This window comes from Campylobacter sp. CCUG 57310 (genome assembly GCF_013201975.1).
Taxonomy (GTDB): Bacteria; Campylobacterota; Campylobacteria; order Campylobacterales; family Campylobacteraceae; genus Campylobacter_A; species Campylobacter_A canis.
The window spans coordinates 1,611,305-1,668,975 of the sequence record NZ_CP053845.1; the positions used below are offsets into that span (position 1 = coordinate 1,611,305).

Annotated in this window: 62 protein-coding genes (2 of these 62 running past the window's edge); 20 read left to right on the top strand and 42 right to left on the bottom strand. The window is 38.1% G+C overall.

Annotation, left to right across the window (positions count from 1 at the left end; genetic code table 11):
* A protein-coding gene (gene aroQ / locus CORI_RS08120) for a type II 3-dehydroquinate dehydratase (RefSeq protein ID WP_172200824.1) crosses the window boundary here: on the bottom strand, window positions 1–131 show its beginning. The gene continues 349 nt to the left of window position 1, outside the view; the window shows 131 of its 480 coding nt (coding positions 1–131); its start codon is at window positions 129–131; the stop codon falls past the left edge of the window.
* A gap of 116 nt (window positions 132–247) precedes the next feature.
* Between aroQ and CORI_RS08125 the strand changes: the two genes are divergently transcribed.
* Entirely contained in the window at window positions 248–1,468 is a 1,221-nt protein-coding gene (locus CORI_RS08125; protein WP_173031560.1) for a metal-dependent hydrolase, read from the top strand.
* A 105-nt stretch (window positions 1,469–1,573) separates the two neighbouring features.
* Window positions 1,574–2,443, top strand: a complete 870-nt coding sequence (gene sppA / locus CORI_RS08130) for a signal peptide peptidase SppA (protein ID WP_173031561.1) — start codon at window positions 1,574–1,576, stop codon at window positions 2,441–2,443.
* Window positions 2,444–3,274: 831 nt separating this feature from the next.
* Here the strand turns inward: sppA and ribD are convergent.
* A complete protein-coding gene (ribD, locus tag CORI_RS08135) occupies window positions 3,275–4,342 on the bottom strand; it encodes a bifunctional diaminohydroxyphosphoribosylaminopyrimidine deaminase/5-amino-6-(5-phosphoribosylamino)uracil reductase RibD (RefSeq protein WP_173031562.1) in 1,068 nt (355 codons plus the stop codon).
* Between the two features lie 129 nt (window positions 4,343–4,471).
* Window positions 4,472–6,694 carry an outer membrane protein assembly factor BamA gene (gene bamA / locus CORI_RS08140; RefSeq protein ID WP_173031563.1) on the bottom strand — a complete coding sequence of 741 codons (2,223 nt, stop codon included), beginning with the start codon at window positions 6,692–6,694 and terminating at the stop codon, window positions 4,472–4,474.
* A 92-nt stretch (window positions 6,695–6,786) separates the two neighbouring features.
* Between bamA and CORI_RS08145 the strand changes: the two genes are divergently transcribed.
* The 16 genes from CORI_RS08145 (at window position 6,787) to CORI_RS08220 (ending at window position 20,804) form a co-directional block, all read left to right on the top strand.
* Window positions 6,787–7,617, top strand: a complete 831-nt coding sequence (locus CORI_RS08145; protein ID WP_173031564.1) for a prephenate dehydrogenase — start codon at window positions 6,787–6,789, stop codon at window positions 7,615–7,617.
* A gap of 61 nt (window positions 7,618–7,678) precedes the next feature.
* Complete coding sequence (locus CORI_RS08150) at window positions 7,679–9,055, top strand: M23 family metallopeptidase (RefSeq protein WP_173031565.1); 1,377 nt, start codon at window positions 7,679–7,681, stop codon at window positions 9,053–9,055.
* A 62-nt stretch (window positions 9,056–9,117) separates the two neighbouring features.
* Window positions 9,118–10,002, top strand: coding sequence for a UDP-3-O-acyl-N-acetylglucosamine deacetylase (gene lpxC / locus CORI_RS08155; protein ID WP_173031566.1), 885 nt, complete (start codon window positions 9,118–9,120; stop codon window positions 10,000–10,002).
* An 83-nt stretch (window positions 10,003–10,085) separates the two neighbouring features.
* On the top strand, window positions 10,086–10,454 hold the full coding sequence (locus CORI_RS08160; RefSeq protein WP_172200841.1) for a glycoprotease: 369 nt from the start codon (window positions 10,086–10,088) through the stop codon (window positions 10,452–10,454).
* A gap of 8 nt (window positions 10,455–10,462) precedes the next feature.
* Window positions 10,463–11,344 (top strand): homoserine kinase, encoded by an 882-nt coding sequence (gene thrB, locus CORI_RS08165; RefSeq protein ID WP_173031567.1) that lies wholly within the window; start codon window positions 10,463–10,465, stop codon window positions 11,342–11,344.
* Between the two features lie 25 nt (window positions 11,345–11,369).
* Complete coding sequence (locus CORI_RS08170) at window positions 11,370–11,654, top strand: DUF448 domain-containing protein (RefSeq protein WP_173031568.1); 285 nt, start codon at window positions 11,370–11,372, stop codon at window positions 11,652–11,654.
* Window positions 11,620–14,292 carry a translation initiation factor IF-2 gene (infB, locus tag CORI_RS08175; RefSeq protein ID WP_173031569.1) on the top strand — a complete coding sequence of 891 codons (2,673 nt, stop codon included), beginning with the start codon at window positions 11,620–11,622 and terminating at the stop codon, window positions 14,290–14,292. Before CORI_RS08170 ends, infB begins: the two co-directional genes overlap by 35 nt.
* On the top strand, window positions 14,289–14,660 hold the full coding sequence (gene rbfA, locus CORI_RS08180) for a 30S ribosome-binding factor RbfA (RefSeq protein WP_173031570.1): 372 nt from the start codon (window positions 14,289–14,291) through the stop codon (window positions 14,658–14,660). Before infB ends, rbfA begins: the two co-directional genes overlap by 4 nt.
* Window positions 14,647–15,075, top strand: a complete 429-nt coding sequence (rimP, locus tag CORI_RS08185) for a ribosome maturation factor RimP (RefSeq protein ID WP_173031571.1) — start codon at window positions 14,647–14,649, stop codon at window positions 15,073–15,075. The genes rbfA and rimP overlap by 14 nt, the downstream gene beginning before the upstream one ends.
* Before the next feature lie 153 nt (window positions 15,076–15,228).
* On the top strand, window positions 15,229–16,131 hold the full coding sequence (accD, locus tag CORI_RS08190) for an acetyl-CoA carboxylase, carboxyltransferase subunit beta (RefSeq protein ID WP_173031572.1): 903 nt from the start codon (window positions 15,229–15,231) through the stop codon (window positions 16,129–16,131).
* Between the two features lie 3 nt (window positions 16,132–16,134).
* Window positions 16,135–16,590 carry a 23S rRNA (pseudouridine(1915)-N(3))-methyltransferase RlmH gene (locus CORI_RS08195; RefSeq protein ID WP_172200861.1) on the top strand — a complete coding sequence of 152 codons (456 nt, stop codon included), beginning with the start codon at window positions 16,135–16,137 and terminating at the stop codon, window positions 16,588–16,590.
* Window positions 16,591–16,599: 9 nt separating this feature from the next.
* The gene (dksA, locus tag CORI_RS08200; RefSeq protein WP_172200864.1) at window positions 16,600–16,956 is read left to right on the top strand and encodes an RNA polymerase-binding protein DksA; all 357 of its coding nucleotides are present in this window, start codon (window positions 16,600–16,602) and stop codon (window positions 16,954–16,956) included.
* Between the two features lie 9 nt (window positions 16,957–16,965).
* Window positions 16,966–17,967, top strand: a complete 1,002-nt coding sequence (locus CORI_RS08205; RefSeq protein ID WP_173031573.1) for a LapA family protein — start codon at window positions 16,966–16,968, stop codon at window positions 17,965–17,967.
* Entirely contained in the window at window positions 17,964–18,890 is a 927-nt protein-coding gene (locus CORI_RS08210) for a tRNA-dihydrouridine synthase (protein WP_173031574.1), read from the top strand. Before CORI_RS08205 ends, CORI_RS08210 begins: the two co-directional genes overlap by 4 nt.
* A gap of 3 nt (window positions 18,891–18,893) precedes the next feature.
* Window positions 18,894–19,508 carry a recombination protein RecO gene (gene recO / locus CORI_RS08215; protein WP_173031575.1) on the top strand — a complete coding sequence of 205 codons (615 nt, stop codon included), beginning with the start codon at window positions 18,894–18,896 and terminating at the stop codon, window positions 19,506–19,508.
* A gap of 81 nt (window positions 19,509–19,589) precedes the next feature.
* Entirely contained in the window at window positions 19,590–20,804 is a 1,215-nt protein-coding gene (locus tag CORI_RS08220) for an ankyrin repeat domain-containing protein (RefSeq protein ID WP_173031576.1), read from the top strand.
* Between the two features lie 133 nt (window positions 20,805–20,937).
* On the opposite strand, the gene CORI_RS08225 is transcribed toward CORI_RS08220, so the two are convergent.
* The 23 genes from CORI_RS08225 to obgE all read right to left on the bottom strand — a co-directional run bounded on the left by CORI_RS08225 (window position 20,938) and on the right by obgE (window position 39,484).
* Entirely contained in the window at window positions 20,938–21,687 is a 750-nt protein-coding gene (locus tag CORI_RS08225) for a tRNA 2-thiocytidine biosynthesis TtcA family protein (protein ID WP_173031577.1), read from the bottom strand.
* The gene (locus tag CORI_RS08230) at window positions 21,684–22,367 is read right to left on the bottom strand and encodes a 5'-methylthioadenosine/adenosylhomocysteine nucleosidase (protein WP_173031578.1); all 684 of its coding nucleotides are present in this window, start codon (window positions 22,365–22,367) and stop codon (window positions 21,684–21,686) included. The genes CORI_RS08225 and CORI_RS08230 overlap by 4 nt, the downstream gene beginning before the upstream one ends.
* Window positions 22,364–23,290 carry an ACP S-malonyltransferase gene (gene fabD / locus CORI_RS08235; RefSeq protein WP_173031579.1) on the bottom strand — a complete coding sequence of 309 codons (927 nt, stop codon included), beginning with the start codon at window positions 23,288–23,290 and terminating at the stop codon, window positions 22,364–22,366. The genes CORI_RS08230 and fabD overlap by 4 nt, the downstream gene beginning before the upstream one ends.
* 9 nt (window positions 23,291–23,299) lie before the next feature.
* Complete coding sequence (locus CORI_RS08240; RefSeq protein ID WP_173031580.1) at window positions 23,300–23,947, bottom strand: peptidylprolyl isomerase; 648 nt, start codon at window positions 23,945–23,947, stop codon at window positions 23,300–23,302.
* A gap of 60 nt (window positions 23,948–24,007) precedes the next feature.
* Window positions 24,008–24,919, bottom strand: coding sequence for a tol-pal system YbgF family protein (locus tag CORI_RS08245; protein WP_173031581.1), 912 nt, complete (start codon window positions 24,917–24,919; stop codon window positions 24,008–24,010).
* Window positions 24,920–24,925: 6 nt separating this feature from the next.
* Window positions 24,926–25,447, bottom strand: a complete 522-nt coding sequence (locus CORI_RS08250) for an OmpA family protein (protein ID WP_169942757.1) — start codon at window positions 25,445–25,447, stop codon at window positions 24,926–24,928.
* 63 nt (window positions 25,448–25,510) lie between these two features.
* Window positions 25,511–26,785, bottom strand: a complete 1,275-nt coding sequence (tolB, locus tag CORI_RS08255; protein WP_173031582.1) for a Tol-Pal system protein TolB — start codon at window positions 26,783–26,785, stop codon at window positions 25,511–25,513.
* Window positions 26,786–26,799: 14 nt separating this feature from the next.
* Window positions 26,800–27,633 (bottom strand): TonB C-terminal domain-containing protein, encoded by an 834-nt coding sequence (locus tag CORI_RS08260; protein WP_173031583.1) that lies wholly within the window; start codon window positions 27,631–27,633, stop codon window positions 26,800–26,802.
* On the bottom strand, window positions 27,626–28,018 hold the full coding sequence (locus CORI_RS08265; protein ID WP_169942763.1) for a biopolymer transporter ExbD: 393 nt from the start codon (window positions 28,016–28,018) through the stop codon (window positions 27,626–27,628). Before CORI_RS08265 ends, CORI_RS08260 begins: the two co-directional genes overlap by 8 nt.
* Window positions 28,018–28,503, bottom strand: coding sequence for a MotA/TolQ/ExbB proton channel family protein (locus tag CORI_RS08270; protein ID WP_173031978.1), 486 nt, complete (start codon window positions 28,501–28,503; stop codon window positions 28,018–28,020). The genes CORI_RS08265 and CORI_RS08270 overlap by 1 nt, the downstream gene beginning before the upstream one ends.
* An 89-nt stretch (window positions 28,504–28,592) precedes the next feature.
* A complete protein-coding gene (atpC, locus tag CORI_RS08275; RefSeq protein ID WP_169942766.1) occupies window positions 28,593–28,988 on the bottom strand; it encodes an ATP synthase F1 subunit epsilon in 396 nt (131 codons plus the stop codon).
* A 17-nt stretch (window positions 28,989–29,005) separates the two neighbouring features.
* Window positions 29,006–30,403, bottom strand: coding sequence for a F0F1 ATP synthase subunit beta (gene atpD / locus CORI_RS08280; protein WP_169942768.1), 1,398 nt, complete (start codon window positions 30,401–30,403; stop codon window positions 29,006–29,008).
* A 15-nt stretch (window positions 30,404–30,418) separates the two neighbouring features.
* The gene (gene atpG / locus CORI_RS08285) at window positions 30,419–31,303 is read right to left on the bottom strand and encodes an ATP synthase F1 subunit gamma (RefSeq protein WP_173031584.1); all 885 of its coding nucleotides are present in this window, start codon (window positions 31,301–31,303) and stop codon (window positions 30,419–30,421) included.
* A 9-nt stretch (window positions 31,304–31,312) separates the two neighbouring features.
* Window positions 31,313–32,830, bottom strand: a complete 1,518-nt coding sequence (gene atpA / locus CORI_RS08290) for a F0F1 ATP synthase subunit alpha (RefSeq protein WP_173031585.1) — start codon at window positions 32,828–32,830, stop codon at window positions 31,313–31,315.
* Between the two features lie 13 nt (window positions 32,831–32,843).
* Window positions 32,844–33,374, bottom strand: coding sequence for a F0F1 ATP synthase subunit delta (locus tag CORI_RS08295; RefSeq protein WP_173031586.1), 531 nt, complete (start codon window positions 33,372–33,374; stop codon window positions 32,844–32,846).
* The gene (locus CORI_RS08300) at window positions 33,374–33,883 is read right to left on the bottom strand and encodes a F0F1 ATP synthase subunit B (RefSeq protein WP_169942776.1); all 510 of its coding nucleotides are present in this window, start codon (window positions 33,881–33,883) and stop codon (window positions 33,374–33,376) included. The genes CORI_RS08295 and CORI_RS08300 overlap by 1 nt, the downstream gene beginning before the upstream one ends.
* A 9-nt stretch (window positions 33,884–33,892) precedes the next feature.
* On the bottom strand, window positions 33,893–34,315 hold the full coding sequence (locus tag CORI_RS08305; RefSeq protein WP_169942778.1) for a FoF1 ATP synthase subunit B': 423 nt from the start codon (window positions 34,313–34,315) through the stop codon (window positions 33,893–33,895).
* A gap of 102 nt (window positions 34,316–34,417) precedes the next feature.
* On the bottom strand, window positions 34,418–35,278 hold the full coding sequence (locus CORI_RS08310) for a ParB/RepB/Spo0J family partition protein (RefSeq protein ID WP_173031587.1): 861 nt from the start codon (window positions 35,276–35,278) through the stop codon (window positions 34,418–34,420).
* Between the two features lie 3 nt (window positions 35,279–35,281).
* Window positions 35,282–36,064: a ParA family protein gene (locus CORI_RS08315; protein WP_169973401.1), complete on the bottom strand. Its 783-nt coding sequence runs from the start codon at window positions 36,062–36,064 to the stop codon at window positions 35,282–35,284.
* A complete protein-coding gene (locus CORI_RS08320; protein WP_173031588.1) occupies window positions 36,061–36,696 on the bottom strand; it encodes a biotin--[acetyl-CoA-carboxylase] ligase in 636 nt (211 codons plus the stop codon). The genes CORI_RS08315 and CORI_RS08320 overlap by 4 nt, the downstream gene beginning before the upstream one ends.
* Window positions 36,697–36,708: 12 nt before the next feature.
* Window positions 36,709–37,659 carry a methionyl-tRNA formyltransferase gene (fmt, locus tag CORI_RS08325; RefSeq protein WP_173031589.1) on the bottom strand — a complete coding sequence of 317 codons (951 nt, stop codon included), beginning with the start codon at window positions 37,657–37,659 and terminating at the stop codon, window positions 36,709–36,711.
* A 4-nt stretch (window positions 37,660–37,663) separates the two neighbouring features.
* Window positions 37,664–38,362: an NAD(P)H-binding protein gene (locus CORI_RS08330; RefSeq protein ID WP_254064913.1), complete on the bottom strand. Its 699-nt coding sequence runs from the start codon at window positions 38,360–38,362 to the stop codon at window positions 37,664–37,666.
* Between the two features lie 69 nt (window positions 38,363–38,431).
* Window positions 38,432–39,484 (bottom strand): GTPase ObgE, encoded by a 1,053-nt coding sequence (gene obgE / locus CORI_RS08335; protein WP_173031590.1) that lies wholly within the window; start codon window positions 39,482–39,484, stop codon window positions 38,432–38,434.
* Between the two features lie 109 nt (window positions 39,485–39,593).
* On the opposite strand from obgE, the gene CORI_RS08340 reads away from it, so the two are divergent.
* Window positions 39,594–41,231 (top strand): DMT family transporter, encoded by a 1,638-nt coding sequence (locus CORI_RS08340; RefSeq protein WP_173031591.1) that lies wholly within the window; start codon window positions 39,594–39,596, stop codon window positions 41,229–41,231.
* Between the two features lie 91 nt (window positions 41,232–41,322).
* Here the strand turns inward: CORI_RS08340 and rpmA are convergent, their stop codons facing one another.
* From rpmA to CORI_RS08355, 3 genes are all read right to left on the bottom strand, one after another.
* Window positions 41,323–41,580 carry a 50S ribosomal protein L27 gene (gene rpmA, locus CORI_RS08345; RefSeq protein ID WP_169942270.1) on the bottom strand — a complete coding sequence of 86 codons (258 nt, stop codon included), beginning with the start codon at window positions 41,578–41,580 and terminating at the stop codon, window positions 41,323–41,325.
* 11 nt (window positions 41,581–41,591) lie between these two features.
* A complete protein-coding gene (rplU, locus tag CORI_RS08350; RefSeq protein WP_169942268.1) occupies window positions 41,592–41,906 on the bottom strand; it encodes a 50S ribosomal protein L21 in 315 nt (104 codons plus the stop codon).
* A gap of 145 nt (window positions 41,907–42,051) precedes the next feature.
* Window positions 42,052–43,083 (bottom strand): cytochrome-c peroxidase, encoded by a 1,032-nt coding sequence (locus CORI_RS08355; RefSeq protein ID WP_173031592.1) that lies wholly within the window; start codon window positions 43,081–43,083, stop codon window positions 42,052–42,054.
* Window positions 43,084–43,400: 317 nt separating this feature from the next.
* On the opposite strand from CORI_RS08355, the gene flhB reads away from it, so the two are divergent.
* Entirely contained in the window at window positions 43,401–44,477 is a 1,077-nt protein-coding gene (gene flhB, locus CORI_RS08360; protein WP_172200926.1) for a flagellar biosynthesis protein FlhB, read from the top strand.
* A 143-nt stretch (window positions 44,478–44,620) separates the two neighbouring features.
* On the opposite strand, the gene CORI_RS08365 is transcribed toward flhB, so the two are convergent.
* The 13 genes from CORI_RS08365 to uvrA all read right to left on the bottom strand — a co-directional run.
* Window positions 44,621–46,288, bottom strand: coding sequence for an anaerobic C4-dicarboxylate transporter (locus CORI_RS08365; RefSeq protein ID WP_173031593.1), 1,668 nt, complete (start codon window positions 46,286–46,288; stop codon window positions 44,621–44,623).
* A 442-nt stretch (window positions 46,289–46,730) separates the two neighbouring features.
* Window positions 46,731–49,379, bottom strand: a complete 2,649-nt coding sequence (gene polA / locus CORI_RS08370) for a DNA polymerase I (RefSeq protein WP_173031594.1) — start codon at window positions 49,377–49,379, stop codon at window positions 46,731–46,733.
* 90 nt (window positions 49,380–49,469) lie between these two features.
* Window positions 49,470–50,279: an HDOD domain-containing protein gene (locus tag CORI_RS08375; RefSeq protein ID WP_173031595.1), complete on the bottom strand. Its 810-nt coding sequence runs from the start codon at window positions 50,277–50,279 to the stop codon at window positions 49,470–49,472.
* 74 nt (window positions 50,280–50,353) lie between these two features.
* Window positions 50,354–50,941 (bottom strand): DJ-1/PfpI family protein, encoded by a 588-nt coding sequence (locus tag CORI_RS08380; protein WP_173031596.1) that lies wholly within the window; start codon window positions 50,939–50,941, stop codon window positions 50,354–50,356.
* 128 nt (window positions 50,942–51,069) lie between these two features.
* Window positions 51,070–52,668, bottom strand: a complete 1,599-nt coding sequence (locus tag CORI_RS08385) for a hypothetical protein (RefSeq protein WP_173031597.1) — start codon at window positions 52,666–52,668, stop codon at window positions 51,070–51,072.
* Between the two features lie 82 nt (window positions 52,669–52,750).
* On the bottom strand, window positions 52,751–53,584 hold the full coding sequence (locus CORI_RS08390; protein WP_173031598.1) for a DNA alkylation repair protein: 834 nt from the start codon (window positions 53,582–53,584) through the stop codon (window positions 52,751–52,753).
* Entirely contained in the window at window positions 53,563–54,003 is a 441-nt protein-coding gene (locus CORI_RS08395) for a pyrimidine dimer DNA glycosylase/endonuclease V (protein WP_173031599.1), read from the bottom strand. The genes CORI_RS08390 and CORI_RS08395 overlap by 22 nt, the downstream gene beginning before the upstream one ends.
* A 248-nt stretch (window positions 54,004–54,251) precedes the next feature.
* Window positions 54,252–54,581 (bottom strand): tetratricopeptide repeat protein, encoded by a 330-nt coding sequence (locus tag CORI_RS08400; protein ID WP_173031600.1) that lies wholly within the window; start codon window positions 54,579–54,581, stop codon window positions 54,252–54,254.
* Between the two features lie 45 nt (window positions 54,582–54,626).
* Window positions 54,627–54,860 (bottom strand): hypothetical protein, encoded by a 234-nt coding sequence (locus tag CORI_RS08405; protein WP_173031601.1) that lies wholly within the window; start codon window positions 54,858–54,860, stop codon window positions 54,627–54,629.
* 1 nt (window position 54,861) lies between these two features.
* The gene (locus tag CORI_RS08410) at window positions 54,862–55,296 is read right to left on the bottom strand and encodes a hypothetical protein (protein WP_173031602.1); all 435 of its coding nucleotides are present in this window, start codon (window positions 55,294–55,296) and stop codon (window positions 54,862–54,864) included.
* Window positions 55,297–55,702: 406 nt separating this feature from the next.
* Window positions 55,703–56,308, bottom strand: a complete 606-nt coding sequence (locus CORI_RS08415; protein WP_173031603.1) for a tetratricopeptide repeat protein — start codon at window positions 56,306–56,308, stop codon at window positions 55,703–55,705.
* A 1-nt stretch (window position 56,309) separates the two neighbouring features.
* Complete coding sequence (locus CORI_RS08420; RefSeq protein WP_173031604.1) at window positions 56,310–56,723, bottom strand: hypothetical protein; 414 nt, start codon at window positions 56,721–56,723, stop codon at window positions 56,310–56,312.
* A gap of 243 nt (window positions 56,724–56,966) precedes the next feature.
* A protein-coding gene (uvrA, locus tag CORI_RS08425) for an excinuclease ABC subunit UvrA (RefSeq protein ID WP_173031605.1) crosses the window boundary here: on the bottom strand, window positions 56,967–57,671 show its end. It continues 2,136 nt past the right edge of the window; only the last 705 of its 2,841 coding nucleotides appear in the window; its start codon lies beyond the right edge, outside the window; its stop codon occupies window positions 56,967–56,969.

The following is a 57,671-nucleotide window of genomic DNA, read 5'->3' on the forward strand; positions in this document are numbered from 1 at the left end:
TGCTCTGCAAAAAGCTTCATCTGAGAGTGTATGTCCTCCATCTTCATAATGCCGTAGATATTAGGCTCTCTTGTGCCAAGAAGGTTGATATTTGGACCTTGGATCACCATAATTTTGAAATTTCTTTCCACGTTTTATCCTTTTCGTAAATTTTAAATTTAGCTTTAATTATACATTTTTATTTCTTATATCATACTTCTATGATTTGAGTTTTTTTGCTACAATCACACAAATTCGGAGTTAAAAAATGACAATTATAAAAGCCAAATTTATCATGCTCTGCGATGAGAATTTCACTATCTTAAAGGATAAAGCGGTAGCATTTGAGGATATAATTTTAAAAACGGGCGAAGCAAGCGAGCTAATTAAACAATTTCCGCAGGCTGATTTCATAGACGCAAAAGACGCTATCATCGCTCCTGCATTTATAAATCCGCATGTTCATCTTGAATTTAGCGCAAATAAAACAAGCCTGATTTATGGGGATTTTTTAGAGTGGTTAAGTAGCGTAATAGCCTCTCGCAGCGAGCTTTCAAAAGAAGCGAACCAAACGCTTATAGCAAAAACCATAAAAGAAATTCAAAGAAGCGGAGTGGGCACGATAGGCGCTGTTTCAAGCTTCGGAAGCGACTTTGAGCCTTGCGTAAAAAGCTGCGCACGCATAATTTATTTTAATGAAATTTTAGGCACAAACGAGCAAATTTTAGAAGCTAACAAACAAAATTTCATCTCGCGATTTAAAAAGAGCAAAGAGGCGCAAAACGAGCTTTTTATCCCCGCGATTTCGGTTCATTCGCCCTATTCCACTCATCCTGAACTGGCAAATTTCGCACTTCAAATCGCCCGCGATGAAAATTTAATCGTATCGACTCATCTTATGGAATCAAACCACGAAAAAGATTGGCTTACGAATGGGTCCGGCGGGTTTAAAGAGTGGCTTGGCAAATTTAACAAATCAGCCACGCCTTTTTATGACGTAAATAGCTTTATATCGCTATTTTCCGGCATCAAAACGCTCTTTACGCACTGCGTTTATCTTAACGACTTTAGCAAATTTGAGCGCGAATTTCATAGCGTTACGCATTGTGCATTTTCAAACCGCCTGCTTAGTAAAAAGACACTAAATTTACAAAATTTAATTGACGAAAAAATTCCTTTTAACATCGGCACGGACGGACTTAGCTCAAATATAAGCCTGAATTTTTTTGATGAGTTAAGAGCTAATTTATTAATCCATAGCGAATTTAATCCTCAAAATTTAGCCCAAATTTTAATGCTAGCTTCAACTTCAAACGCAGCAAAAGCTTTAGGGCTAAATTTAGGAGAGATCGCTACGGGAAAAATCGCTGACATAGCTGTTTATGAAGGGTTTGGCGAGATCAAAGAAAGCGAACTTGCACTTATGCTTTTACTTCACACTAAAAATTGCCAAAGTCTTTACATAAACGGCAAAATTTGCGAGCTTTAAGATTAAATACATGGCAGGATTTTGATTAAATTTATGAGCGAATTTTCATAAATTTGCTACAATCTTTGTCAAATTTATGAAATTTAAAAAACAAAAAGGAAATTTATGGGATTTTTAAAATTGATATTTTCGCCTATCATCGCGATTTTAAAATTTATAAACACTTATTTTAAGGCGATGATATTTCTGCTGATCTTGTTTTTGATATTTTCAAGCGGCGATAACAATGGCGTAAATGCGCCAAATTTAGCCCAAATAAACATCTCAGGCGCGATCAGAGACAGCTCAAAAACGCTTGAAGAGATACACGCCGCAAGCAAAAACGATCAGATAAAAGGCGTCTTGCTATTCATAGATAGTCCGGGCGGCGCACTTGCTCCAAGCACAGAGCTTGCAATAGCGGTTAAAAATTTAAGAGCTAAAAAACCGGTCATTGCCTACGCAAGCGGATCAATGACAAGCGGAAGCTACTATGCAGGAGTAAACGCAAATAAAATTCTAGCCAATCCGGGCTCGTTTATCGGCTCCATCGGCGTCATCTTGCAAGCGCCCGACATAAGCGAACTGGCAAGCAAGATCGGAGTGGCACAGCAAGTGGTAAAAGCGGGTGAATTTAAAGAGGCGGGAACGTTTGCCAGAAAGTGGAACGAAGCTGAGCGTACCGAGCTTGAGCGCCTAGTCAAGCAATCTTATAATATGTTTGTAAGTGATGTTGCGGCGGCTAGAAATCTTGATATAAACACTAGCGATCAATGGGCAAATGCACGGGTATTTTTAGCGAGCGAAGCGAAAAATATGGGCTTAATCGATGAGCTAAGTGACTATTATTCGGCACGAAAAGAGATAGAAGAGCTAAGCGGTGTGAGCGAGCCTGCTTGGAAACAAAAGCCTAAAATCGAGAAATTTTTAGACGAGTTTTTGCAAAAAAATGTAAATAGCTTTTTGGATATGTTTTTAAACACGAGTGTAAGATAAAATAGGCTTTGTTAAAATGAAACATTGATATTTGGCAAAATAAATATTGCTCCTTCTATCCGTAAAGTGCTAGGCTAGATATACACTGCAAAATTAAAGAAAGTGGCTGATGTAGAGCTACTTTCGAACTACGTGTGATATTTCTACACAAGTATTGGTTGTGCTTTTGAAGTCGCAAATCTCACAATCAAAACTTTATCTTAGCAGAACCATAAAATATTTTTGGTTTTATTTTTTATATTTAGTGTCCAAAAGTACTAGGATTTTATCCAAATTTTATCCTAAAGAACCATATCTGTATCATAATGCAAAAATACTTGATGTAATTTAAATGGCTTTGTAACTGTATAAAACTATAATTAGATTTATGATTTTTGATACCAATCGCGTAAGATATATTTAATTAATATTTTTTCATAATTATAAAAATAAAATAAAAAATTATAATAAATAAACTAATTTTAAATTTTAAATTTATATAATTACACCGTGGGTCTGAGACAAAAACATCCCTTCCCTTTCTTTCCCTTCCCGTGTAGTCTCAGGCCTTGCAAATTCGTTATTTTAAACCACTTAATAACTTTTATTTAATTAATTCTTTATTATTAAATTTAATTTATAAATATAAATAGTTGTTCGTTATACAATCTAAATAAATTCTTACCGCCAAAAGCATTATAAGCTCGTATAGTATAAAAAATAAATTAGAAATAAAATCGTTTAATTTAAAGAATTAGAAGACATTTTGCGTATTATTACCAAATCTTAAAAACGTAAATTTGCATAAAGAAAAATTACCAAATTTATCTTTGGAGGCTAAAAATATAAAAGTCAAATTCTTTTAAGCCAAGCATAGCTGTCGCTTGCGAAATTGGAGCTAAAAAGCCTTTTTAATTTTAAATTTAGCCTTGCATTAGGCGCGTTTTTAAACTCACTTGATTGATATATCAAAATCCATTTAACACGCTCGTCAAGATTTTTTAAGAAATTTTCTCCACCCTCAAACATTACCAAAGGCTTTTCAAAAGCATTTTCCAAGCTATCTGAAATCTCAACATTGCGGTTTTTAACATTAAAAAGAGGGATACTTTTATCGAAATTTTTATCTCTTGAATATATCAAAATATCAGGATTTTTGCCGTTTGAGATAAGTCTAGTATCAAGTGTAGGGCGATCGATCCTAACCGTATTTCCGCCGATTACCAACATACCGCACACGCTTCTAAGCTTATGGGAATGAGTTCTGCTAAGTTCGTTTGATATTATTCCTCCACTTGTTACTCCGTTTGCGCTAAGGGCGAGTTTAAAAAAGCTAAAATTTCCGCTTTGCCAAGCTAAAAAAGGCTCTATAAGTTCATCTGCAGCCTCTTTTAAAACGCCAAATTTTACTTTTATTCCGCTAGCTTTTAAAATTTCAGCACCGCCGGAAGCGATTTTGTTTTCATCTATTCTTGCGATGATAACTTCGCTAAACCTAAGCTCTTTTAGCAAATTTGCGCAAGATGGGGTTTTGCCCTCGTGAGAGCATGGCTCAAGAGTAACGTAAGCCTTAGCATGCTCTAATAAATTATCGTGGTTTTTAAGTATAAATTCGTAAGTAAATTTGGGCTCTAAATCGGCATTTTCAAGATCTAAAATATCGCTAAAATTTAAGTTAAACTCGCGGTTATACTCTCTTAAAAATTTAGCTAAAAAATCTTTATTGATGGTGCAAAGTGCAAAAAACACGGCTAACGGTTCGGCATGCAAAAAGCCTGCTTTTTTATGAGCCTTTATAGCTAAAATTCGTCCGTTTTTATCTAGTATAACACACCCTACAGCCGGGTTTGGATAGGTTAAAAGCTGAAATTTCCAAGCCTTTTTTATAGCAAGAGACATATAAAATTCATCGTTTATCATTGATAGTCCAAGAATTTGAGATAATCAAAATTTAAGCGAAAATATCGTGAGAAAATTTAAATCAAAATAAAGCAAATAACCTATCCTCGATTTAAATTTTCAAACTCATTAAAAAAGCTCACAAAAATTTTAAAATCTCTGACCGATGGTAAATTCAAACGTACTTGTCTTATCCCCCGGCTTTTTGCCTATCGGTTTAGCAAATATCAGCTGCAAAGGACCTATAGGCGTAATCCACTCTATGCCACCGCCGGCACTATATCTTGTTATCTCGTTTAAGCTGCTTTCGCCTATCTTGCCGTAGTCAAAGAAGCCAAATCCACGCATTTTAACGCGGTCTATCAAAGGAAAGCTAAGTTCTGCGGAGTTGTTAAATGAAATTCCGCCACCGATCTCGTCACCGTAGATATTTTTCGGAGTAACCGTTCTTGAATCATATCCGCGCAGGTTTCTAATGCCGCCTAGATAAAGCTTTTCGTTGATAGGCACATAGCCTCTATCCCAAATTTTGCCAAAGCTTGCCTTGTATCTTAGGATAAGATCGTAATCAATCCACTCTCTTAAGCCCAAATACCAGTTAAAATTCGTTCTGCTCTTTAAAAATTTCTCATCTCCGCCAACGCCAGCGAATTCAAGACTGGTGCTTGCCATGATGCCCTTTCTAGGTAGGTAATAATCATCAGTGCTGTTGTAAGTAATAGCAGGTATTAAAGCGCTCTTTATGCTTTTACCCTCTCTGTAGCCGGTTCTAAGAAGAGTTTGGCTAAGCCCTTTGATGTCGCTTTGTTCTATAACATAAGAGAGTGAAGCACTTAAATTTCTAGTGATCTTTCTACCAAGCGTAGTAGTAAAACCGTATGATTTCTCTTTATAATTATTCCAATCGTAGTCATTGGCATAAAGCGTGCCGCCAAGGCTGTATTCCGAATCAAAAATTCTAGGATTTGTAAGTCCTATCTGACCTGATAGCTCATTATCGCTTCTATCTACGCTTATAACGCCCTTTAGTCCTGAACCAAAGACGTTGGTATCAGAAACACTCGCATTTAATAGCAATCCGTCCGAGCTTCCATATCCTATACCGCCACTTATAGAGCCTGTTGAAGCCTCTTTAACATCGACTAAAAGATCAACTTCATTTACGCCGACTCTTTCTTCTTTTATCTCGACATCTTCAAAATAACTCGTTCTTTTAAGTGCCGCCTTGCTATCTTCAAGATCGGTTCTATTATACAAATTTCCTTCGGTAAGATACATCTCTCTTCTTACTACTCTATCGATAGTTCTATCATTTCCTGAAATTTGCACGTTTCTTATATATGCTTTATCTCCGGGAACTACTTCGTAAGTAATATCAACCGTATGCTCGTCTGAATTTTTAAACGTCTGAGGTATAACTCTTACAAACGCATATCCCTGATCGGCTATCATATTTTCAAGCTTTTGGATATCTGATCTTAAGCGAGCCGAATTCATTCTATCTCCGGCTTCAAGCTTAAATTTCTTAACCATCTCCCTTTCGTCAAGTTCAAGGAAATCAGGTGCCTCTATGCTCACGTTTGATACGGTATATGGCTCTCCTTCGGTTACGTAGTAAGTAAGATCCGCCATATAGTTATCCATATAGGCGTTAAGATAAGGAGTTGAAACCGTAGCGTCCAAATAGCCTTTTTGGAAGTATTTATCTTGAATTCTCGCAGAGTCGTTAGGCAGTTCAAAGAGCTTAACCTTACCGTCGTTTCTGCCCCACATCCAGCCCATAAATTCACGCTGCTTATTGGCTACGACAGGCTCTATATCGCCGTAATCAAAAACTTTAGCGCCTATTAAATTTACTTTTTGGATTATCATATTTTCGCCACGGTTGATATTAAGAGTTACAAAGAGGCTACTCTCACTTCCGGCAACCGGCTCTTTTTTCACGTCTATAACGGTATCAAAATACCCCTTTGACTCGTAATACTGCCTGATACGCTCTTTGGCTCTATTTATGGCAAGCTCGTCATACATATGACCTTGTTTTATGCCGATAAGTCCATCTATCGCCGTTTTATCGTTTGTAACGACGCCTTTTATATCAAGTCTTGCTATACTTGGTTTTTCTTTCACCACTACAAGAATATCGCCGTTGCTCTCCTCGATATAAATATCATCAAAATAATTTTGCCTAAATAAATTTGATATGGCTCTATCGGTGCTATCGCCGGTCAGCACATCGCCCACTCTAAGCCCCATGATCTCCTTGGCAACTTCAGGAGAAAGATGCAAAAGACCCTTAAAATTTATAGACTTTATCTCAGTAGCGCCGCTAAAACATACCGCAGCAAGTAGTAAAAAAACGCTTTTTTTCATTGAATTTAACCTAAAAATGAGTATTAGGCGGTATAATAACACATTTTAATTTTAAACAATATAAATTTAATAATTTCATAAAGGCAATCACTATGAAAATCGGAATTATAGGGCTTGGGCTTATCGGAGGCTCGCTTGGACTCTGTCTTAAAAACGAAAAGCTAATCTCTTGCGTTAGCGGTCTTGATATAAGCAAAGAGCACGAAAGAAAGGCTCTGGAACTAGGCCTTGTGCATGAAATTTTATCTCTTGAAGAGATGAAAAAGAAGTGCGATATCATATTTCTTGCAATCCCTGTCGAAGCGATAATCAATATAGTAAAAGAATTTGAAGACATAGACGAAAATACAACCATAATCGATCTTGGAAGTACAAAACAAAAGATCATCGAAGCAGTTCCTGAAAAGATAAGAGCAAATTTCGTCCCGGCTCACCCTATGGCGGGCACTGAATATTCAGGTCCTACGGCTGCATTTTCAGGGCTTTTTAACGGAGCGGTTGTTGCCATTTGTGATTTTAAAGAGAGTAGCGAAAAACATGTAAAAAGATCAGTCGAGCTATTTTCTCACCTTGGAATGAAGATTATATTCATGGGCGCAAAGGAGCACGATCACCACGTAGGGCTTATCTCTCACCTTCCTCACGCCATAAGCTTCTCGCTTGCGGCAGGAGTTTTAAAAAAAGAGAACAAAAAAAACATCATCGCTCTTAGCGGCACGGGTTTTAACGGAATGATAAGAATCGCCAAAAGCTCGCCCGTAATGTGGAGTGATATATTTAAGCAAAACAAAGACAATCTAATAAGCTCTATTAAAATGTTTAAAGACGAACTTGCCGTGTGCGAAAATTTGGTGCGCGAAGAGAGGTGGGACGAGCTTAGAGATTGGATGAGCGAAGCTAGAAAGATACGCGAAATTTTATAAATTTACTTGAAATTTATAGCTTTTTAGTAAAATTCAGCAAAAATTAAAATTAGGAAAATTTATGAGAAGACGCGGAAGAAATTCAAATTTTATAGCTTACGGCATTATTGTCGTTTTGCTTGCGGTAAGCGGATTTTTGCTTTTTACATCAAATACGTTTGAGAGAGAAGCTCCGCAAATCGGTATTGAAGATGAAATTTATTGGAATTTAAAATCCCCTTTGCAGGTTAAGATAACCGACAATGTTGCCGTAAAATCAGTAAAAATAGTTATGAACGACGGAGCAAACGATATAGTCTTGTCAAATCAAAAATTTGACGCTCCAATCGGTTCGCTTGATCTGAATATAACTTTTCCAAAGACGGGATTTGCCGCGCAAAAAGATCTTTATACTCTCAAATTTGAAGCCGTAGATACGAGCAGATGGGGCTTTTTCTTTGGTAACAAGGAGAGCAAAGAGGTAAAAGTAACGGTAGATAGCAAAAAACCCGATCTTCACATCCTAAATCACTCCTACGCGATAAACAAAGGGGGCACCGCTACAGTCGTATTTAAGGCAAATGACGAGAGGTTAAAAGATGTCTATATCGAGTCAAATTTCGGCAAAAAATTCATCCCTACCAAATTTTATCAAGACGATCACTACGCGTCTTTAGTGGCTTGGCCGGTGGATGAAAGTTCATTTAGCGCCGATGTGGTAGCGGTTGATCTTGCAGGAAACGAAAGCAGAAGCAAGATAAGGTTTTTTTACCAAAACCGAAGCTACCGCGTTTCTAAAATAAAACTGGATAATCAAAATAGATTTTTAAATGAAAAAATCCCAGATCTTGCGCAACAATACGCAAAAGATTATGAAAGCATGTCAAACGTAGAAAAGATGAAATTCGTAAACGAAACCCTAAGAGCGGCGAACGAAAAACTCATAGCCGACGCTACGTCTAAAATTTCAACCGAAACGATCAGCGAATTTGGTCTTAAGAAATTCTACCCGCTTAAAAACGGCAAGGCGGTAGCGAGCTTTGGCGATCATAGATACTATACCTTAGGCGATCAAGAGATAAGCGAATCTTGGCACATGGGAATAGATCTTGCTTCTACCCAACGAGCGAACATCGTTTCAAGCAATGACGGCATAGTAGAATTTGCAGGAGAAAACGGAATCTACGGACAAAATGTGATAATAAATCACGGATTTGGCGTATTTTCGCTTTATGGACACTGCACGTCTTTGACGGTAAAAACAGGCGATGAAGTAAAAGCGGGCGATATAATAGGCACAACGGGAGTTAGCGGACTTGCGATGGGAGATCATTTGCATTTTGGAATGATAGTGCAAGGCATAGAGGTAAGACCCGAGGAGTGGATGGATACGGGCTGGATGAAAGATAACGTTTCAGGCGTGCTAAATTCGGCAAAAAAAATGATAAGTGGCAAATAACTAGAATTTGTTACCAAAAATATGTATAATTAGAAAAAATTTATGAATTTTAAGGGAAAATTTTGCAACAAACAACGATAAAAAAAGCTGTTGAAAGCGTTGGTATCGGGCTTCATAAAGGTGAGCCGATAAAAATAACACTGGAACCGACAAGCGCAAATACGGGTATAGTTTTTTACAGAAAAGATCTTGGCGTTAGCTACAAAGCAGAACCGAAAAACGTGATCAATACTCAAATGGCAACGGTCATAGGAGGAAAAGAGGGCTACATATCAACGATCGAGCACTTATTAAGCGCTATTAGCGGGTATGGCATAGATAATATTCGCATAGTTCTTGACGCCAACGAAGTGCCAGTAATGGACGGAAGCGCGATAAGCTACTGCATGATGCTTGATGAAGCTGGGATTCAAAAGCTTGAAGATCACAAGCGCGCCATAATCATCAAAAAAGAAGTTCAAGTAACAAAAGGCGAAAAATTTGCCAAAGTAACTCCGTCAAAAAACCCTAAATTTGACTTTACTATCAAATTTGATCACCCGATTATAGGCGAACAAAGATATGTTTTTGAATTTAGCAAAAGTTCTTTTATAGAAGAGATTGCAAGAGCGAGGACTTTTGGATTTTTAAAAGATGTCCAGATGCTTCGCGCAAACAACCTTGCCCTAGGCGGAAGCTTAGATAATGCCGTAGTAATCGATGATACTCGCATACTAAATCCTGAAGGGCTGAGATTTAAAAACGAATTCGTGCGCCACAAAATTCTTGATGCGATCGGCGATTTAAGCCTTATAGGGGCACCTTTGATGGCTGATTATACTTCATTTGCCGGAAGTCATGAGCTAAATCACGAATTAACCGTAGCTATTTTAAGCGATGTTAAAAACTATGAAATTGTTACTCTTAAAGGCGATTTGGCACTTGAGTATCAAAAGGTATTTGCATAAAACATATCCAAATTCTCGTAGTTGCGCTGTCCTCTCCGATTATTGTCGGAATTTACGATAATGACGGCAAATTCATACAAAAAATGATAAGCGATAAAAAATCCGACGAATCGCTTATCGAAATTCTTAATGAACTTACCAACGAGCAAAAATTACAAATTTCAAAGATTATTTACGCAAACGGACCCGGAAGTTTCATGGGGACAAAAGTCTCTTATATAGTCTTAAAAACTTTTAGCATGGTTAAAGAGTGCGAATTTTACGCTATAAGCGGATTTGAATTAAATGGAAACGGAGCAATAAAAGCAAACAAAGCCTTAAGCTTCGTAAAAACAGGAGATGAAATTTTGCTTCAAAAGGCAGAGCCTAAAGAATTTGAATTGCCGTTAAATTTAGATGTTTTAAATCTAAATTTAGATACTCTACCAAACTACGTAATTCAAGCGGTTTAGGAGATAATTTGGTCATAAAAGTTCCTGCAACAAGTGCAAATTTAGGGCCCGGTTTTGACGCATTAGGGCTTGCTCTAAGCCTATATAACGAAGTTGAAGTAACGAGAGCCAAATTCTCTTCTATAGCGATTTTTGGAGAGGGTGAGGATAATATAAAATTAAAAAAAAATAACTTATTCTTATCCGTTTTTAATGAAATTTACTCAGAACTTACAGGCAAAAAGGACACTTTTCGCATAATCTTTAAAAACCAAATTCCTTTTTCAAGAGGTCTTGGCAGCTCTTCTGCGGTTATAACCTCAGCAATTGCGGCAGCTTATGCGACAGCTGAATTTAAAGTCGATAAAAACATAATTTTAAATAAAGCTCTGATCTATGAAAATCATCCCGACAATATCGCTCCTGCAACGCTTGGAGGATTTGTAAGCTCGGTGGTTAGTAAAAATCAAGTAATGCACATCAAGAAATTCATCAAAGACGATATAAAAGCCGTAGTAGTGATCCCTGATAAACCGATGAGCACTAAAGAATCGCGCACAAAGCTACCCAAGAGTTATCTTATGAGCGAATGCGTAAACAATCTCGCTCACGCTTCGTTTTTGACGGCTTGCTTTTTTGAAGAGAGATATGAGCTATTAAAAGTTGCGGCAAAAGATATGATGCATGAAGATATCAGGATGAAGTCGCTTCCCGAGCTATTTGACGTAAGAAAAACAGCCTACGAAAACGGAGCTTTGATGAGCACTCTTTCAGGAAGCGGCTCAACTATGCTAAACATATCTTATAAAAATGACGCATCAAATTTGAAAGAGAAGTTAAAAGATAAATTCAAAAGCTTCAGAGTTGAAATTTTATCCTTTGATAATGATGGATTTATAATAAAAAGCTAAAAAAAAGCAAACAAAAGATATAATAATGACTCAAAATTATATTCCTATCAGGATGTGTGCGGTATGCAAAACTCGCTTTAGTCAAGCAAATTTACGCAGATACCGCATAATCGACTCTTCACTTTTTCATGGCAAAGGAAACGGTAGAAGCTTTTATATATGTGAAGATTGTTTGATAAAAGATGAGAAAAATTTAAAAAAATCGCTCGGTAGAGTAGCGGGGAATTTTATCGCTACTCTGCAAAATGGGCAAAATTTAAAGGAGATACTCTTAAATGGCGAATATTCGGATTTCAGAGATAGCAAATGAACTTGGCTACAGCAGCAAAGAGGTACTGGAAAAAGCTATCGAACTAGGACTAAAAGTCAAAACTCACTCAAGCGGAGTTACGCCTGAAGAGGCTGAAGCGCTATATACTTTTGTTCAAACGGGAGAAATTCCTGAAAGCTTTCAGCAAAAGCCCGAAAAGAAAAAAGTAGAGCCTAAAAAATCAGCATCAAAAACGCCAAAAGAGAGTAAAGAGACAAGCAAAACAGAAAAAAAAGATACCAAAAAAGAAGAAAAGCCAAAAGAAAACAAGAGTGAAGATAAAAAAACAGAAGCCCCAAAGAGCCAAAAACCTAAAAAACCGGAGCCTGTAGTAGCAAAAGAAGAGATTGAAGAGCCGGCAAAAGAGAAGGAGGCTGCAAAACAAGATCCTATAACAGCTCCTCAACCCAAAGAGAGCTTAGCTGACGTAAGCCTACAAAAAAGACGCGGGCTTATGATAGTTAAGAAAAAAAGAGATGAAGCTCCTGCACCAAAACCCGCAAGAGAGATAAAAGAGCCGAGCGAGCCTGCTAGAAATTTAGAAAGTATGTTTGCTTTTAGCGACGGCGAGAGCATAAAAAAGAAGAAAAAAGAGAAAAAGCCTGTAATTGCAACCAAAAAAGACGGCGCTCAAAAAGTTGATTTGCTCGGTGACAGAGATCTTGGCGATATAGTTTTAGAGGATGAAGACGTAGTGGTATTGCCTGATTTTTCGGTAAGAACTCCGGCACCTCAGCCTACCCAAAAGACCAAACAAACGAATACCTTTAAACCCGCATTAAACAACTCAATCGGTTCATTTTTAGAGCAAGGTATCGGCAGACGACCAAGAAAGAAACACAAAAAATCCTCGCGCGATAACTCAAATAAAGAGATAATCGACTCCGTAAATATACCAAAAGAGATCCGCGTATATGAATTTGCAGAGAAGATAAACAAACAGCCAAGCGAGATCATCGGTAAACTGTTCATGCTAGGCATGATGACTACTAAAAACGACTTTTTGGATGAGGATGCGATCGAAATTCTAGCAGATGAATTTGGAATTGAAGTAAATATCGTAGATACTCAGGAAGAATTTGACTACGTAAAAGCTTACGAAGAGCAAGTCGATGATACGAATTTAACTGAAAGAGCACCGGTTATAACGATCATGGGACACGTTGATCACGGTAAAACCTCGCTTCTTGACTACATTAGAAATTCACGAGTCGCATCAGGCGAAGCTGGCGGTATAACTCAGCACGTCGGCGCTTATATGGTAAATAAAAACGGCAAAAATATCACATTTATAGACACTCCGGGACACGAAGCATTTACGGCTATGCGCGCAAGAGGAGCGAAGATAACCGATATAGTTATCATCGTAGTTGCAGCAGATGACGGTGTAAAACCTCAGACCAAAGAGGCTGTAAGTCACGCAAAAGCAGCAGGTGTTCCTATCATAATCGCCATAAATAAAATGGATAAAGAAACCGCAAATCCAGATATGGTAAAAACCGAGCTTGCAAATCTTGATATACTCCCGACCGACTGGGGCGGAACGTATGAATTTGTGCCGATATCGGCTAAAACAGGTATGGGTGTTGAAGATCTGCTTGAAATCGTACTTTTGCAAGCGGAAATTTTGGAGCTTAAAGCAAATGCAAAAGCAAATGCAAAAGCTACTATCGTAGAAAGCTCTCAACAAAAAGGTCGCGGTTCGGTTGCAACCGTCATCGTTGAAAACGGTACGTTAAAAGTTGGAGATACTGTTGTAGCAGGAGTGGCTTACGGAAAAATAAGAAGCCTGCTTGATGACAAAGGTAGAAATTTAAAAGATATCAAACCGGGAGAATGCGGTGTCATCATAGGACTTAGCGAAATTCCGGAAGCCGGTGAAACTTTAATAAGCGTAAAAACAGATAAAGAGGCGCGAGAATACGCTCAGAAAAAAGCCGAATACTTACGCCAAAAAGAGCTTTCAAAATCAACGAAAGTTACTATCGAAGAGCTTAGCGAAAAGATAGCCGAAGGAGAGTTAAAAACACTTCCTGTTATCGTAAAAGCCGATGTTCAAGGTTCGCTTGAAGCCATTAAAGCAAGCCTTGAAAAGCTTAGAAATGACGAAATAAAAGTAAATATCATACACTCGGGCGTAGGCGGTATCACTCAAAGCGACGTGGCCCTAGCTCAAGCAAGTGAAAACTGTGTGATTTTAGGATTTAACATCCGTCCAACGGGCGAGATAAAAGACAAAGCCAAAGAGAGCAAAGTCGAGATAAAAACATACAACGTAATTTACAATCTACTTGATGATATAAAAACACTACTCGGTGGTCTTATGTCGCCGATCGTTCGCGAAGAACAGCTCGGTCAGGCTCAGGTTCGCCAAGTTATCAATGTACCTAAAATCGGTGCTATCGCAGGCTGCCTAGTAACCGAAGGCACTATCAACAGAGGCGCTAAAATCAGACTTATCAGAAACGGCGTAGTCGTTCATGAAGGCACCGTAAGCTCGCTAAAACGCTTTAAAGACGATGTTAAAGAGGTAGCCAAAGGCTATGAATGCGGTGTTGGCATCGAAGGCTATAACGACATAAGAGAAAACGACTATATCGAAAGCTTTAAAGAAGTAGAGGAACAAGCCACTCTATGAATCCGACCGAGATAAAACGACTAAGAACTCAAAGCGTACTTAAAGAGCTAATCCCTGAAGCTCTTGCCACTCTTGAAGATAGTATTTTGCGTGGTTTATGCGTAACGGACGTAGAGTGCAAAAAGGGCAGATACGACGCATTTGTATATCTTGACAAGATGGCTTTTGACGAGCACGAGCAGGCTTACGTTTTAGAACATCTAAAAAGAGTTTCAAAATATCTGCAAAATCACTGTATGGCGGCTGAAGGCTGGTATCGATGCCCAAATTTTCATTTCAAATTTGACGATAGGCTGGAGTATCAAAATCATATAGATAGTCTTTTTGATAAAATTTCAAAGGATTTAAATAAAAATGCAAAATCTTGAAAAATTAATAAAAGAGTGCGGTGTAGAGCTTTACGATACTGAAGTTGCAAACGAAAACGATAGAACCATTTATAGAATTTACATCACAAAACAAGGCGGAGTAAGCTTAGATGATTGTGAAAAAGTCTCTAGATTACTATCTCCGATATTTGACGTAGAGCCTCCGATAAGCGGGGATTATAACCTTGAAATTAGCAGTCCCGGACTTGAAAGAAAACTTGAAAAACCAAGCCACTTTATCGCAAGCGTTGGGGAACTAGTCAAAATTTCAGCCACGATAAACGGCGAAAATAAAAAACTAAAAGGCAAATTATTATCCGCAAACAGCGAAGATATAGAGCTTGAATGCGAAGATCAAAAGTTCAAAATCAAAATTTCAGACATAAAAAAAGCCAAAACATATTTTGAGTGGTAAATTAAAATTTGTTGCTCAAATTTAAATTTACACTTTCAACTTTACAAACATTCTAAATTTACATAAAAACAACCCTAAAACACTTAAACATAAGCAAACACAATGTTAAATTTGGATATAATCGCATAATTTTCATATATAAAGTAGGTAAAAATGAGCTTTTTAGATATTTTCTCCAAAACCAGAAAAAAACAATCAGCTCCGAGCGAAGCTCCTGCACACTGGATCAAATGCGATAGCTGCCACTCGCTTATGTATTATAAAGAGGTTGAAGCGTGCTTTAACGTATGCCCAAAATGCGGCTATCATATGCGCCTAAAGCCTGAAAGAAGGATAGAAATGCTCTGCGATGCAGGCAGCTTTGTAGAATTTGACACAGAACTAAGACCTGTCGATCCTCTTAAATTTGTAGATAAGAAATCATACAAAAAACGCATAAGCGAAAGCGAAGAAAAAACAGGCAGAAGTAGTGCCGTGATATGTGGCGAAGCCAAAATAGACGGCATGGACGCTCAACTAGTAGTCTTTGATTTTAGCTTTATGGGTGGCAGTCTCGGCTCGGTTGAGGGCGAAAAGATAGTAAGAGCCATCAAGCGCTCACTGGATAAAAAGCAGCCGCTCATCATCATCTCCGCTTCAGGCGGCGCAAGAATGCAAGAAAGCACATTTTCTTTGATGCAGATGTCAAAAACCTCGGCAGCGTTAAAGCTGCTTGATGAAGCCAAAATCCCTTACATTTCAATCCTTACCGATCCTACCATGGGTGGAGTTAGTGCCAGCTTTGCGTGGCTTGGTGACATCATCATAGCTGAACCTGGCGCACTTATCGGCTTTGCGGGTCAAAGAGTTATAAAGCAGACTATTGGTTCTGATCTACCTGAAGGATTTCAAAGATCTGAGTTTTTACTAGAGCACGGTCTAATTGATGCGATAGTTGAAAGAAGAGAGCATAAGCAGTTTATCGGCGATATGATTAGGTTGCTTACGGATATAAAGCCCGAGCAAAAACAAGCGCAAGATGTCCAGATAATGCAAGAGGACGAGGTGGAGGAATAAGGCTTGGAAATTTCGGTATTTTCCATACAAAAATCCAAGCAAGATAGCTTTGAAAGCGAGATAAAAGAGTATATCAAGATGTCGTCTAAATTTGCCAAAATTACAGATACCGTCATATTTAACGACAAAATCGCAAAAGCTCAAAGCAAAAGCAAAGAAGAGTCGTTAAAAGCTTACGATGAAGCGTATGAGCCAAATTTAAAGGGCTTTTGTATCGCACTTGATGAAAGAGGAGAGCAGATGAAAAGCGAGGAATTTGCCAGAATTTTTGCCAACAACTCTCAAATTTCACTTTTTATCGGCGGAGCTTACGGATTAAGCTCAAATTTTAAGCAAAAAGCCGACAAAGTAATTAGTCTAAGCTCTATGACAATGGCTCACAAGATAGCTAAACTTATGCTCTTTGAGCAAATTTTCAGAGCGCTTTGCATAAATGCAAATCACCCATATCACAAGTAAAGGAAGTAGATGCGCAAAAACGATTTAGAGTTTTTTAAAGCACTTTTAGAAGAGAGAAAGATACAGATAAATAAAAATATAATCGATGCAAGCAACGAGATCGCAGGGCTTAGAGGAAGCGGGGTAAGCGATGAATTCGATATCGCTTCGGTAAATGCCGATCAACTCATAGAGCAATCAATAAACGCTCAACAAAGACAAGAGCTTATCGAGATAGATCTGGCGCTTAGTAAAATTTTTAATAAAACCTACGGTGTTTGCGAGATGTGCGAAGAAGATATAGGTCTGGCTCGCCTTAAAGTAAAACCTCACGCTAGATACTGCATAGTTTGCAGAGAGATAGTGGAAAAAACATCTAAAAAATAAGGAATCATCATGAAAACAAGACGTTTTATAGTATATAGCGTGATATATATAGTCTTACTTGGCATTTTGGTGTATTCAATCGACTCTTCTGATCATACTTTCGGGCTTCTTGGCTACTCATTTACTATGCCGCTTGCGCTTTGGGTAGTACTGCCGGTGGCGTTTTTTGCGATTCTTTGCATAGCACATATCGCATATCACGGCTTTGAAATTTATATGTTTAAACGCTCCATAAAACGCGATGAAACTCTTTACAAAGAGCTTGCCAGAGAGGTTTTGCTGGGGCTTGATACAAATAAAGATTTTAAAACAGAGCTTTACAAAGCTCCTTCGCAAATTACTAAAATTTTATCTCCTTGGGGCAAACACAAAGACGAAGCTGTTAGCGACGACGAGCTTGAAAGCGTTGCAAAAACAGTAAAAAACATAATAAACGGAGAAGTTGTCGATCTTAAGAAATTTAGACTGCAAAGCACAAATTCGCTCTTTATACAAAACGAGCTAAATAAAATAGAAAAAAATTCAACCTATTTCCTTGATGTGCTTAAAGACTACAAAGAGATAAACGATGAAATTTCTAAAAAAGCCAATGAAAAGCTTATTACAACCGGCAGTTTTGCAGACATCAAGAAATTTAATTTCGCAAAGAGCGCAGAAGAGACCATGACTCTACTTGAGCGCTTCATAAAAGATGAGATTGCTATAAGTAATGATGAAATTTACGAGCTTCTTAATAACTTTAAAATTTCAAAAGCTCAGTATAACAACTCTGCAAAAATTCTAATAGGCAAGATAACTCCTGACGCTCTTATAAATATATTTGAGAAGTTAAAATCATCTCATACCGATGCCGAAGAGGCGTATTTGTATCTGCTATTTGAGTTTCAAATGCTTGATAAAGTGCGTGAAATCACCGAAAATTCCGACGCAAGCGAATATCAAAACATCAAAATTTTGATGTATCTTAGAGAAAACGGCAAGATAGTGCCTGAAAATTTGCTCTTTAGATGATAGACTTTAGCTTAAAGCCTATCTTTTTAGCTCCTTTGGCAGGTTTTTCTGATCTGCCTTTAAGGAGCGTGGTCAAGCGTTTTGGATGCGATGTAACGGTTAGCGAGATGATAAGCGCAAACGCACTTGTATATGAAAGCTCGGACAAGACTCTTGAAATGCTTAAAAAATCCCCCGAAGAAACTCCGTATATCGTTCAAATCGCAGGAAGCGATAGAGAGATCATTAAAAAAGCTGTCGAGATTATAAATAAATTTGAAGGAATAGACGGCATAGATCTAAACTGCGGCTGTCCCGTGCCAAAAGTAGTCAAGCAATGCGCAGGCTCGGCGCTTCTAAAAGATATAGATAATCTCAAAAAGATAGTAGAAACGATAAAAAAAACTTCAAACAAAAATATGCTAAGCGTTAAAATGAGGCTAGGATTTGACGAGAAAATTCCTGAAATTTTAGCTTTAGCGGCTGAAGATGCAGGGGCTGATTATATAGCTTTTCACGGACGAACAAGAGCTGGCGGATATACGGCAAAGGTTGATTATGAGGCTATAGCAAGAGCCAAAAGTGCGGTTAAAATTCCGCTAATCGCAAACGGAGATATCAGCGAGAAAAACGCCGAGCAGGTTTTTAAGCTAACAAATTGCGACGCTATAATGATAGGCAGAGCCTGCATAGGCAAGCCTTGGGTATTTCACGAGATCAAAAGCAGCCAAAGCGTAACTAACGAGCTAAAGCGCGAGATAATCCTAGCTCACTTTGACGCTATGCTCTCTCACTACGGCGCTCACGGAGTGTCGATATTTCGCAAGCACTTGCACCAGTACTCAAAAGGCATAGAAGGCGCAAGCGCATTTAGAGACGAGATAAATCGCATCAGCGACGCTTTTACAATGCGCGAAAAGATAGAAGACTTCTTTAAAATTTAAATTATGCAAGGCTACATAATCCACACGCAAAAAGCCAAAGAAGAAGACCTTATCGTCTATATTCTGACAAAGGATCTGCTTATAAAGTGCTACCGATTCTACGGAGCGCGCCACGCTAGCGTTATGCAAGGCTTTAAGATAGATTTTGAGCTAAACGAAAGTGCAAATTTTCTCCCGCATCTTAGAAGCGTGCTACATCTTGGCTTTAACTGGCTTGTCGTGCGCGAACGTCTGCTCATATGGCAACAGTTTATGCGACTGTTTTACGCGCATTTAAAAGATGTCGAGCATATAGACGAGATATATTTTAACCAGGCTGAAATTTGTGCGCAGAGATTTCTAAAGCAAAACCCAAAACGTTTAATCATCGAAAGCTATGTGCGAATTTTAGAGCACGAAGGAAGACTTCATGACGAGCTTGCTTGCTTTGTCTGTGATGAAACGATCGCAGATAGCCTATCTTTAACTCGCGGATTTTTGCCCTCTCATACGCATTGTGCCGGAAATTTTAGCTTTGAAGCGGAGAAAATAGCTCATCTTTTTAAAGATAAATCAACCATCCTGCTAAACGATGAGGAAGTTAACGAACTATACACTATCATCTTGCAAGGGTTTTAATTAAATCAGGTGGAGGGGGTCATTGCAGATAGGCAAACCGCCCTTTATGCTAAAATTTGACAAATTAATAAGGAGATAAATTTGAATAACTTTAGATACATCCTAATCCCCCTTACAATATCCATCATAGCTCTTATATCCATCTTTTATCTTTCTGATATTAAATTTAGTTCAAAGAAATCAGGCTTTACCATAACCCAAGATACCAAGATAGATCCGAATTCCAAGCTAGCTAAATATGTAACACAAGAAGAGATAGATGATTTTGCATTTAGATATTGGGATATAGATGACGAGATACAGTATACAAACAAACACAGAACCGAAAACGAAACATTTAAAAAACTAAGACTTCTTTTAAAAGCAAAAGACACAAAGGGTGTTTTAAATTTTGTCAAGGATAATAATTTAAGCGTTGATGTAAGCATGACATATAATCTTACTCCTTTGATGTATAGCTCATTTTATGACGATGATATAACTGCCAAAGAACTTATAAACTTAGGAGCTAATATAAGAGCAACGGATAGATATAAGCTAAGTCCTTTAGCTTATGCTATTGAAAACAACTCCACTAAGACAGCTAAACTGCTTTTAGATAGTGGGGTAAAGGTTGATGAGATAAAGGCACTTCAGTTTTATATAACTCCACCTTTTTATAATAATATAGATAAACTGATAATAAGCGGAGATGATATAAAGATTATCTTTCAAGATAACTATGTAAGAGATGATCAGTCAAAAGATGCTATGAATCCTATGGAATATGTTGTAACTTGCAACTACATTGAACTAGCCCAAATGATACTAGAAAGCGGATACGTCCCAAAACTCAGTAAAGAACCTATCGATGGCTTGCCCGGCATTAAAGACGGCTCTGATGTAAAGCGTTCGGTATATCATGTGCTTGATGAGATTCCAAACCATGAGGGTATGCTTGAGCTTCTTTTAAAATATGATGTAGTAGGACAACCCACTAAAGAGGAGTTAAAGGGGGCTTACGAGGAGTGTTATGACTCTTATAAAGATTTTGCCAAAACTAAAGAGGATTTCTTAAGCGGCAAAATTACTTTAACCATTTTTAGCCAACAAGGACTAAAAAGAACACTAGGATATTATGAACAATACTGCGCCGATGAAAACGCAACTTTTAATGATATAAAAACATTCTTTGCTTGGGCTAATGAAACAAGAAAACATTATGCAATAGATAAAGTATTAAGCAGTAACAGAAACAACCCAAACAAAGTAATCTATATCGATCAAAATTCAACAGATCAAGTTAACAAAAACTAAAACCATCAAGGAGTAAAAGTGTCAAATTTCAACAAAGAGAAGTTTATACAAGATAAATTTCTAAACACTTTTCACTTACTAACTGTAGTATTTAGCAAAATTTACTAATCAAATTTGCAGATAAGATAAAAATTCACTCAACAAATTTAAAAAACGTATCCGAATGGATATTTTCAAACGCCGTTTTTAACGAAACAAAAAATTTTGGATTTTCACTCTCTAAATTTGCCAGCATCGCTTTAGTTTCGGCTCTTGCGCGAGGCGATTTGCCACCGTAAGCTTTGGCTGGACAGCTCTCTTCTTCGTTCATTATCGGAAGCTCGTTTTTGATCGCACAATCGCGAATTTGACGCTCACGCACAAGTATAAGAGGTCTAATGATATCAAGTCCGTTTTCCGCTTTATATCTTGGAGCCAAAGTCCTAAGCGCGCCGTTATAAGTAAAATTCATGAAAAAACTCTCTGCTGCGTCGTCAAGATGATGTGCAATTGCAATTTTATTAAACCCGTTTTCAAGAGCATAAGTGTAGAGATAGCCCCTGCGCATACGACTGCAAAAGCTGCAAAATGTCGTATTTTCACGAATTTTTTCTCTACCGAATTCAAAAATTTGCGTGTCAATGACTTTGTAAGGAATTTCATGCAGTTTAAAATGCTCTTTTATAGGCTCAAGATTTTCGCCTATCCCGTAAGTTACGGTAACGGCTTCAAACTGCCAATTCAGCGGACTTACCGAGCAAAAATGCTTAAGCAGATGAGCAAGCGTCATGCTATCCTTGCCACCGCTTAGGGCGAGTAAAATTTTATCGCCCTCTTCAAACATCTTGTATTTCGCGTTGGTTTGACCTACTATGCGAAGGAGCTTTTTGCTAAGCTCTATCATAACTCCTCAACCATAGACAGCACAAAATCCGCACTTACATCAGCAGAGCTTTGCAAAAACTCATCAAAGTCAAATTCCGCACCGCCTCCCGCCTCATCGCTTATCGCACGAAGGATAAAAAACGGTACGCCAAGACTTTCGCAAACCAAAGCCACACTAGCGCCTTCCATTTCAGTCGCATCGGCTTTAAAAGTATTCTTTATCCACTCTTTACGCTCAGCGTTACAAACAAACTGATCGCCTGTAGCTATGATACCTTCGAGTAAATTTATGCCCTTTTCTTTGGCGATTTTGGCTGCAAGAGCGTTTAAATTCGCGTCACTTTTCACAAAGATACTAGTGCCGGGTACATAGCCGTAAGGATGTCCAAATGCCGTAATATCAAGGTCGTGCTGTACAAGTGAGCTGGCATAGAGCATATCGCCTATCTTTAAATTTTCATTCAGCGCGCCGGCAACTCCCGTAAAAAGAAGCCTAGTAGCGCCGAATTTCTCAATCATCACGGTAGCGGTCAAGGCTGCATTTACCTTGCCTATCTTTGAATAAGCGATAACCAGCTCTTTGCTTTTAAAATTTGCCAGATAAAACGTATTGTTTGCGTGCTTAACCTCTTTATAATCGCCCAAAACCTTTAAAAGCGGAGCGATCTCCTCTTGCATAGCCCCTAAAATCGCTATCATTTACTCTCCAAAATATTTATAATCTCATCTAAGCTTTTCATATCCGTAATCGAGTATGTCGGCTTGTCGGTTATCTTTTTGTTTATGCCTTTTAGTACGCTTGAGCCAAATTCGATGAAAATTTCAACCTCATCTTTGAAATTTTCTATACTTTGCTTATAAAGCACAGGTTTAACCAGCTGATCTTTAAGTAAATCAAGGGCTTCGTCTTTGCTGCTGTAAGCCTTGGCCGTAACGTTTGAAATGACATCGGTAAAATTTGGCTTTAAAGCGGCTTGCAAATAAGAAACCAATCCCTCGCTAGCGCTTTTTAGAATTGGACAATGGCTAACTACGGACATATTAAGAGGCATAACTCGCTTTGCACCGGCATCTTTAAATGCGTTTTCAAATTTAGCCAAATCCTCTCTAAGCCCAGCCACGACGATCTGCCCGTCACAGTTGTAGTTGGCTGCGTAAATTTGAAAGCCGTCTTTTTGCCCGTTAGTGCAAATTTCTTCTACAACTTCATCTTTTAATCCTAAAATAACAGTCATTGAAACGTCTTTGCCCGCACAAGCTTCCTGCATGAGTTTGCCGCGAATATTTACAAGCTTAATCGCATCCACATAATCAAAAGCCCCATTTACAGCTAGTGCGCTAAATTCTCCAAGCGAGTGACCGAGACTAAATTTAGACTGTAAATTTAAACGCGAAGAAAAAGCCATATAGCACATAAGTGAGTTTAAAACTATGGCAGGTTGAGTAAATTCGCTCTTGCTTAAAAGTTCATTTTCACAAAAAAGCAAATTTGCAAAATCTATCTTAAGCGTATCGCTTGCATTCTGCAAAAGCTCTTTTGCACAGCTAAAATTTTCATAAATTTCTTTACCCATCCCGGTGGCTTGAGAGCCTTGTCCCGGGAATATAAAAGCTGCTTTCACTACTATTTCTTAATGATGTTTTCCGCAGCAACCGCCACCATGCTCATCGTGATGAGCTCCACCGCAGCACTCATCATCCTCATGATGGTGACCGTGACCGCCGCAGCAACCGCCTTCGCCGTGATCGTGGTCATGATGTCCGCCTCCGCAGCAACCGCCACTTTTTTTACCGTGACTTCCGCAACCGCAAGCATGCGCTTGAGCCACTACTCCCGTTGAGATCTCATCTTGTGTGGCATCTCTTACTTCGGTAACTTCAACATTAAACTCAAGATCTTTGCCTGCATAAGGGTGGTTAAAATCAACCGTAACGTCATCCTCTCCGATTTTAGATACGATTACGCGAACGTTTGAGCCGTCTTCGCCTTGACCGAAAAGCTCCATGCCTTCTTTTAGTTCAATTCCTGCAAATTGCTCTTTCGGTAACGTTTGAAGCGCCTTTTCATCATACAATCCGCAAGCTTCGGCAGCTTCAATAACGATATTTTTTCTATCGCCTGCTTTAAGAACACTAACCTCTTCTTCTAATTTTGGGATGATATGTCCGCGTCCTGTCAAAAATGAAATTTGACTTCCCGTTTGCATGTTTGATTCTAAAATTTCGCCTGTTTTTGCATCTTTTAGCTCATAAAACATAGATATAACTTGATCTTTCACATTTTCTCCTACAAATAAAATAAATGTGATTATACCTGAATTTTATTAATCTAAATTGACTTATCTATCAGGCGAAGCTTTAGCTTCCTTGCTCTCAGGATATCCTAGTTTAAGAGCTTTGTAGAAACGATTTCCGCTTGCGGTATCGCCGATCTTATCAAAGCTGATTGCGGTATGATACAGCAACTTTGGAGTGTAATCAGCCTTATCGTAAAGCGATATGCTTTGCTGATAGTATTTTATAGCGTTATTGTAGGCTTTTTGTTGGTATGAAATTTCACCAAGGTAGAAATTTGCAGCGGCAGGCTTATGGTTTTTGGTTATCAAAAACTCATACCTATCTTTTGCATCATCAAGTTTGCCTGCATCAAACATCTTCTTTGCGTCTGCAGCGACATCTTGAATTTTTTGTTTAGTAAAGTCTGATTTACCAGAAGAGCCGGCTGAGTCTTTACTTTCGCTTGATTGCTCTTTTTCAGCACTCTTTGAGCCGGTTTTACTAAGCTCAGATTTTGAGACATAGTTTGAATTTATCTTGTCTATAAGAGCACTTAGATCTTTTAAGGCTTTTGTTATTTTTTGATTGTTAGCTTCTTGAATTTTGCGACTCTCTTCAACGTATTGCCTAAGAGATTCCAAGCTAACGCCTTCACCGCCTTCCTCGCCTACTACTTTACCTTGAAGTTCATCTAAGCGTTTTTCGACTTTAGTTATACGGGAATTCATCCCGTCCATGATGCTTTGAATTCCTTCTATTCGCTCTTGAGCACCGCTTAGGGTTGATTCTACATCATTCATATTTCTACTTAAATTTTCGACTTTTTGTTTATTTTTAAGTAGAGCCTTTTCGCCGTCGGTTAAACCGTAAGGATTTGAACTATCTAAATTTCCGGCATCAAATACCGAAATTTCAGCAGAATAAGCAAGAGCGGCCCCCATAAAAAGAGCCGCTAAATTTTTAAAATTTGTCATAATTGATTATGGAAGAACTTTAAATTCAGCACGTCTGTTTTGTGCGTCGCAAGCTTTTGTTTTATCTGAGCACACAGGATTGCTCTCGCCGTAGCTTACAACCATAATTCTATCGGCTGAAACACCTTGTTTTACAAGAGCGTCTTTAGTAGCTTTAGCTCTTTTTAAACCAAGAGCATAGTTATACTCGTCTGTTCCCCATTCGTCGCAGTTGCCTTCTACTTTGATAGTTAGGCTTTGAGCTTCTGATTGGTTAAATAAACTTGCATTTGTATTTACGACCGGTTGCATATCGCTTTTGATATTAAATTTATCAAAATCGAAATACACAGTCTTTACTTGCCCTTCTATCGCAGATAGTAACTGTTGCAATCTATCACTAGAGCTCATCATAGTATCGGTAGATGAACCCATCATACCCATGTTTTGATTTGAGTCTGCGCTCATATCTACTTCAGGGTTTTTAGAGCTACAACCGCTCATGAATAGCGCTGCAACAACAGCGGAAGCTAAAACTACTTTTTTCATATTAATCCTTTTACAAAAATTTCGGTGATTATATCATAAATTTTAAAATAAACTTTAACAAACCTACCAATCAATTGATTGAATTTTTCCTATTTTTAACGGAAATTGAAAACTTTTATTTTCATTGACACGAATTATACCAAGAGAACTCTGCCCGCCAAGCTCTTTGATAAACACTACACTTTGTCCGTCACTTGAAAATCTCGGATACAAATTCTTGCCGCTTGCGGTAAGTTGTCTTATATATTCTGTCTTTGTCGAGATAAGATAGATGTTAAAGTCTCTAGTTCCAAATTCGCTCTTGGCGTCCTCCCTGCTTGAGTAAACCACATAGTTTTGATATGCGCTTACGGAGTTGTTGTTTTTACCGTGATATACCATCTGCTCAACCGCTCCGCCATTTACGCTTTGAGAAAAGATATTTGGATAACCTAATCTATCCGATACAAAAACAACCTTACTATCGTGATCGACAAAATTTCCGTTTACGTCAATACCGCTGTAGTTTGTTATCTGTTTAAGCTTTTTTGAATTTAGATCATAGATGTAGATATCGGGCTGATCTTGTGGAGCCATAGTAAGAAGTAGCTTATCCCCGCTCTCGCTTACGTCAGAAGCCACAAGCATGCCGCCTGAAGTCTCTAAAATTTTAGTTTTTTTGCCTGTTGCCAGCTCAAATTTATAAAGTACTAGCTTTGCACCGCTGTAGTCAGAGTAGTAAAACGCACTTTGATCGGCTCCTGACCATTTAGGAAATATATTTAACCCGCCGCGAACAATTACTTTCTGATACGTTAGAGTATAGTCGGCCACTACGATTTCGCTTTGTTTTGAGCCTGTTCCTTTGGCAAATACGATAAATTTCTCCATCCAATTTACAGGAGGCATTTTTAGCTCATTTACAAGCTCTACTATAGCTTTATGCGCCAAAAACGGAAATTTGGCTCCGTCGTCCATAGTGTAAGCACGCTCGTATTGTGTAGTAGCGGTTTTGGCATTTATCAGCTTTACTTTGAGTCTAAGCGGAGTTGAAGGAGAGCCTTCAAGTGCGTATCTAAAAATCAGTTGCGCGCTCTTTTCGCTCATTACGTTTGTGTTTGAATCCCCTTCGTAGCTGCTTTGGATGTATTCATCAACCACTTCAAAATCAGAACTTACCTTTAAATCTCCAAGCATGATCTTGTGAAATCTGCTTTTAAACGCTTGATCGCTAACCATAGTCGTCGCATCTTGCAAAACGATTTTAGGAAGCGCAAGCCCTTTATTTACGATGGCTATCGTTGCATCTACAGCAAATAAGCCGATAGCTAGGCTTAGTAATAATACAATCTTTTTCATCTATCCTCCGTTGTTTAATTTTGTAGTTTATCTTCTAATTTAACAGGAATTGTAAAGGGTTTTCCATCAAGTGATGCCGGAAATATTTCAAATGTCATCTTTTGTAAAAATTCTCTTACCTTATCGTTAAATTCACTGTTGTATGACAGTTGTTTTATATTGTAACTAAAATTTCCATTTGGACTTATAGTAATTTCAACCAATGCATTATCATTTGAGTCGGCCTTATATGCTGTCCATTTTGTCTCTAAAATTCTGGTTATCTCCCCTATGTAAGGATTATATTCACCTGTTCTTTGCGATTTTGGTGTCTTGGCTACTTTGTCAAGCTGCAAAGAATTTATCACGTCACTTGCGGCTTTTGCCTCTTTTTTTGCCTCTTTTTTTTCAGGTTTTATCCTGCTTTGATCTTTTGGCGTCTCTTTTTTCTTAACCACCTTATCCTCTTTTAGCTTTGAAGTGTCGATGTCTTTAAAGAGATCTTTTAAATTTGGCTCTTCTTTCTCAGCAGGTTTTGACTCAGGCACTACTTCAGGAATAACCTCAGGCTCTACAGGCTTGTTTGTAGTATCGGGCTTTGACTCCTCTTTTGGCTCTTCAACCTTTTTTTCAGGCTCTTCACTCTTTACTACTTCTTCTTTTTTTTCAGGTGCTTTTACTACTATATCAGGCTCACGCTCCACTATCGTAATATCCATAAAAGCGTCTTTAGTATCGGTATATCTTTTAGCCTCTTCTTTAAAATAAGTAAGTTTTACGAAAATTCCGACTATCATACAAATATAAAGAACAAAAGAGAGTATAAAATAATTAAAAGTATTGAAATTTGGCTTTAAAATTTTATCCATTAGTTTGAAGTGCCACCTTTGTAAATCCGGCATTTTTAATGCTTTTTAAAACAAACATAACATCATCATAAATCAAATTTTTATCCGCCTTTATATAAACCGGCGAATTTTTATCATATTTTGCGCCAAGTAAGACGATATTATCGGGAAGCTCTTGCAGACTCATAGTGCTTTGATCTATCCTTACTTTTCTTTGCGCATCAACGATTACCATGAGATCCTTTTGCATGGCGGTCGATGACTTGGTCTTTGAGCCGTCAGGAAGCACTATCTGCTCTTCATAGATAATCGCAGGAGTAGTCACCATAAGGATAGCTAAAAGCACGAGCATAATATCAACTAGCGGAGTGATATTTAGCTCGGGAGTCTCTTCAAGATTTATCATTAAAATTCTTCTTTGCCTGCTATGAGTATGTCGGCTTCTCGCTTGATTGTACTCATAAGTTCGTAAGCTTTTCTTTTAATTAACAAGTTAAATGTATATGCCGGTATTGCTACGAAAATTCCCGCTCCCGTTGCAACCAAAGCCTCACTGATAGCAGGAGCTATTACACCAAGGGATGAGTTACCGCCTTGCCCAAGTTGTGAAAACGTCTCAAGGATAGAGACAACAGTTCCAAAAAGCCCTATAAACGGGGAAGTAGAAGCGATTATAGCAAGCCAAGTAACTCCGCTTGTAGCGTTCTTTTCAGCTATGCTGATGCAAATTCCAAGCTTTTCTTTGTTTATTCTGCCTGAAGCGCATTTTTTAAGAGCCGAGTCGTTGCTAAGGGTTTTAGCACCCATAAGCAAAGACTCAAGCGAGGCATTTTCTCTTCTTTGCCAAAGACCAAGCCCCACCATACGAGAAAATAGTATGGTAAAGCTCATTATCAGATACAAAGAGAGCCAACTAAGTACAAAAATAGTTATAAAACTACTTCTTGATACGTAGTTTAAAAATATATCAAGCCCAGCCACTATTTTACTTTCGCTCTAGCCATGCTGTCTAGCTTTGATACTGTCGATGCAAAGGCATTTGTATCGCTACTCATACTTTGAATCAACTCTTTGGCTTTTTCTAGAGAGTTTGCTATCTCTCCTTCTGAATTTCCGGAGACATATACGGCTCCATCGGCAAGCACAACAGCCTTGCCTTCATCGATTTTGACATAACCCCAATTTATGGCCACTACATCGTGGTTTTTATCTTCATCTTCAATGTCAATAAGTCCAGCCTTTAGCAAAGATATCAAAGATGCGTGTCCCGGGAGGACGCCAAATTCACCCTCCGTACCAGGAAGCACCACGCTCTTAACATCATTTGAAAAAACTAGACCTTCAGGCGTTACAATCTCTAAATGCAATTTATTCATTAAGATTCCTTTAAATTTTAGCCTTTAAGTTTTTCAGCTTTTTGCATTACCTCGTCGATATTGCCTACCATATAAAACGCGGCTTCAGGAAGATCGTCATATTTGCCATCCAAAATTCCTTTAAATCCTGCAATGTTTTCTTCTAGACTTACATATTTTCCAGGGCTTCCCGTAAAGACTTCCGCAACGAAGAATGGTTGAGATAAAAATCTCTCTATCTTTCTTGCTCTATCAACAGTTACTTTATCTTCTTCACTAAGCTCGTCCATACCAAGGATCGCGATGATATCTTGAAGGTCTTTATATTTTTGCAAAACAGCTTGAACACCACGCGCAACTCTATAGTGATCTTGTCCTAAAATTTGCGGATCAAGCATACGTGAAGTTGAGTCAAGCGGGTCAACCGCAGGATAAATTCCCTTCTCTGCAATAGCACGGTTAAGAACCGTTGTAGCGTCAAGGTGAGCAAAAACTGTCGCAGGAGCAGGGTCTGTAAGGTCGTCAGCAGGAACGTAAACGGCCTGAACCGAAGTAATTGATCCTTTTTTAGTTGATGTAATTCTCTCTTGAAATTTACCCATCTCGCTTGCAAGCGTAGGCTGATAACCAACCGCTGAAGGAATACGTCCAAGAAGTGCTGACATCTCTGCACCTGATTGAGAAAATCTAAAGATATTATCAATAAACATAAGAACGTCAAGTCCCATCTCGTCACGGAAATATTCAGCCATAGTAAGACCTGTTAGCGCGATTCTGTTTCTTGCCCCCGGTGGTTCGTTCATCTGGCCATAGCATAAGGCAACTTTATCCAAAACATTGGATTCTTTCATCTCGTGATAAAGGTCGTTTCCTTCACGAGTTCTCTCGCCAACACCAGCAAATACGGAATAACCGCTGTGTTTAAATGCAACGTTGTGGATAAGCTCCATAATAATAACCGTCTTACCAACGCCGGCACCACCGAATAGCCCTACCTTACCGCCTTTTGCATAAGGAGCAAGAAGATCAACTACCTTGATACCTGTTTCAAAAATTTCACTTTTTGTGCTTTGCTCTTCAAACGCAGGAGGATCGCGGTGGATAGACCATTTTTTATCAAAATCTACGTTTTCGCCCTCATCGATAAGATCGCCGATAACGTTAAAAATTCTACCCAAAACTTTCTCGCCGACAGGAACTGTTATAGGTGCTCCAAGCGCAACCGCCTCAAGACCACGAGTTAGACCCTCGCTCATATCCATAGCGATGGTTCTTACGCGGTTATCTCCAAGATGAGCTGCAACTTCAAGAACTAGCTTGTTTTGCTTGCCTTCCACTTCATAATTTACTTCGATAGCTTCATTTATCTTTGGCAAATAGTCATTGAAATCGACATCGACCACAGGGCCCATTATCTGACTAATAACACCTTTCATTCATTCTCCTTTTTATTATTTCATTGATTCAACACCACTGATGATTTCGATAAGCTCAGTGGTAATAGACTCTTGTCTAGCTTTGTTATAAGCTAAATTTAACTGACGAACACGCTCTTTTGCATTATTTGTCGCATTATCCATCGCTTGCATTCTGGCACTATGCTCAGCCGCAAGAGAGTCGACAAGCGCATAATACATACTGTATTCGAAGTATTTTTCAAGTAACTCGTCTAAAATTTTGTTGTCGTTTTCAGGCTCAAATTCCATCAAAGAATTTGTCTCTACTTCAACCATCTTAGGTGGCTCAACAGGCACAACGTCATTTATGCGAATTTCTTGAGAAATCATATTTTTATAGCCGTTATGAACAAGAATTACCTTATCCGTAACTCCGTTTATAAAGTCATTTACCGCATCTTTTATGACGCTTTGAGCTTTTTCATATGTTGGCGATGAACTAACTCCGACATAAGTCTGAAGCAGATCAATACCTTGGAAGTTGAAAAACTCAATGCCTTTTTTGCCGACGGCTCTAAGTCTAATTTTTACTTTTTTGGCTTTAAATTCATTTATCATTCTTCTTACGGTTTTGATAGTTTGGATATTAAAACCACCACAAAGTCCCTTATCAGCGGTAACAAATATGATATCAACCTTCTCTACATTCTCCTTGATGTCAAAGAATTTACTCTCCGCATTTACCGAGCGATACTGGTTGATCTTATAAGCTATCTCTGATAAAACTTCATTGATCTTAAGCGCATACACTCTTGACTGGCGAGCCGCTTCTTCTGCCTTTCTAAGTTTAGCAGTAGAAACCAGCTTCATCGCACGCGTCGTCTTTTGAGTGTTCTGGACGCTCTTGATCTTTCGTTTTATATCTTTTAAATTTGACATATTTTAGCCTTAGTTAACAGCAAATGTCGCTTTAAAATCTTTCAGCGCTTTATGTAAAAGCTCTTCAATCTCTTTATCAAGCACTTTTTTAGTTCTAATTTGTTCAAAAATTTCAGGATATTTTGCTTCTATATATGGATATAGTTCAGACTCAAATTTTGTAACATTTAAAGTAGCTATATCATCAAGATAACCCTTCGCTCCGGCAAAGATTAGCACTACTTGGTTCTCAACAGGAAGCGGGCTATAAGGAGGTTGTTTTAGGACTTCAACCATTCTTTGACCGCGCTCAAGCTGCTTTCTTGAACTCTCGTCAAGATCGCTTGCAAACTGAGCAAACGCTTGAAGCTCGCGGTATTGCGCAAGGTCAAGTCTTAGGTTACCTGAAACTTGTTTAATAGCTTTAATCTGAGCAGCACCACCGACACGAGAAACTGAAAGACCAACGTTAATCGCAGGGCGGATACCTGAGTTAAATAGATCCGACTCAAGGAAAATTTGACCGTCCGTAATAGAAATAACGTTTGTCGGAATATACGCAGAAACGTCACCGGCTTGAGTCTCGATGATAGGAAGAGCGGTAAGCGATCCGCCGCCTAGCTTGTCATTTAACTTACTTGCGCGCTCAAGAAGTCTTGAGTGAAGATAGAAAACATCGCCTGGATATGCTTCACGACCCGGAGGGCGGCGAAGGATAAGTGACATTTCGCGGTATGCTACGGCGTGTTTTGAAAGGTCATCATAAATGATTAGCGCGTGACGTGAATTATCACGGAAATATTCACCCATAGTTACGCCCGCATAAGGAGCAAGGTACTGAAGCGCAGCAGCATCAGATGCGCCGGCATTTACAACTATCGTATAATCCATAGCGCCGTATTCTTCAAGCTTTTTAACAACCTGAGCAACTGTTGATTGTTTTTGTCCGATAGCTACATAGATACAAACGACATCTTGTCCTCTTTGATTGATGATGGTGTCTATCGCAACCGTTGTTTTACCTGTTTGGCGGTCACCAATGATAAGCTCGCGCTGTCCACGGCCGATCGGCACAAGTGCGTCGATAGCTTTGATACCTGTTTGAAGCGGCTCATGAACTGATTTTCTAGCCATAATACCTTTTGCTTTTTCTTCAACGAATCTTGTTTCGCTCGCGTCAATAGGACCTTTTGCATCAATCGGCTCGCCAAGAGAGTTCACAACGCGTCCGATAAGCGCGTCGCCGACAGGCACACGAAGAAGTTTTCCGAGGCGTTTTACAGAACTTCCTTCTTTAATGTTGTCGGTTTTACCGAGGATAACTATACCGACACTGCTCTCTTCAAGGTTAAGAGCCATGCCTTTTTCACCACTTTCAAACTCAACCATCTCACCGGCCATAACATTTTTCAGTCCGTAAACATTAGCAACACCATCAGCTACCGAGATAACCTTGCCAGTCTCTTCAACATCAACGTTTAGATCGAAATTTTCGATTCTTTCCTTGATGATAGCGCTAATTTCATCTGCTTTTATTTTTGCACTCACGCTTTTTCTCCTTTTAAATTGCTTTTAATATATATTCAGTCATTTGGGCTTTGAGTCTGTCGATAAAAAAACTCGCTTCCACACCCAAATCGTCCAACTCGATTTTTATACCGTTATAATCACTCTTTATGGCTTCAAGCATAATTTTTGCATCAAATCTCTTTGAAAAACTCTTCTCAAGTTCCTCGATTTGAGTTGCACTGATATCAAAATTGCCATAAATTTTACCGCGATACACATTATCTATGCGAGCTTTTTGAGCCATTAGCTCAGCTACGATCGCAGGCAAAAGTTCAAGACGCTTGTTTTCTCCAAGCAGCTTGATAAAATTCGTAAATTTAGTATCTGTTTCATCAATAAGCGATAAAATAAATTTCACTTTTTCGCAACTTTTAACATTGGGCGAGATTATAATATTCCTAAATTTATGAATTTTAAACGCATTTGCAATAACATTTAAGCTGTCTATAAATTTCTCAAGCTCGCTTTTGCTTAGCTCAGCCATCAGAGCTTTGACATATTTTTTTGCTATTAACTCTTTCATTAGCCAACCTTCTTAAGCACGATATTGACAAGTTCATTTTGATCTATTTTCATACTATCGCTTGCGAAAATTTCATTCAAAACTTCTCCAACCACGACTTTCGTCATGCGTCTTCTTTCGAATTCTTTCTGCTCTTCAAAGCTCTTTTCCATATTCAAAAGCTCTTGGTTAGTTTCGTTTTTGATTTTTTCAGATAGTATCATTGCCTCTTTTTTAGAAGTTTCAACAAGACTAATCGCATTGCTTTTAGCTTCCTCAACTCTTCTTAAGGCGTCGTCTTTTTTGACTTGCGACTCTTTAAGCTTCTTTTGAATGCCGTCAAGTCTATTTGCTATGCTTTGTATTCTAGCTTTATAAGCGTTTTTGATAGGAGTAGCGATGAAATAGTATAAAATTCCAAAGAATAAAACAAAGTTGATAGTTCTTGCTACGATATCATAGCCATTTCCGCTAGGTTCGCTTGCGGTAAGCAAAAACGGAATAAATAAAACAAGATAAAATTTCTTCATATTTACCCCTTAAATTTTCGCAAGTTTAGTTTTAAGAACATTTTTAAGATCAGGAAGTTTTGCAACCAGATCCGCCTTAAACTCATCTTTTTGAGTTTGTAGATTTTGCATGAATGCCTCATAATCAGCTTCTAAAACAGCGCGTTTCTCGCCGATTATCTTAGCCGCGCTCTCTTTTGCCGCACCCATTGCGTCTTGCTTTATCTTGCCCGCTTCGCTTCTAGCAGCCAAGATAATCTGCTCAATCTCAGCCTCATGAACGCTAAGATCGCTCGTGTTTTTACTAGCACTCTCTTCGTCATTCCTGATAGCTTCATTCCTCGCATCGATAAATTTGAGAAGCGGCTTGTAAAGAATGTTGTTTAAAACAAAGATAAGCCCTAGAAAAACAACCGCCGTTAGTAGAACTAATGGCAATTCGATTTCTAACATTAAATCTCCTTATGACAATTATGATTTTATTACTAAAAAACAAAAATCGCACTTATTTTACAATATGTTAGGAAAAAATTAGCTAAATTTTAGAGTTAAATTTCAGCTAATTTTGCCTATAAAATTCTCAATATCCGATATATCTTTAAATTCAAGTATCAAATTTCTATTTTTAATTTTTGATTTTATGTGGAGTTTTTCTAGAAGCTCTTTTAAATAATCTAGCTTTTGAGTGTATTTTTCATCGATTTTAAAACCGATTTTTTGCGAGCCTTTGTTTTTATCTTTTAAATTTTTAACCAAATTTTCAGTTTCGCGAACGCTCAATCTCTGTCCGATTATCGTATCGACAGCCATTTTTTCATCATTTGGTTCAAGCCCTACGATTACTTTAGCGTGTCCTTGAGTTATCTTTCCTTCTTTTATGAGATCTTGAGTGTGAAAGCTTAAAGACAAAAGCCGCATTGTGTTTGTTATCTGAGTTCTACTCTTATGTATGATGCTTGCAAGTCCTTCTTGCGTGATCTTATACTCATCGATAAGCTCTTTGTATGAATTTGCAAGCTCGATAGGATTAAGATCTTCTCTTTGAATATTTTCAATAAGCGCAAGTTCTCTTAAATTTTTACTCTCGATATCAGCAACTATAGCTTTTATTTTCTCAGCACCTAAAATTTTAGTCGCTCTAAATCTTCTTTCGCCAGCTATCAGCATATATCCGTCATCTTTTTGTATGACGATTATAGGCTGGATAAGTCCGTGTCTTTTTATTGATTCGCTTAGCTCTTTTAAGGCTGTCTCATCGAAGTGTTTTCGTGGCTGATAAGGATTTTCGGTTATTAAATTCAGATCAATTTCGGTTACTATGTCGCGATTTCCACCGCTTAACTCGGCCTTATAAGCAAGCTCAACATCTTCAAGTATAGCTCCCAATCCGCGTCCTAAACTACTCTTTTTAGCCATCTTTTATCCCAAGATCGCGTAAGCTAAATTTTGATACGCCTGAGAGCCCGGGGATTTTATATCATAAAGTATCACCGGCTTACCAAAACTTGGAGACTCGGCAAGCTTTACATTTCTAGGCACGATCACAAAATCCTCACTATCGTCTCTTAGTTTAAACAGTTTGTTTTCAAAATGCTGCTTTAAATTCGCCACAGTTTCTTTTGAAAGGTTATTTTGAGAGCTGTACATAGTCGGCAAAAAGCCCTTTATAGCAAGCTTCGGATTTATAGTTTTTTTGATTATTTTAACCGTGTTTAAAATTTGCGCCAATCCTTCAAGTGCGTAAAATTCGCATTGTATAGGTATAATCACGCTATCGCTTGCACTTAAAGCGTTTACGGTTATGCTACCAAGTGCGGGCGGGCTATCGATGATGATGAAATCATACTCGTGTAAAACTTCTGCGATTTTATTTTTAAGGATTAGTTTGTAATCCTTGCTCTGATCGTTAAATTCCTGCTCGATACCTACTAAACCTATGTTTGAAGGAGCTAGAAAAAGTGTAGGAATTTCAGTTTTTAGAACTATCTGAGAAAGCTTCTTGCGCCCTGTTAAAACGTGATAGATATTGTATTCATAGTCATTTCTGCTAAATCCCATTCCCGTAGTCGCATTTGCCTGAGGATCAATATCTATGAGTAAAACTCTCTTTTCAGCAACCGCCAAAGAAGCTGCCAAATTTACCGCTGTGGTCGTTTTGCCCACACCGCCTTTTTGGTTTGCTATGGTTATTATCTCGCTCATCTTAAAGAATACACCCTTTTTTCATTTACTAAAATAGCTCCATCATCGCAAATTTCTGCGTCTTGCAGCGATATCTCTTGCCCGTCTATATGCGTGATGAATTTTTTTGATTTCTGAAAGTCTAACCTAAATTTGCTAAAAATCTGCTTCCATAAAATCTTTTTTTCTAATAATTCACAAAATCCCCAAACTGCTTCATTTTGACTAATTTGTATATCCAAAATACCCGCATTTTTTGGTGCACCGACGAGATTTAAGCCCATGCCGCAAATATAATTTTCACTTATCTTTGAAGTAATTGTTCCGCCGATTTTTTTATCTTCTATGTAAAAATCATTGGGCCACTTAATCCAAATTTCAGAACCTTGCGAAGCTAAAAATTCACGCATAATCATCGAAAAATAAATAGATATGGAGGCCTCATGCAGATCATTTGGCAAAAAGCTCCTATCCACACAAAAGGAGAGAAACAAATTCCCTCTAAATCCTTGCCACTCGTTATTTCTGCTGCCTATGCCTTTGGTTTGTTTGTTTGCAACGATCATAAAAGGCGGCTTTATCGCTCCTGCGCGCACGCCTTCGCAGACAAATTCCTGTGTTGACGGGATTGAATCAACAAATTCAACTACCAAAATCAGCTCTTATCATAAAATTTTATCGCCTACTCTAAGGCGTTTGCCGTTTATATAAGAATTTGCATCCAAGGCCTTTTTGGCGGGCTCTTGCAGGGAGTAAATTTTAACGGCTCCGCTATTGCACCCCACCACAAAACTATCTTTATAAATGCTTAAAATCTCTCCTGCTTTGCCATTTGAGCTTTCAAATAGCTCCAAAGATAAAATTTTAAGTCCGCTCTCAAGATAAATTCCCGGCCAAGGAGTAAGCGCTCTAAATTTATTATAAATTTCATGCGCATCTTCATTAAAGCTAAAAAGCCCGTCCGTTTTTTGTATCTTTTTACATTCGGTTGCGAGGTTGTCGTCTTGCTTGATAGGGGTTAAATTTTGAAAATTTAAGAGCGTTTTTACTATCAGTTCGCCCGCCATATCGCCAAGTTCGCTAAAAAGCTCTTGCGCCATTTTGTTTTCGCAGTTTGTATAGGCAAAATCAAGCATATCGCCTGTATCAAGCCCTTCGTTCATAAGCATAGCCGTTACTCCGGTTTGCTTTTCACCTGCTAAAATCGCACTTTGAATCGGACTTGCGCCGCGGTATTTCGGCAAAATCGAAGCATGTAAATTTATACAAGGAGCGATGTCAAGTATGCTTTTAGGCAAAATTTTTCCATACGCCGCCACAACTATAAAATCAGGCTTCAAGTTTGAAATTTGCTCGGCCACCGCTTCATCTCGCAAAGTCTTTGGCTGAAATATCGGCACAGTGGGCAAATTTGCCTCGCTATAAATCTTAACGCTACTAGGAGTTAGTATCTGCTTCCTGCCCACGGGCTTATCAGGCTGGGTGAAAACGGCTACGATATTAAATTTCGGCTCTTTTTTAGCGCCGTCTAAGCTAAGTTGATTGGCGTTAAATTTAACTATAGAGTCTAAAATTTTGACCGCATAATCGGGCGTTCCCATAAAAATTACATTCATATCTCTATCCGTTAGTTTTAATTACATCTTGCGGGCGGTAAATTTGAGCTCCCGCAGGCGGGTTTTTGGCCACTTTTAAAACCGCTTGCGCGATCTGCTTTCCGCTCATAGGTCGCATGGACGAAAAGAAGTTTTTAGGTATCAATTTAAACATGGTTATCATGAAATTTTCAAAAACCCTAAACTCCTCTCTCTGCCCCTTTATAAGCGAGGGATGAAATATCATCAAAGAGTCATATCCAAGCTCTTTAACCGCATTTTCAGCCTCGCCTTTTGCTCTAAAATAAAATACGCCGGAATTTACATCGGCCTTAAGCGAAGATATCATCGAAAAGCTCTTAGCTCCCGATAGCTTGCCCCATTTGGCAACTTCTGTCACATACTCTACGTCCACTTTTAAAAACCGCTCTTTGCTTCTGGCTTTTCTTAAAGTCGTGCCGAGTGCGCAGTAAATTTCATCTACATAAAACGGCTTTATCTCACTTATCTTGTCAAAATCAATCTTTTTTACATCTAGTTTTTCATGCGCAAAATCAAGATCGCGTCTTGTCCAGACAAAAACCCTCAAATAATCCTCATCCTCGCAAAGCTGCCTTACTATCTCGCGTCCGACGACTCCCGTCGCTCCTACGACTAAGGCTGTTTTATGACCGCTCATATCTTCTCCGTTTCTCTTTTGTATTTTGGAGCCGTAAAATTTCAAAACAATAGCTCTTATTTGTGAGAATTTGACTTATAAAAAGCAAATTTAAGCACAAATTTGACAAACGAACTATTTGAGTTTGTCTTTTTGCAAAAGCTCAAGCAGGTTAAATTTAAGCTCATTTATATTTTCCCCGCTTGCAGACGATATCGGCATGATAAAAAACGGCTTGGCAGCATCAAATTCATACACGTCTTGCTTGTAGCTTAAAAGATCGCTTCCAAGCCCAAGACTCTTAATGAAGTCCGAAATTTTATCTACCTCTTCGCAAGCATCAAGCCTAGTAAGTGCGATAGCATAATCCCTGCCGCCAAGCTCACTTGAAAATTTGCTAACCTCGGCTTTAAGAGTGCCAAACTGCTCTTCAAGGGTTCGGTAGTTTGCAAGATCTAACATATAAAGTAAAACTTTAGTCCGCTCAATATGCTTTAAAAACTGCACTCCAAGCCCTCTTCCGTAGCTTGCTCCCTCAATAATGCCAGGGATATCAGCCATAACAAAGCCGCTATATTCATCAACTTCTACAAGACCGAGCTTTGGCGTGAGTGTCGTAAATTCGTAGTTGGCAATCTGCGGCTTGGCGTTTGAAACGGTTGAAATGAGCGTGCTTTTGCCAACATTTGGAAAGCCGACAAGCCCTACGTCGGCTATGAGCTTAAGCTCAAGACGAACGTTGCAAATTTCTTCTGGAGTGCCCTTTTGAGCGTATTCGGGAGCTTGGTTAGTCGAGCTTTTAAAATGAACGTTACCAAGACCGCCCTTGCCGCCCTTTAAAAACATCTTTCGCTCGCCCTGCTGCGTTAAATCAAGCAAAAGCTCGCCGCTATCGGCATCATAGACAGCAGTTCCGGGAGGTACGACTAATTCAAGGTTTTCACCCTTTTTACCTGTCATCCTGCGACCCATACCTGGTTCTCCGTTTTGCGCTTTTAAGGCACGTTTACCCTTATAAGCCGCTAGCGTGTGAGAGTTGTTATCAACGATAAAATACACATCTCCGCCGTCTCCGCCGTCTCCGCCGTCAGGTCCGCCTAGTATAACGTGCTTTTCACGACGAAAACTGACCGCACCTGCTCCGCCGTGACCCGAGCTTAATGTCAAACTTACACTATCTATAAACATAAATTTACCTTTGTTTTTAGGCGATTATATCAAATTTTCAAAAAGACTTGGTTTGAATATAAAATTATAATATAATAACCAATTATTATTATCAAAAAAAGGAAACACAATGAAATCTTTTGAAGATTTAGTTAATGAAAAACAATGCGTTATAAAAGAGTGTAAAAATTTTATAGAAAATATAAGAAATTTTTACAAATCTGATGAAAATATCCCAAACAATGCAAGCATTTTGATGGATTTAATTTATCAAAAAATAAAAATTTACGAGAGTATATCTTGCAGCAATTACGACGAAACAATAAAATCAATAGAGGATATAAACGAGAAAATTTATAAGCAAATTTACATATTAAAAAATGAAATTTGGAATGACTTTAAAGCCAATTTAAAAATTATAAAAGAAAAATATAATATAGAAAATACAAATACAGAAAAACTATTAAACCAAAATTTAGAAGACAAAAGAAACCAAATAATAAATAATGAATATTTTAATATGTATCTTAAAAATAAATCCGAAGCAATAAAATTAAAAATAATCAACAAAAACATAAAGTTAGTTTTAACAAATAAAATAGCAAAAGCCTTAATATTATCAGCAACAGGAATAATAACATTTTGGTTATATTTTTGGATTAATATAGGTTATACTCCTCCTATACAAGAAATGTTAGAAATGATAATTCCCGTATCTGTTATGCAGATAACAATAGCCACATTAATCTTTATTGTCATGATTATGTTTTCATACTGGTATGTATCTGAAAGAAACTCTGGCAAATTCATAAACTCTACATTTATATACTATAAATCATTATTTATACCTATTTTTTCTATTTTACTCGGTATTTTTATAGCTTTAATGTATAAAAACTGGATATCATTTATTTTAACTTCTTCAGTAATATATATTTTAACTACTATATTTATAAAGTATAGAAAAAAAGATTTATCTGTTATTATTTGCACATCAATACTTTGTTTGGCTATTTTTATATTCTCTATGATTGCAAGCTCAAAATTTAATATGCCAGATAAATGGCTATCTATATTTCTTTTATTATATAGCTTTATGCTTATTTGGATTATTGTAGTTTCTAACGAAACCAAAGAAAAAGAGATCGAGATAGTATTTTTGACTACAGTGCTAATAATCACTTCATCAATAAGTTTTTTCAGCTTTGACTTCATAATACAAAAAATAAATGCAGGCAATATCAATTATAAATTTATATCTATCGATAAAAAAGCCTTAAATTCTTTACCTGATGGAATTTGTAGAGAAAATTGCGAAGAGCACTTTTGTATAAACAATACAAAAGGAATTTATGCTTGCGAAAATATTAATATAACAGCAATTTCTTATATAGATGGGAATTTTACTTATAAAAATAATGACACAAATATAACTAAAAGTATTGAGAAAGTGTCCGGTAAATGCTTTAAATTTTTAGACGAAAATCAAACTATAATTGATATTCCAAAAGAAAGTGAATTAAATTTTAAAGATCAAATTTTAATTATCAAAAAAGACAAAAATACCAAAAAAGAATACCGAAACGTCTCTTTAAAATCAGATCCTAAAATTTGCATGACTTATATTAAAAATCAAGATAATCACACTTTTAAAATTTATAATATTAAAGCTTTATCTACTTTGGGTAATTTTTATCTTTTAAAAACTATTGATGGAAAAATTTTTGAGATTGATTTAAATTTAATAATAAGCAAAGAAAAAGAATAAAATATACTTTTATGTTTTAGAGCCCATCACAAGAATAATGTAGAATTTAAAAAATTTAATAAAGAAAGGAGAGTTTAACTCTCCTAAAAATTTAAGCAGCAGGATAAACGGAAACTTTTTTTCTTTTTTTGTCAAATCTTTCGAATTTAACAAATCCGTCTATCAATGCAAATATAGTGTGATCTTTACCAAGACCTACGTTGCTTCCGGCGTGAGTTGCCGTGCCTCTTTGGCGGATTATGATATTGCCGGCGCGAACAAATTCGCCTCCGAATTTTTTAACGCCTAAGCGGCGACCGATGGAATCTCGGTTATTCTGGGTTGAACCTTGACCTTTTTTGTGTGCCATACTTTATCTCCTTAGGCTTGTATGCTTAAAACTTTAACGCGAGTAAATTGTCTTCTAAAACCGCGTTTTAATTTAGAGTCTTTTCTTCTGCGTTTTTTATAGATGACGACTTTTTTGTCTTTACCTAAATTTACGACCTCTAAGACAACTTTTGCACCCTTAACAAACGGCGCACCTACCTTCACTTCATCTCCGCCAAGAGCTAAAACTTCGTTTATTTCGATGTTTGCTTTTGGCTCGGCTTCAAAGCGATCAAGCTTAAGGTATTCACCTTCGCTCACTCTATACTGCTTTCCGCCGTGTTTTATAATAGCATATTTTGACATTGCTATCCCTTCTTTGGTAAGTTACCAAAAAGCACTTTTAAAAAAGATTTATGGAGCTTTGTTGGTTGTAAGGAGTGGATTATATACTTTTTTTTATAAATTTAAGTTGAATTTAATCAGGAGGATAACCTCCCGATCATAAATTTTAGTAGTCCAATTCAGGCTTTGAAGTTTTTTCTGTCGAAGCAGGGAACATAGGATATTCAACCTTTGGCATAGTTCCTGTAAGCGAATTTAAAAATGTCACTATACTAGCAGCTTCGGCATCATTTATTTCGATTCCAAGCTGTATGCTTCCCATCGCTTTAACAGCATCGTTTAGCGACCATATAGCTCCGTTGTGATAGTATGGTGCAGTTAGCTCTACGTTGCGAAGCGTAGGAGCTTTGACCATTCCGTTTGCATCACCTTTAAAGTCGCCAACATTTGCAAATTCATACTTGCCTGCAACCTCAAACGGCTGAAGAGTTCCGCCCAAATTTACGCCATTATGGCAAGATGCACAGCCTTTGTCTATAAACATTTTTAGACCTTTTTTTTCTGCTTCATTTAGTGCATTATTGTCACCTTCAAGGAATTTATCAAATCTTGAAGGGGTTACAAGAGTTCTCTCAAAAATTCCAATCGCAGTCGTAACAAGATCAAAATTTATCTCGCTGTTAAATGCATTTTTAAACTCAGCTACATAAGCAGGGATTGACTTTAGCCTATCCACAACAAGTTCCGGAGTCGAAGCCATTTCAGGAGCTGCCGTAATAGGACCTGCTGCTTGCGCCATCAGATGCTCGGCTCTACCGTCCCAAAATTGAACCGCATTAAATACGGAGTTGTAAACCGTAGGCGCATTTACATGATGAGGATTTGGGGTCCATTTGTGACCTGTTGATGCAGGAACGCCGTCAGTACCGCCAAGTCCTAAATTGTGGCAAGTATTACAGCTGATAATGCCTGACTTTGAAAGGCGCGGATCAAAATAAAGCCTCTTGCCAAGCTCATAAGCTGCCATCGTTGTAGGAAATGCTTTAGAGTCAGGAGAAGCATCATTTATCATTTTTGTAAGAGCATGTGGATCGCTAGGGATCGCGACAAGACCTGCATCAAGTGCCTCTTTAATTAAATCGTTCGCAAACATCGAACTAGCCAAAGCTGAACTCAATAGAACAACTTTCAAATTCATAGTTAATCCTTAAATTAAAAATTAAAAAGTCACAATAATAAAACTTTTTAGATTAATTTTCAATAAATTTTATAATTAATTATAAATTATTTTTAAATACAAATCACTAAACAGGATAAAATATCCTTGATTGGCATTTAATAGTTTCTGCTTTTAATTTAAAAACGTAAATATGGTTTTGGTATAATCATTGAAATTTAAAATTATAAAGGAAATTTCGTTGGCAAAAATTATCTTACTGCTAAATATACTTAAAAATTTTCAACCAACTCACGCCAGAGAATTTGGCTTAATTTAAAAATACGACTAAGTAGATCATGGCAGAAAACGATCAGGAAAAAACCGAAGAAGCCACCTCCAAAAAAATAGAGGACGCAAAAAAGGACGGCAATGTCCCCAAAAGCCAAGATTTAGCAGGCTTTATAACTCTTTTTGTGGCTATTTTTGCAGTAATTTTACTCCTTGGCTTTCTTGGTGATCAGTTTTTTGCTCTTTATAGATATTACCAAAGCTTGATAGGTCAAGAGATAGACGCAAAATTAATTTATACCGTCGCTATCGATACGATACTTAGGGTTCTTTTGATGATTTTGCCGATTACCATTTGCGTGGCTATCGCAGGAATTATCGCGAATTTAATCCAATTTGGTTTTATATTTACCACAAAACCTCTTGAACCGAATTTAAACAAAATAAATCCGCTCAAAGGTCTTAAAAATCTATTTTCTCTAAAAAAACTTATCGAATCCATCAAGATGACCTTAAAAGTTACGATCGTGTTTAGCGTAGGGTTTTTTATGTTTTTAAGCTTCATAAAAGAGCTTCCGCATACTATATTTTTACCTATGATAGCTCAGCTTGAGTGGCTAAAAGAAAAGATGATAATACTCGCCTTTGTCATGCTTATAGTGCTTTTTGCGATAGGACTAATTGATGTCTTGATAGTAAGATTTCAGTATTTTAAAGATTTAAGAATGACAAAACAAGAAGTAAAAGACGAATATAAGCAGATGGAGGGAGATCCGCAGGTTAAGGCTAGAATTCGGCGCCTTCAAATGGAAGCAAGCCGTAAAAGAATGATGCAAAATATCCCGGAAGCTGATGTTATCATCACAAACCCGACACACTATGCGGTAGCGTTAAGATATGACAAAACTAAAGAAAAAGCTCCGATAGTTCTGGCTAAAGGGGTTGATTTCTTAGCTCTCAGGATAAAAGATATAGGCATCAAAAACGGAGTAAAAATCGTAGAAAATCCACCCCTTGCAAGAGAGCTTTATAAGGTATGTGATATAAACGATATGATCCCTGCAGAGCTTTTTAGAGCGGTTGCGGAGGTGCTAAGCTTTGTTTATATGAGCGATAAAAGCAAATTTGGCGATAGGCTTAGGTAAATATACAAATTTCAACATCCACTCAAGCGGCAACAGGCTTTAGGAAATAATTTCCGATATTTTTAAAACGCGCAAATTTACATAAATTCAAGAAATTACAAAGTGCCGACAAGCAAATTTAAGGGAGAAATCTCCCTTAAATTTTATAAGTAGCCAAATACTCCAGCTAAGATATAACCAACCACACAAGATACAAACACACCAAGAAGACCGGGTATGATAAAGCTGTGATTGATAACGAATTTGCCTATTTTAGTAGTTCCCGAGCGGTCAAACTGGATAGCGGCAAGATCGCTTGGATAGGTAGGAAGTATATAATATCCATAGCAAGCAGGTGCAAAAGCCAAAATAACCGCAGGGCTAACACCGATACCAAGCGCAAGAGGCACGAAAGCTACAAGTGCGGCGGCTTGGGAATTTACGAATTTAGAAACCAAAAGCAGCATAACCGCATACGTCCAAGGGTGCTGTTTAACGATATCTCCAAGAGCTTCTTTCATCATCGGAGTATGCACGGCAAACATCGTCTCAGCCATCCATGAAATTCCAAACACCGCAACAAGCGCGATCATACCCGAACGGAAAATTTCGTTTTTGCTGATCTTGCCAGCGTCAGTTTTCGTAAAGATGATGATAAGCGCTCCGGCTAGCAGCATGAAAATCTGAATAACATCGACCATGCCCATAGGAGCCGGCTTTTTAACACTGTCTTTTACTAAAATTTTAGCCGAAGCTATGGTTTCGCTCTTGCCCTCTTCTATCAACTCCACGCCCCCGTTTTGAGCGCTTAACTTTTGAGTCAGCTTGCCGTCTTTGGCGTAAATTTCGATATTTTCATAACTCATAGAGCTTTTTGCTTTGCTTGAAGCAACGGTCTCTTCGATCTTGCCGTCTTTTACTATCGCGACTATTTTTCCGTCTTTTATGTTAAAGCTCTTTACAGTCTTGCCGTCAGCTACAACCTCAACGATTTTCGCAGGATTTGATTTCGGCCATGCAGGGCGAAATTCCTTAAAGTATCCAAGTAGCGCAACAACAGCGATAGCTCCTAAAAATATCCACATCGCATTCCAGCTTGATTGAGGAAGCTTTTGTCCGAGCAAAGACACGCCTTCGCCATAAACATATTTCTTAAATTCGGGATCTTTAATTTTTTCTTGAAATTCCTCGTCTTTATCAAGATCTTTTCCTCTAAACCAGCTAAAAATTCCGATAGCCAAAACACCGCAAAAAGTAGAAGGTATAGTTATCTTAAGAAGATCTATATATCCGTCAAAACCGGCTAAAGGAGTCTTTGCATTTACCAAAAATGCGGTTAAGGTTACAACAGCCACCGAAACCGGACTTGCTATGATTCCCATTTGCGCAGATACCGAACTTGCCGCCATAGGACGCTCCGGACGAATGCCGTTTTTAATCGCTATATCATAAACTATCGGCAAAATCGTATATACAACGTGTCCCGTTCCGCAAAGTATCGTTAAAAAGCAGGTTACAAAAGGTGCTAGGATACTTACGTATTTTGGATTTTTCCTTAAAATTCTCTCCGCTATTTGAAGCATAACGTCAAGTCCGCCGCTTGCTTGCAAAGTTGCACTCGCAACGACAACGGCAAGTATGGTAAGCATAACGGCAATTGCGGGCTTGCCAGGCTGTATATGAAATCCGAAAACCAAAACGATAAGCCCGATACCGCCTAATAAACCAAGCGCTATACCGCCCTTTTTAGCTCCGTAAAACAGACAAATAAGAACAACTAAAAGCTGAATGGCAAACTGAGTGCCTTCGCTTAAACCGGTTAGAAACTCCATTAATTCTCCTTTTGGAATATTATTGTTCCGCAATAATTTTAGCAAATATAGGAGGTTAATTAGCTTAAATTTATAGTTTTTATTAAATTTATTTTTTAATAAGATAATTTAAGATTATTTAAGCAATAACTGTATTTTTTAAATCGCATTAATTCTTATTCATATACTTTAAACTAGACAGAAATAAGATTTATGAGCATAAAAAGTAGACAAAAAAGACTATATTATAAATGTCTTTAATAGTGAGAAAATAATGAAAAGGATTTATTTTTATAATCCCCCCTCCAGCCAAATTCTATAAACACTAAACAAATTCGCACAATACAAAAACCATGCTTGATTTCACAAGTTATTCAAGAAGCAAAATTTCTAAATATATTAAACAATATAAAATGCAGCTTGAATAAATTAAATCACGCCGCATTTTATATTTTTACCCAATCTACTTAAGCTCGCCCCAATTTTTAGCTATATTCAGCGAGCTTTTAAGGGGCACGTTGAGTTTATATATATCTTGCATTATCGCTTTGGCTCGCTCGCCAAATTCCTGCGCATAGCTATCCTCAACCTCAAAGATGAGCTCATCGTGAATTTGAAGCAGCATCCTAGCTCTAGCGTCTAAAATTTCTCTGATTTTTACCATCGCAAGCTTTATGATATCTGCCGCAGAGCCTTGAAATATCGTATTTACAGCCTCGCGCTCATACATGGCTACTTGCATGGGAGTTGCCGTGCTAAAGTCAAAAAACCGCTTTCTGCCAAGCAGAGTTTCGACAAAACCGTTATTTTTAACTTCGGTTTTAATTCCTTCTAAAAAGCCCTTAATGCTTGGAAAAGCTTTGAAATAACGCTCTATATACTCTTTTGCTTCAGCGCGCGAGATACCGACCTGCCCTGAGAGTTTGCTTGAGCCCATACCGTAGATAAGACCGAAATTTATGCTCTTTGCAACCGCACGGTTATCTCCGCTTGCATCGCCAAATATGCTAATCGCGGTGCGCGCGTGGATATCTTCATCCTTTGCAAACGCCTCAAGAAGCGCGCTATCTTTGCTAAAATGCGCAAGCAGCCTAAGCTCGATTTGACTATAGTCAAGCCCTACGAAGCTAAAGCCCTCTTTTGCCTCAAAGGTCTCTCGAACCTCGTAAGCAAGGCTTCCTCTAGCGGGGATGTTTTGCAAATTCGGATTTTTGCTTGAAAGCCTACCCGTGCTGGTGCCCGTTTGCATAAAATTGGTGTAAATTCTATGATTTTCATCTTTTTTAGCTAGGCTTAAAAGCGGCTCGCAATACGTGCTTTGAAGCTTATAAAGCTCGCGGTAGCTAAGTAGCTTTTCTATCACGGGATGCTCGTTAAGAAGCTCGGTTAAGACCGCTTCATCGGTACTGTATCCGGTTTTTGTTTTCTTTTTTGCAGGCAATTTTAAGTGCTCAAACAGCACTTCGCCAAGCTGCTTAACCGAATTTATATTAAAGCTCTCCCCGCTTAATTCGTAAATTTCAGCAGTTAAAGCCTTGATGTTTGCGTCATTTTGCAAGATGAGCTTTTGCATTTTTTGCGTATTTAGCTTAATGCCTTCGTTCTCCATATCAAAAAGCGTCAAGATAAAAGGAAATTCATGCTCATTGGCAAGTTTTATGAGTTTTGGATCTAGCAAATTTAAAAAGCTTTTATAAAATTTTAAAGTTATCCAAGCATCCTCGGCTGCGTATTTTGCCGCATTTTCCAAATTTATGCTCGCAAAAGTTTCTCCCTTTTTCACTACATCTTCAAATTTGATCGTATCATAGTCATAAAGTCGCTTTGCCAAAGCGTCCATTCCGACCGCTTGCGAGGGCTCGCTAAGCCAAGCTAAGATCATCGTGTCTTTAAAATTTGCAGGAGGATTGAGGTTTAAATTTTGTTTCACCACTTTAAAATCGTATTTTAAATTTTGCCCGATAACGCAACCTTTATAAATTTGAGCTACCGCCCAGGCCGCAAATTTGAGGCTCACCTGCTTAGGTGCGCCAAGATAACTGTGCGCAATAGGCACGTAGTAGCTATCGGTGTCGTTAAAACAAAAGCTAAAGCCGACTATCTTGGCGTTTGCCGCGTCAATGCCCGTAGTTTCGGTATCAAAAGCCACTATAGTATCTTCAGATATATCTTCAAGTAGCCTTTCTATCTCGCTTTCTTCAGTTAAAAGATGAGCGTTAAACCCTAGTTTAAATTCGGCATTTTCATCGCTGCTTTGAAGCGATTTTAAGATACGGTTAAGATCATACTCTCTAAGTAGTTCGGCGACTTTTAAAAGCGGATTTGACGACGGGAATTTCGCCTTTTCAAAATCCATCACATCCACAACATCATCAAAAAGAGATGTTAGTCTCTTGCTTAAAAACGCACTCTCTTTGCCCTCTACTAGCATATCTTTGGTGCGATCGTTTCTTATAAATGCCAAATTTTCATATATGTTTTCCAGATTTCCAAACTCGTCAAGTAGTTTTTTAGCCCCCTTTGCGCCGATGCCTTTAACGCCCGGGATATTATCCGAGCTATCTCCGGTAAGCGCTAAAAAATCACGAATTTGACTAGGCAAAACGCCGTATTTTTCGACACAACTTGCACTATCGTGATCGATCTTGCTTTGCGGGCTGTAAATGCTTGTCTTGCCGTCTTCTATGAGCTGATAAAGATCCTTATCGTGCGTTACGATTCGCACGAAGATATCTTGCTCTTTTGCGATTTTAACGGCAGTTGCTATGATGTCATCAGCCTCATAGCCCTCCTTGCTAAACGAGCAAAGCCCCATCTTTTCGATCATATCTATACAGATAGGAAGCTGTTCTTTTAGCGGTGCGGGCGGCTCTTGGCGGTTGGCTTTATAATCACCCGCGATCTCATGGCGAAGCGTTTTGCCCTTGCTGTCAAGCGCAAAGATAATATAATCGCTTTGAAATTCGTTTTTTAAATTCATAATAAAATTTGCAAATCCACTTATCATCCCGCTTGGCTTGCCGTCACGGTTTTTTAAATTCGGCATCGCATAATAAAGCCTGAAAAAAAAGCCGAAAGTATCGATTATCGTTAGAGTTTTTTTGCCGTTCATTGTATTTCCTTAAATTTGCAGATTTTATTAAAAAGAGTTTTTAAAGCTAAATTTGAAGCGAAAAAGCTTCGCCTCAAATCAAAAGCGATGTTACATTTTATCTTGAATTTCGCTTATAACCTCTTTTAAAATTTCCTCGTCAAATCCGTTTTCTTTAGCTAAATTTAGACTCGTTTGAGTTGCTATCTCGCTTAGTTGATGCTTTGGATTTGCAAGAGTTCTTATGATATAAAGCGCCCAAGCCGTTTGTTTATACTCATCAGGAGCATTTTTAGGATCGTTTGAGTGTCTTATGTTTTCTATGATGCTTGGCTCAAATCCCCAATGATCAAAAATATCGGCAGTTATAAGAATACTCGTGGTGTTAAAGTTATTCATCTCAACCGCGCCTATATCAAAGCTCATAGCGATATCGTCTTTAAAATACATCACCTCATCGCGTCTTATGACCTCATCGGAGATTAAAATTTTGCCCGTATCCTGAAGAAGCGCACACAAAAACAGATCATCGGCTTTTTGAGGAGCTATGCGCTTAAACCACGCTTTTGCGATCACGCTTTGCAAATTTGAGATATTTACAAACTGCTCAGGGCTAATTCCATAAGGCTCAACGCTTACTTTTAGCATACCTTGCACGGTAGAACCCATAACCAAAGATTTAGTCATGCTTTTGCCAAACAGACTAACGGCTTGAGCCGTAGTTTTAATTTGTCTATTAAAGCCGTAAAGCGGAGAATTTGCCGTTTTTAAAATTTGAGCAACCATCATAGGATCGCTTTCAATAGCCTTTGCAAGCTCACTTACACCTGCATTATCGTCATTGCAAATATCTAAAATTTTTTGAAAGCTCTTTGGAAGCGGAGGGAGGGTTTTGATCCTTTTTTTAAATTCTTCTATCATCTTTTGTCCTTACGAAAATTTAAGAAATTGTAGCAAAAATTTACTATAAATAAACTTCACTTCGTTTGTAAATTTCACGCAAAAGGATCAAAATTCATATCTTCATTCCAGATGTATTCCATTAATTTGGCAATATCACGTGCGGTTTGTAAGCCATGAATTTCAGAAACAAACCCAAGCGCCATATCAATTCCCGCAGCAACTCCGCTTGAAGTGTAAAATTTGCCGTCTTTAACCCATCTAGCGAGCTTCATCCACTCTACTTCTTTGCTTGCAGAGGTTACAAATTCCCAAGATGATTTGTTACTAGTGGCTCTTTTGTTTTTTAAAACTCCTGCACGAGCTAACAAAACAGACCCCGTGCACACGCTTAAAACAACCTTGCTCATATCGGCTAAATTTCTTAACTCGCTTAAAAATTTCTCATCGTTTATAAGCTCTCTTGTAGCAAATCCGCCCGGCACGAGCAAGATGTCATGGCTTTTTATTTCGCTTAATTTACGAGTTAAAATTTGAGAATTTACGGAGCTTTTAACCGCTCCGCCGTAAAGAGAGAAATACTCTATCTCATAGTGTTGCTTAAGCCTTGAAAACACTTCAAGCGGTCCAAAAGCATCAAGACTGGTGTAATCATCAAAAAGCAAGACGTTTATGTGCTGCATGGCTTTTCCTTAAATATCTAAAATTCGTGAAGAAATTTAATAAATTTTCTTATATCTTTTAATAAATTTCAAGTTTCATTAAACCATAAAAGCTAAAGCCGTTACGAAGCTCGCCTACTAAAATTTATCTATAAATCCCACAAGATATATCCTGCTCCAAGAACAAAGGCTGCCGCGCATATCAAGCTAAATATCTGCATATTACTAAGACGAGAATTCGTTGTGTATTCATTTGTATCTTCTTTGGGGTCGCTTAACTTCTCGGTCTTAAAATCAGAGATATCGCCCACATCGTTATGCTCGAAATAGTACTCGATGAGTTTTAAAGCCTCTTTTTTAGAAACTTCTTTAGTCGCAACTATATTATCATCGCTATTAAGCAAAATTTCCGCTCTTAAAATTTCGCTATTTTCAGTCCTGCCAAACCGCAAAAACGAATCTCCGAATAAAAGCTTAAAATAGTTACTTTTATACTTCCAATGTATCTTATCAAATAGATACTTTGCCTCTTCAAAACAAAATAGTTCACCACCATGTGCCAGTACGAAACTAGCGTCTATCCATCTTCTCTTTCTAAACTCCAAAAATCTCACGAGTTTTTGAGCCACCCCTAAGTCATTAGAATAGATCACAAAAAGTTTACCGTCATCCTCCTCATCTACTCGCACATCAAGTAGTCGAGATAGCCTATATTTAAGGCTCTCTTCCTCTTGCTTGCTAAAATATCTCTCGTCATTCATAGGAAATTCTTCAAAGATAAGATAGGTAAAATACTCGTCAAATACTCTAACAATCGGAGTATTCTTAAAAGGATAGTTTTTGATCCTAAACTCCTTTATACACTCCATATCAGATCTTTTATCAAGCCTTTTAAAAAGATCATCGGCATTTAAACGAATTTTATCATCATACTCATATCCAAACGGATAATCAACTTTTAAAATTCCCCCTTCAAAGCTCTCAAACATCGTTTCGAAGCAATATGTGCCACCTTCCTCCACTTTTTTCATATCGCTAAGGCGCATGATAATAATCTTTTTAGCATTTCCCACTCGCTTCACATATGCAAGATATCTGGAGTCGTTAGAGAACATAATGGCGCCTTTAGCATTATCTTCGAGCTTTCTTCGCGCCATCCCTTCCCCGCTTAGCCAAACTCTACCGCGCATACTTCTATGCCTATCATACCTCACATACTCAAGCGTAAATTTACCGTTAGGGCTAACTAGTCTTATATAGTAGCTGTAAGGGGATGGGATTTTAAGCTGCATTTTTTCGCCGATAGGCTCATCTGCAAAGAGCTCGTCTGCCTTTGCCACTATCTCCTCTTTTGGCACGTAGCGATCGCCCAAAATTCGCCTATTTTTTTCATGATCGTAAAAAAGCTTTAAAATTCCGCCCTCAAAGCTTTCAAATATCATCATTGACTCACCTTCAGTCTGCTTTATAGCCATATCTTCAAGCCTTATCATAATGATATCTTGAGAACGCTCATCATCCCACTTAGCATAAGCAAGATACTTTGAGTCATCAGAGAAAATGATAGCTGAAGCGGTGCCGTCTCCAAGCATCTTACATCTGCCCTCTTTATCAAATAGCCAAGTTTCGCCCGAATTTGGACCACCCATCGCAATTTCGGTGCAAGCGAAATACGAGAGCCTAAATTTTCCATCGGGACTATCAAAGCTTTCTCCACCTGACCACGGTGAGGTTCTATATTTACTCATAAAGCTCCTTTGATGAACTGCCGGGATTAATATCTGAGATTATTTTACACTACTAAATTTTACACAATGCAAACAAATTTATTTAAAGACCTGAGTTTTTATTTAGCGTTCTAAGCGCTCTTTTTACGATATAGGCAGTCTGCTTGCTTTTGCTTTGCTCGCTCCACCGAGCGCAAATTTCACGCACAAATTCAGCTTGCGTTTTACTCGCGTCATTTAGCCAGTTTGCCACGCTATCTTGCACATATTTTGAGCTATCGCTTTTAAGCGGCTCAAGTATTGCTAGTGCGCGCCAAGGCTCGGCTTTGAGTGCCGATATATGCTCGCACCAAACTCCGCACGGTCTTGTAATTTCGCTTGCAAATCGCCTGATATTAGCGTCTTCATCAAGTGCAAATTTTGAGAGAATTTCTATGCTTTTGTCCAAATTTGAGATGACCTTACCTCGCACACAAAGCCAAGCGATCTCTCTAACGCCAAAGTGAGAGTCCGCGGCAAACGGCTTTATAGCGTTAAGAGTAGCGCTTATATCAAGGCTCTCATCGCAAGCCGTCATATAAGCCGCCCAACACCTCACCGTATCAGATCTGTGTGTGCTAAGAGCTTTTAAAATTTGTTCGCTTTTATCCACGCTTGCAATCTTAAAAAGCTCGGCGCCGATCGTCTTGCTGACGGAATTTGCGCTTTTGTTTTTAAGGCTTTTAACCTGAGCTAAAATTTGCTCTAAAAATTCGCTTTTGTTTATTTGTGCGAGCACATTTGCAAGCAAAATTTCTTGATTTACGGCGAGCCACTCTGTTAAATTTGCCGTTTGTATCTCGCCTGAATTTAGCTTTTCTAAGATCTCGCTTGGAATTTCGCTTATCGATCTTGCGCCTTTACGCTGAATTTCTTTTACCTCTTTATCTTTTCCCACGGCTCGACATCTCCATTTACAGCTTTAAAAATACTCATTATCCTAACTTCACTCACGCGTAAATTTCGCTCATACATCGCCATATCTCGCACTCTTAGCTTATCTTGCAAAAACGCAAATTCATACTCTATCTGACCGCTGGTAACTTGCACCGGCGATAAATTCTGGCTGTTAAAGACGTCTATCTTGCTTTTGTCAAATTTATATCCTCTTTTTGAGGCCTCGTCATAAACCTCTTGCAAATAGGCATTTATAAGCTCTTTGGGATTGTCATGCGCGTAAAATCTATCAAGTTGCGGATGGTTTTTATACCCCTTTGTAAGCCCATTTAAAACATGCTTTGCTAAAAGCGCCTCCCTCCATAGCGCTACCAAACCTTTTGCGTCCAGATAAACGGGACTGATCGTCCAAAGTCTCATATTATCTCAAGCTTTCAAAATTTATGAATTCGGTCTTATTTTTCGTTTTTTGTATTTTTAAATTCATTTTAAGCTCCCCTATCAGGGCTATTTTATCTCTTTCATCTCTAACGTAAAGAGCAAGGAGTTGGGGGGCGACCGCTAAAACGTAAGAGAGTTTAACGTCAAGCAGTCGATTAAGACCTAATCGCACTTATCGAAATTTGGATTTGGCGATAGGTTCTGATCTTATCTAAGAGCTTTGACTATCAATCGCTTCCAAGCTCTTTTTTAGCAGGTTCAAAGCCGCCTTTGGCTGATTTTTCCAGAAGCTCGCGAACCTTATTTGGATCATGAGCTACACCGTGGCTGTTTTTATAGCACTGGGCTAGATGATACTGGGCAAAAGCATCTCCTTTACTCGCCGCTTCGCTTAAGTACTTAACCGCAGTTTTATAATCCCTTTTTACATACTGACCTCGGTAATACATAATCCCTACCATAGCCAAAGCTTTAATCTCGCCCAGCTTGGCAGCCTCTTCAAAGCTCTTAAATGCTAGCTTATTATCAAGCACATCGCTATAATAAATTAATCCCACACTATACTTAGCCTTAGGATTTCCCGCTTTTGCAGAAGGCTTATACTATTTTATCGCCTCGCCTACATTACCAAGCCTTACTTGGTATAAAAACCCTATATAAAACTGTGCCTCATCATCTCCTTGATGCGCATAAGGGGTTAAAAGAGAGACAGCCTCTTTATACTTGCCATCTTTATCTAGCGCGATATACTTATCATATATACTATCAGGCAACATAGCCGAACTTAAGGTGCATATAAGCGCAGATAAAAGCGCTAAATTTATAATCCTTCTCATATCATTTCTCTAGTATTATTAAATCTTTAAAATGTTTTCTATAATCCCAAATTTCATCACCCTCTTCGACATATTTGGTTATAAACCCCTCTTTATCGGTAACAAAATACGCAAATCCCCAAGTGCTAAAATTTGGATTGCTGTCCCAGCAGCCGTAGAAGTTACATCTTCGCTCATAGCTTACTACTCGGCGCGGGTTGTGTTGTAGATAGTATTTGCTAGAAAAGCTTCCCGTATCTACTTTTACAAAAGCGCCGATTCTTTTTTGCACTTCGGAAATATGCTTGCCCACGAGCTGTTTTAGCTCGGGATATGTGTATGAGCCTAAAAGATTGGTGTTATTAAACGGATCAAATGGAGTGGCGGGATTAAGCGGGTTAGAACAACCTCCTAAAAATAGTATAACCATACATAAGATAAGCAGGCGTTTTTTCATAAAATCTCCTTTAAAAATTTTCAAATTATATTTAAACAATCCAAATAAATCAAATCCGCCAAAGTGCCTTTTAAAAGCAAATTTCAAATCTGCTATTATAATTACAAATCAAATAAAAATTTGTGTTTAAAGTACCTTTTATAGTTAGAAATTTATGATTTATTTTTTGACCTTTTTAGCCTTCATATCCTCAAGCTCCTGGGCTAAAAACCCGTGTAAGAGCCTGTTTTTTGTGATTTTTAGCCACCTCTTTAACGCTTCCTACGGCTATGATCTTGCCGCCTTTTGAGCCGATAAGGCACATAAAAGATGATTAATACTATTTGATAGTAATATCAAAGCCTAGCAATATTCATAATTTAAACAACTAGACTTTGATTTTATTTATATAATTTTCCTTACAAGCCTACTTGATTTCAAGCTCTTTTTTAGCAGGTTCAAAGCCGCCTTTGGCTGATTTTTCCAGAAGCTCGCGAACCTTATTTGGATCATGAGCTACGCCGTGGCTGTTTTTATAGCACTGAGCTAGATGATACTGGGCAAAAGCATCGCCCTTATTAGCAGCATCACTTAAGTATTTGACCGCTTTTTTATAGTCTCTTTTTACATGCTTACCGTGATAATACATTATCCCGACCATACTTATAGCTCGAACTTGACCTAGTTTAGCAGCCTCTTCAAAGCTCTTAAACGCTAGCTTATCATCAAAGATATTATAATACATCAGCCCCATATTGTATTTAGCATTGGCATTCCCCGCTTTAGCCGACATCTGATACCACTTTATCGCAGAGCCCACGTCTTTTAGCCTTTCAGCGTAAATAAAGCCCACATTCAACTGCGCAACATCATCTCCCTGCTGTGCATATGGCATTAAAAACGCGATCGCCTCCTTATACTTGCCCTCCTTATCAAGCGCTAAATACTTATTATATACGTCATCGGGCAGTTGCGCCAAACTTATCGAAAATGCAAGCGCGGATAAAAGCGCTAAATTTATAATCCTTCTCATATCATTTCTCCAGTATTATTAAATCTTTAAAATATTTTCTCTTATCATAATGATCATAATGAGTATTACCTCCTTCTACGTATTTTGTGATAAATCCTTCTTTGTCGGTTTCAAAATATGCAAAACCCCAAGTGCTATACTTAGGATTGGTATTATAGCAGCCGTTAAAATTGCATATTTGCGTATAACTTAGCACTCTACGAGGGGTGTATTCTATAAAGTATTTATTAGAAAAAGTTCCTATATCCACTGATTCAAAAGAACTGATTCTTTTGTGCACTTCTGAAATATGTAGTCCCACGAGCTGCTTTAACTCAGGATAGACATACCCGCGTAAATATTGCGTACTGTCAAACAACAAGCAACCTTTTAGAAATAGTGCGGCTAGACACAAGATAAGCAAATGTTTTTTCATTAGATCTCCTTGTTTAAAAAATTTTTAAATTATATTTAAATAATCCGAATAAATCAAATCCATTTAAAATTTTAAATCATGGATTTGATTTGTTTGCGCAAATCGACTTTAAAAGCGAATTTAAAATCCGCCGTTAGAGCCGTAAAACAGATAAAAGATACGAAATTTAGCACTAAATTTCTATCATTATTAGCTCAGCTTATCGCGCCAAAATATTTTTTGGATATTTTAGGTATCTACAATTCATTTTTTTATTTTTTTAGCCTTCATATCCTCAAGCTCCTGGGCTAAAAATTTACCCGTGTAAGAGCCTGTTTTTTTGTGATTTTTAGCTACCTCTTTTACGCTTCCGCTAGCGATGATTTTACCGCCCTTACTACCGCCTTCAGGTCCCATATCAACGATATAATCGCAATTTTTAATCACGTCCATATTATGCTCGATCACAAATACCGAATTTCCAAGCTCGACTAGATGATGAAGCACTTGCGTAAGGCGATCGACATCGGCAAAGTGAAGCCCCGTAGTAGGCTCATCAAGTATATAAAGCGTATTTCCCGTATCGCTTCTACCAAGCTCCTTTGAGAGCTTCACGCGCTGAGCTTCGCCGCCGCTTAGCGTAGTTGCGTTTTGTCCAAGCGTGATGTAGCCAAGCCCGACGTCTTGCAGAGTTTTAAGCTTAGCGTAAATTTTAGGAACCGCTTTAAAAAACTCTATCGCCTCATCGATACTCATATTTAGCACATCTGCAATACTCTTGCCTTTGTATAAAATTTCTAGCGTCTGAGCATTATATCTGGAGCCGTTACAAGCATCACAAACCACCATCACATCAGGCAAAAAGTGCATCTCTATCTTTATCTCGCCCTCACCTTGGCACTTCTCACACCTGCCGCCCTTGACGTTAAAGCTAAAGCGCCCGATCTTATAGCCTCTAAGCTTTGCTTC

Coding starts and splice junctions, on each gene's coding strand:
- CORI_RS08125 (WP_173031560.1), top strand. CDS start 248: ATGACAATTATAAAAGCCAAATTTATCATGCTCTGCGATGAGAATTTC.
- sppA (WP_173031561.1), top strand. CDS start 1,574: ATGGGATTTTTAAAATTGATATTTTCGCCTATCATCGCGATTTTAAAA.
- ribD (WP_173031562.1), bottom strand. CDS start 4,342: ATGATAAACGATGAATTTTATATGTCTCTTGCTATAAAAAAGGCTTGG.
- bamA (WP_173031563.1), bottom strand. CDS start 6,694: ATGAAAAAAAGCGTTTTTTTACTACTTGCTGCGGTATGTTTTAGCGGC.
- CORI_RS08145 (WP_173031564.1), top strand. CDS start 6,787: ATGAAAATCGGAATTATAGGGCTTGGGCTTATCGGAGGCTCGCTTGGA.
- CORI_RS08150 (WP_173031565.1), top strand. CDS start 7,679: ATGAGAAGACGCGGAAGAAATTCAAATTTTATAGCTTACGGCATTATT.
- CORI_RS08160 (WP_172200841.1), top strand. CDS start 10,086: ATGATAAGCGATAAAAAATCCGACGAATCGCTTATCGAAATTCTTAAT.
- CORI_RS08170 (WP_173031568.1), top strand. CDS start 11,370: ATGACTCAAAATTATATTCCTATCAGGATGTGTGCGGTATGCAAAACT.
- infB (WP_173031569.1), top strand. CDS start 11,620: ATGGCGAATATTCGGATTTCAGAGATAGCAAATGAACTTGGCTACAGC.
- rbfA (WP_173031570.1), top strand. CDS start 14,289: ATGAATCCGACCGAGATAAAACGACTAAGAACTCAAAGCGTACTTAAA.
- rimP (WP_173031571.1), top strand. CDS start 14,647: ATGCAAAATCTTGAAAAATTAATAAAAGAGTGCGGTGTAGAGCTTTAC.
- accD (WP_173031572.1), top strand. CDS start 15,229: ATGAGCTTTTTAGATATTTTCTCCAAAACCAGAAAAAAACAATCAGCT.
- dksA (WP_172200864.1), top strand. CDS start 16,600: ATGCGCAAAAACGATTTAGAGTTTTTTAAAGCACTTTTAGAAGAGAGA.
- CORI_RS08205 (WP_173031573.1), top strand. CDS start 16,966: ATGAAAACAAGACGTTTTATAGTATATAGCGTGATATATATAGTCTTA.
- CORI_RS08210 (WP_173031574.1), top strand. CDS start 17,964: ATGATAGACTTTAGCTTAAAGCCTATCTTTTTAGCTCCTTTGGCAGGT.
- recO (WP_173031575.1), top strand. CDS start 18,894: ATGCAAGGCTACATAATCCACACGCAAAAAGCCAAAGAAGAAGACCTT.
- CORI_RS08225 (WP_173031577.1), bottom strand. CDS start 21,687: ATGATAGAGCTTAGCAAAAAGCTCCTTCGCATAGTAGGTCAAACCAAC.
- CORI_RS08230 (WP_173031578.1), bottom strand. CDS start 22,367: ATGATAGCGATTTTAGGGGCTATGCAAGAGGAGATCGCTCCGCTTTTA.
- CORI_RS08245 (WP_173031581.1), bottom strand. CDS start 24,919: ATGACAAATTTTAAAAATTTAGCGGCTCTTTTTATGGGGGCCGCTCTT.
- CORI_RS08250 (WP_169942757.1), bottom strand. CDS start 25,447: ATGAAAAAAGTAGTTTTAGCTTCCGCTGTTGTTGCAGCGCTATTCATG.
- tolB (WP_173031582.1), bottom strand. CDS start 26,785: ATGAAAAAGATTGTATTATTACTAAGCCTAGCTATCGGCTTATTTGCT.
- CORI_RS08260 (WP_173031583.1), bottom strand. CDS start 27,633: ATGGATAAAATTTTAAAGCCAAATTTCAATACTTTTAATTATTTTATA.
- CORI_RS08265 (WP_169942763.1), bottom strand. CDS start 28,018: ATGATAAATCTTGAAGAGACTCCCGAGCTAAATATCACTCCGCTAGTT.
- CORI_RS08270 (WP_173031978.1), bottom strand. CDS start 28,503: ATGAGCTTTACCATACTATTTTCTCGTATGGTGGGGCTTGGTCTTTGG.
- atpC (WP_169942766.1), bottom strand. CDS start 28,988: ATGAATAAATTGCATTTAGAGATTGTAACGCCTGAAGGTCTAGTTTTT.
- atpD (WP_169942768.1), bottom strand. CDS start 30,403: ATGAAAGGTGTTATTAGTCAGATAATGGGCCCTGTGGTCGATGTCGAT.
- atpG (WP_173031584.1), bottom strand. CDS start 31,303: ATGTCAAATTTAAAAGATATAAAACGAAAGATCAAGAGCGTCCAGAAC.
- CORI_RS08295 (WP_173031586.1), bottom strand. CDS start 33,374: ATGAAAGAGTTAATAGCAAAAAAATATGTCAAAGCTCTGATGGCTGAG.
- CORI_RS08300 (WP_169942776.1), bottom strand. CDS start 33,883: ATGAAGAAATTTTATCTTGTTTTATTTATTCCGTTTTTGCTTACCGCA.
- CORI_RS08305 (WP_169942778.1), bottom strand. CDS start 34,315: ATGTTAGAAATCGAATTGCCATTAGTTCTACTAACGGCGGTTGTTTTT.
- CORI_RS08310 (WP_173031587.1), bottom strand. CDS start 35,278: ATGGCTAAAAAGAGTAGTTTAGGACGCGGATTGGGAGCTATACTTGAA.
- CORI_RS08315 (WP_169973401.1), bottom strand. CDS start 36,064: ATGAGCGAGATAATAACCATAGCAAACCAAAAAGGCGGTGTGGGCAAA.
- fmt (WP_173031589.1), bottom strand. CDS start 37,659: ATGAATGTAATTTTTATGGGAACGCCCGATTATGCGGTCAAAATTTTA.
- obgE (WP_173031590.1), bottom strand. CDS start 39,484: ATGTTTATAGATAGTGTAAGTTTGACATTAAGCTCGGGTCACGGCGGA.
- CORI_RS08340 (WP_173031591.1), top strand. CDS start 39,594: ATGAAATCTTTTGAAGATTTAGTTAATGAAAAACAATGCGTTATAAAA.
- rpmA (WP_169942270.1), bottom strand. CDS start 41,580: ATGGCACACAAAAAAGGTCAAGGTTCAACCCAGAATAACCGAGATTCC.
- rplU (WP_169942268.1), bottom strand. CDS start 41,906: ATGTCAAAATATGCTATTATAAAACACGGCGGAAAGCAGTATAGAGTG.
- CORI_RS08355 (WP_173031592.1), bottom strand. CDS start 43,083: ATGAATTTGAAAGTTGTTCTATTGAGTTCAGCTTTGGCTAGTTCGATG.
- flhB (WP_172200926.1), top strand. CDS start 43,401: ATGGCAGAAAACGATCAGGAAAAAACCGAAGAAGCCACCTCCAAAAAA.
- CORI_RS08365 (WP_173031593.1), bottom strand. CDS start 46,288: ATGGAGTTTCTAACCGGTTTAAGCGAAGGCACTCAGTTTGCCATTCAG.
- polA (WP_173031594.1), bottom strand. CDS start 49,379: ATGAACGGCAAAAAAACTCTAACGATAATCGATACTTTCGGCTTTTTT.
- CORI_RS08375 (WP_173031595.1), bottom strand. CDS start 50,279: ATGATAGAAGAATTTAAAAAAAGGATCAAAACCCTCCCTCCGCTTCCA.
- CORI_RS08380 (WP_173031596.1), bottom strand. CDS start 50,941: ATGCAGCACATAAACGTCTTGCTTTTTGATGATTACACCAGTCTTGAT.
- CORI_RS08385 (WP_173031597.1), bottom strand. CDS start 52,668: ATGAGTAAATATAGAACCTCACCGTGGTCAGGTGGAGAAAGCTTTGAT.
- CORI_RS08395 (WP_173031599.1), bottom strand. CDS start 54,003: ATGAGACTTTGGACGATCAGTCCCGTTTATCTGGACGCAAAAGGTTTG.
- CORI_RS08405 (WP_173031601.1), bottom strand. CDS start 54,860: ATGAGAAGGATTATAAATTTAGCGCTTTTATCTGCGCTTATATGCACC.
- CORI_RS08410 (WP_173031602.1), bottom strand. CDS start 55,296: ATGAAAAAACGCCTGCTTATCTTATGTATGGTTATACTATTTTTAGGA.
- CORI_RS08415 (WP_173031603.1), bottom strand. CDS start 56,308: ATGAGAAGGATTATAAATTTAGCGCTTTTATCCGCGCTTGCATTTTCG.
- CORI_RS08420 (WP_173031604.1), bottom strand. CDS start 56,723: ATGAAAAAACATTTGCTTATCTTGTGTCTAGCCGCACTATTTCTAAAA.